The 57671-nt window shown below is 71.2% G+C and carries 49 protein-coding genes (2 of these 49 running past the window's edge); 25 read left to right on the forward strand and 24 right to left on the reverse strand.

What is annotated here, in order from left to right; translation table 11 throughout:
- Nucleotides 1–1334, forward strand: partial view of a transglycosylase domain-containing protein gene (locus tag ACIGXW_RS09555; RefSeq protein ID WP_399571649.1) — the 3' portion only. 940 nt of this gene lie to the left of the window's left edge; 1334 of the gene's 2274 nt are visible here — the last part of the coding sequence; the start codon falls outside the window, past its left edge; it ends in the stop codon at nucleotides 1332–1334.
- A gap of 72 nt (nucleotides 1335–1406) precedes the next feature.
- On the opposite strand, the gene ACIGXW_RS09560 is transcribed toward ACIGXW_RS09555, so the two are convergent.
- The 5 genes from ACIGXW_RS09560 to ACIGXW_RS09580 form a co-directional block, all read right to left on the reverse strand.
- Complete coding sequence (locus ACIGXW_RS09560) at nucleotides 1407–2870, reverse strand: catalase (protein WP_399571651.1); 1464 nt, start codon at nucleotides 2868–2870, stop codon at nucleotides 1407–1409.
- Nucleotides 2871–3023: 153 nt separating this feature from the next.
- Nucleotides 3024–5408 (reverse strand): SpoIIE family protein phosphatase, encoded by a 2385-nt coding sequence (locus ACIGXW_RS09565; RefSeq protein ID WP_399571654.1) that lies wholly within the window; start codon nucleotides 5406–5408, stop codon nucleotides 3024–3026.
- 41 nt (nucleotides 5409–5449) lie between these two features.
- On the reverse strand, nucleotides 5450–6160 hold the full coding sequence (locus ACIGXW_RS09570) for a class I SAM-dependent methyltransferase (RefSeq protein ID WP_177338406.1): 711 nt from the start codon (nucleotides 6158–6160) through the stop codon (nucleotides 5450–5452).
- A gap of 79 nt (nucleotides 6161–6239) precedes the next feature.
- Nucleotides 6240–6929, reverse strand: a complete 690-nt coding sequence (locus ACIGXW_RS09575; protein ID WP_071965618.1) for a DUF402 domain-containing protein — start codon at nucleotides 6927–6929, stop codon at nucleotides 6240–6242.
- A gap of 111 nt (nucleotides 6930–7040) precedes the next feature.
- Nucleotides 7041–8435 (reverse strand): class II fumarate hydratase, encoded by a 1395-nt coding sequence (locus ACIGXW_RS09580; protein ID WP_399571657.1) that lies wholly within the window; start codon nucleotides 8433–8435, stop codon nucleotides 7041–7043.
- A 108-nt stretch (nucleotides 8436–8543) separates the two neighbouring features.
- On the opposite strand from ACIGXW_RS09580, the gene ACIGXW_RS09585 reads away from it, so the two are divergent.
- Complete coding sequence (locus tag ACIGXW_RS09585; RefSeq protein WP_399571659.1) at nucleotides 8544–10067, forward strand: ricin-type beta-trefoil lectin domain protein; 1524 nt, start codon at nucleotides 8544–8546, stop codon at nucleotides 10065–10067.
- 72 nt (nucleotides 10068–10139) lie between these two features.
- Here ACIGXW_RS09585 and ACIGXW_RS09590 read toward each other — a convergent pair whose 3' ends face one another.
- The 6 genes from ACIGXW_RS09590 to ACIGXW_RS09615 all read right to left on the reverse strand — a co-directional run bounded on the left by ACIGXW_RS09590 (nucleotide 10140) and on the right by ACIGXW_RS09615 (nucleotide 16925).
- A complete protein-coding gene (locus tag ACIGXW_RS09590; RefSeq protein ID WP_399571661.1) occupies nucleotides 10140–11405 on the reverse strand; it encodes an ABC transporter permease in 1266 nt (421 codons plus the stop codon).
- Nucleotides 11402–12136, reverse strand: a complete 735-nt coding sequence (locus ACIGXW_RS09595) for an ABC transporter ATP-binding protein (protein ID WP_399571663.1) — start codon at nucleotides 12134–12136, stop codon at nucleotides 11402–11404. Before ACIGXW_RS09595 ends, ACIGXW_RS09590 begins: the two co-directional genes overlap by 4 nt.
- Nucleotides 12133–13467, reverse strand: a complete 1335-nt coding sequence (locus tag ACIGXW_RS09600) for a peptidoglycan-binding protein (protein ID WP_399571666.1) — start codon at nucleotides 13465–13467, stop codon at nucleotides 12133–12135. Before ACIGXW_RS09600 ends, ACIGXW_RS09595 begins: the two co-directional genes overlap by 4 nt.
- Before the next feature lie 14 nt (nucleotides 13468–13481).
- Complete coding sequence (locus tag ACIGXW_RS09605; RefSeq protein WP_399571668.1) at nucleotides 13482–14360, reverse strand: hypothetical protein; 879 nt, start codon at nucleotides 14358–14360, stop codon at nucleotides 13482–13484.
- An 87-nt stretch (nucleotides 14361–14447) separates the two neighbouring features.
- Nucleotides 14448–14933, reverse strand: a complete 486-nt coding sequence (locus ACIGXW_RS09610; RefSeq protein WP_399571671.1) for a hypothetical protein — start codon at nucleotides 14931–14933, stop codon at nucleotides 14448–14450.
- A gap of 318 nt (nucleotides 14934–15251) precedes the next feature.
- Entirely contained in the window at nucleotides 15252–16925 is a 1674-nt protein-coding gene (locus tag ACIGXW_RS09615; RefSeq protein ID WP_071965613.1) for a fumarate hydratase, read from the reverse strand.
- Between the two features lie 163 nt (nucleotides 16926–17088).
- Between ACIGXW_RS09615 and ACIGXW_RS09620 the strand changes: the two genes are divergently transcribed.
- Entirely contained in the window at nucleotides 17089–17754 is a 666-nt protein-coding gene (locus tag ACIGXW_RS09620) for a DUF1707 domain-containing protein (protein ID WP_399571673.1), read from the forward strand.
- A gap of 180 nt (nucleotides 17755–17934) precedes the next feature.
- On the forward strand, nucleotides 17935–18291 hold the full coding sequence (locus ACIGXW_RS09625) for a WhiB family transcriptional regulator (protein ID WP_045932326.1): 357 nt from the start codon (nucleotides 17935–17937) through the stop codon (nucleotides 18289–18291).
- A gap of 123 nt (nucleotides 18292–18414) precedes the next feature.
- On the opposite strand, the gene glpX is transcribed toward ACIGXW_RS09625, so the two are convergent.
- Nucleotides 18415–19446, reverse strand: coding sequence for a class II fructose-bisphosphatase (gene glpX, locus ACIGXW_RS09630; protein ID WP_071965612.1), 1032 nt, complete (start codon nucleotides 19444–19446; stop codon nucleotides 18415–18417).
- 205 nt (nucleotides 19447–19651) lie between these two features.
- Here glpX and ACIGXW_RS09635 point away from each other — a divergent pair, with 205 nt between their 5' ends.
- Nucleotides 19652–20212, forward strand: coding sequence for a DUF4245 domain-containing protein (locus ACIGXW_RS09635; protein WP_071965643.1), 561 nt, complete (start codon nucleotides 19652–19654; stop codon nucleotides 20210–20212).
- Between the two features lie 106 nt (nucleotides 20213–20318).
- Here the strand turns inward: ACIGXW_RS09635 and ACIGXW_RS09640 are convergent, their stop codons facing one another.
- The 4 genes from ACIGXW_RS09640 to ACIGXW_RS09655 all read right to left on the reverse strand — a co-directional run bounded on the left by ACIGXW_RS09640 (nucleotide 20319) and on the right by ACIGXW_RS09655 (nucleotide 23965).
- Nucleotides 20319–20909 carry a malonic semialdehyde reductase gene (locus ACIGXW_RS09640; RefSeq protein ID WP_071965611.1) on the reverse strand — a complete coding sequence of 197 codons (591 nt, stop codon included), beginning with the start codon at nucleotides 20907–20909 and terminating at the stop codon, nucleotides 20319–20321.
- 80 nt (nucleotides 20910–20989) lie between these two features.
- The gene (locus ACIGXW_RS09645) at nucleotides 20990–21253 is read right to left on the reverse strand and encodes an exodeoxyribonuclease VII small subunit (protein WP_071965610.1); all 264 of its coding nucleotides are present in this window, start codon (nucleotides 21251–21253) and stop codon (nucleotides 20990–20992) included.
- Between the two features lie 10 nt (nucleotides 21254–21263).
- Complete coding sequence (gene xseA / locus ACIGXW_RS09650; RefSeq protein ID WP_399571676.1) at nucleotides 21264–22484, reverse strand: exodeoxyribonuclease VII large subunit; 1221 nt, start codon at nucleotides 22482–22484, stop codon at nucleotides 21264–21266.
- 128 nt (nucleotides 22485–22612) lie between these two features.
- Nucleotides 22613–23965 (reverse strand): APC family permease, encoded by a 1353-nt coding sequence (locus ACIGXW_RS09655; RefSeq protein WP_399571678.1) that lies wholly within the window; start codon nucleotides 23963–23965, stop codon nucleotides 22613–22615.
- Nucleotides 23966–24032: 67 nt separating this feature from the next.
- On the opposite strand from ACIGXW_RS09655, the gene ACIGXW_RS09660 reads away from it, so the two are divergent.
- Both ACIGXW_RS09660 and ppgK read left to right on the forward strand, forming a co-directional pair.
- Nucleotides 24033–25034 (forward strand): 4-hydroxy-3-methylbut-2-enyl diphosphate reductase, encoded by a 1002-nt coding sequence (locus tag ACIGXW_RS09660; protein ID WP_071965232.1) that lies wholly within the window; start codon nucleotides 24033–24035, stop codon nucleotides 25032–25034.
- A 46-nt stretch (nucleotides 25035–25080) separates the two neighbouring features.
- Nucleotides 25081–25845, forward strand: a complete 765-nt coding sequence (ppgK, locus tag ACIGXW_RS09665) for a polyphosphate--glucose phosphotransferase (RefSeq protein WP_071965233.1) — start codon at nucleotides 25081–25083, stop codon at nucleotides 25843–25845.
- On the opposite strand, the gene ACIGXW_RS09670 is transcribed toward ppgK, so the two are convergent.
- Nucleotides 25742–26344, reverse strand: a complete 603-nt coding sequence (locus tag ACIGXW_RS09670; RefSeq protein ID WP_399571681.1) for a DUF6542 domain-containing protein — start codon at nucleotides 26342–26344, stop codon at nucleotides 25742–25744. The genes ppgK and ACIGXW_RS09670 overlap by 104 nt on opposite strands.
- A 187-nt stretch (nucleotides 26345–26531) precedes the next feature.
- Here ACIGXW_RS09670 and ychF point away from each other — a divergent pair, with 187 nt between their 5' ends.
- The gene (ychF, locus tag ACIGXW_RS09675; protein ID WP_360906549.1) at nucleotides 26532–27620 is read left to right on the forward strand and encodes a redox-regulated ATPase YchF; all 1089 of its coding nucleotides are present in this window, start codon (nucleotides 26532–26534) and stop codon (nucleotides 27618–27620) included.
- Nucleotides 27621–27693: 73 nt separating this feature from the next.
- Here the strand turns inward: ychF and ACIGXW_RS09680 are convergent, their stop codons facing one another.
- Nucleotides 27694–28269, reverse strand: a complete 576-nt coding sequence (locus ACIGXW_RS09680) for a Uma2 family endonuclease (RefSeq protein ID WP_399571684.1) — start codon at nucleotides 28267–28269, stop codon at nucleotides 27694–27696.
- A gap of 264 nt (nucleotides 28270–28533) precedes the next feature.
- On the opposite strand from ACIGXW_RS09680, the gene ACIGXW_RS09685 reads away from it, so the two are divergent.
- From ACIGXW_RS09685 to ACIGXW_RS09710, 6 genes are all read left to right on the forward strand, one after another.
- Nucleotides 28534–29286, forward strand: a complete 753-nt coding sequence (locus tag ACIGXW_RS09685; protein WP_071965240.1) for a GntR family transcriptional regulator — start codon at nucleotides 28534–28536, stop codon at nucleotides 29284–29286.
- 260 nt (nucleotides 29287–29546) lie between these two features.
- The gene (locus ACIGXW_RS09690; protein WP_399571687.1) at nucleotides 29547–31190 is read left to right on the forward strand and encodes an APC family permease; all 1644 of its coding nucleotides are present in this window, start codon (nucleotides 29547–29549) and stop codon (nucleotides 31188–31190) included.
- Between the two features lie 156 nt (nucleotides 31191–31346).
- Nucleotides 31347–31526 (forward strand): SPOR domain-containing protein, encoded by a 180-nt coding sequence (locus ACIGXW_RS09695; RefSeq protein WP_360906555.1) that lies wholly within the window; start codon nucleotides 31347–31349, stop codon nucleotides 31524–31526.
- Between the two features lie 148 nt (nucleotides 31527–31674).
- On the forward strand, nucleotides 31675–32082 hold the full coding sequence (locus ACIGXW_RS09700; protein ID WP_399572496.1) for a (deoxy)nucleoside triphosphate pyrophosphohydrolase: 408 nt from the start codon (nucleotides 31675–31677) through the stop codon (nucleotides 32080–32082).
- Between the two features lie 163 nt (nucleotides 32083–32245).
- On the forward strand, nucleotides 32246–32665 hold the full coding sequence (locus tag ACIGXW_RS09705; protein ID WP_360906557.1) for an ATP-binding protein: 420 nt from the start codon (nucleotides 32246–32248) through the stop codon (nucleotides 32663–32665).
- 131 nt (nucleotides 32666–32796) lie between these two features.
- The gene (locus ACIGXW_RS09710; protein WP_399571689.1) at nucleotides 32797–35370 is read left to right on the forward strand and encodes a SpoIIE family protein phosphatase; all 2574 of its coding nucleotides are present in this window, start codon (nucleotides 32797–32799) and stop codon (nucleotides 35368–35370) included.
- A gap of 29 nt (nucleotides 35371–35399) precedes the next feature.
- Here the strand turns inward: ACIGXW_RS09710 and ACIGXW_RS09715 are convergent, their stop codons facing one another.
- From ACIGXW_RS09715 to ACIGXW_RS09735, 5 genes are all read right to left on the reverse strand, one after another.
- A complete protein-coding gene (locus ACIGXW_RS09715; RefSeq protein WP_399571691.1) occupies nucleotides 35400–37169 on the reverse strand; it encodes a TPM domain-containing protein in 1770 nt (589 codons plus the stop codon).
- A gap of 166 nt (nucleotides 37170–37335) precedes the next feature.
- A complete protein-coding gene (locus ACIGXW_RS09720; RefSeq protein WP_071965239.1) occupies nucleotides 37336–38103 on the reverse strand; it encodes a succinate dehydrogenase/fumarate reductase iron-sulfur subunit in 768 nt (255 codons plus the stop codon).
- On the reverse strand, nucleotides 38100–40043 hold the full coding sequence (locus tag ACIGXW_RS09725) for a fumarate reductase/succinate dehydrogenase flavoprotein subunit (protein WP_399571694.1): 1944 nt from the start codon (nucleotides 40041–40043) through the stop codon (nucleotides 38100–38102). The genes ACIGXW_RS09720 and ACIGXW_RS09725 overlap by 4 nt, the downstream gene beginning before the upstream one ends.
- A gap of 17 nt (nucleotides 40044–40060) precedes the next feature.
- Complete coding sequence (locus ACIGXW_RS09730; RefSeq protein ID WP_399571696.1) at nucleotides 40061–40906, reverse strand: hypothetical protein; 846 nt, start codon at nucleotides 40904–40906, stop codon at nucleotides 40061–40063.
- A gap of 53 nt (nucleotides 40907–40959) precedes the next feature.
- The gene (locus tag ACIGXW_RS09735) at nucleotides 40960–41265 is read right to left on the reverse strand and encodes a hypothetical protein (protein WP_360906567.1); all 306 of its coding nucleotides are present in this window, start codon (nucleotides 41263–41265) and stop codon (nucleotides 40960–40962) included.
- A 271-nt stretch (nucleotides 41266–41536) separates the two neighbouring features.
- Here ACIGXW_RS09735 and ACIGXW_RS09740 point away from each other — a divergent pair, with 271 nt between their 5' ends.
- Together ACIGXW_RS09740 and typA are read left to right on the forward strand one after the other, a co-directional pair.
- A complete protein-coding gene (locus ACIGXW_RS09740; protein WP_399571699.1) occupies nucleotides 41537–43576 on the forward strand; it encodes an ABC transporter family substrate-binding protein in 2040 nt (679 codons plus the stop codon).
- A 223-nt stretch (nucleotides 43577–43799) separates the two neighbouring features.
- Complete coding sequence (typA, locus tag ACIGXW_RS09745; protein ID WP_399571702.1) at nucleotides 43800–45704, forward strand: translational GTPase TypA; 1905 nt, start codon at nucleotides 43800–43802, stop codon at nucleotides 45702–45704.
- 89 nt (nucleotides 45705–45793) lie between these two features.
- On the opposite strand, the gene ACIGXW_RS09750 is transcribed toward typA, so the two are convergent.
- Entirely contained in the window at nucleotides 45794–46798 is a 1005-nt protein-coding gene (locus ACIGXW_RS09750) for a LuxR C-terminal-related transcriptional regulator (protein ID WP_399571704.1), read from the reverse strand.
- A 338-nt stretch (nucleotides 46799–47136) separates the two neighbouring features.
- On the opposite strand from ACIGXW_RS09750, the gene hemA reads away from it, so the two are divergent.
- From hemA to ACIGXW_RS09795, 9 genes are all read left to right on the forward strand, one after another.
- Nucleotides 47137–48342 carry a 5-aminolevulinate synthase gene (gene hemA, locus ACIGXW_RS09755; protein ID WP_399571706.1) on the forward strand — a complete coding sequence of 402 codons (1206 nt, stop codon included), beginning with the start codon at nucleotides 47137–47139 and terminating at the stop codon, nucleotides 48340–48342.
- Nucleotides 48343–48355: 13 nt separating this feature from the next.
- Nucleotides 48356–49198, forward strand: a complete 843-nt coding sequence (locus tag ACIGXW_RS09760; protein WP_399571708.1) for a TauD/TfdA dioxygenase family protein — start codon at nucleotides 48356–48358, stop codon at nucleotides 49196–49198.
- Nucleotides 49199–49261: 63 nt separating this feature from the next.
- On the forward strand, nucleotides 49262–50161 hold the full coding sequence (locus ACIGXW_RS09765; protein ID WP_399571710.1) for a 3-oxoacyl-ACP synthase III family protein: 900 nt from the start codon (nucleotides 49262–49264) through the stop codon (nucleotides 50159–50161).
- Nucleotides 50158–51348: an acetyl-CoA carboxylase biotin carboxylase subunit family protein gene (locus ACIGXW_RS09770; RefSeq protein WP_399571712.1), complete on the forward strand. Its 1191-nt coding sequence runs from the start codon at nucleotides 50158–50160 to the stop codon at nucleotides 51346–51348. The genes ACIGXW_RS09765 and ACIGXW_RS09770 overlap by 4 nt, the downstream gene beginning before the upstream one ends.
- Before the next feature lies 1 nt (nucleotide 51349).
- Nucleotides 51350–52573, forward strand: a complete 1224-nt coding sequence (locus ACIGXW_RS09775; protein ID WP_399571715.1) for an MFS transporter — start codon at nucleotides 51350–51352, stop codon at nucleotides 52571–52573.
- Nucleotides 52574–52619: 46 nt separating this feature from the next.
- Complete coding sequence (locus ACIGXW_RS09780) at nucleotides 52620–54251, forward strand: ABC transporter substrate-binding protein (protein WP_399571717.1); 1632 nt, start codon at nucleotides 52620–52622, stop codon at nucleotides 54249–54251.
- Between the two features lie 10 nt (nucleotides 54252–54261).
- Nucleotides 54262–55263 (forward strand): NADP-dependent oxidoreductase, encoded by a 1002-nt coding sequence (locus ACIGXW_RS09785; RefSeq protein WP_399571719.1) that lies wholly within the window; start codon nucleotides 54262–54264, stop codon nucleotides 55261–55263.
- 89 nt (nucleotides 55264–55352) lie between these two features.
- Complete coding sequence (locus ACIGXW_RS09790; protein WP_399571721.1) at nucleotides 55353–56174, forward strand: hypothetical protein; 822 nt, start codon at nucleotides 55353–55355, stop codon at nucleotides 56172–56174.
- A 386-nt stretch (nucleotides 56175–56560) separates the two neighbouring features.
- Nucleotides 56561–57671, forward strand: the 5' portion of a protein-coding gene (locus tag ACIGXW_RS09795; RefSeq protein WP_399571724.1) for an ABC transporter substrate-binding protein. The gene runs 506 nt beyond the window's last position; only the first 1111 of its 1617 coding nucleotides appear in the window; the start codon lies at nucleotides 56561–56563; its stop codon lies beyond the right edge, outside the window.

A 57671-nucleotide genomic window follows, 5' to 3' on the forward strand; every position in this document is an offset into this window, starting at 1 on the left:
ACTTCGCGGCCGGTGGCTGGACGATCACGCTCAGCATCGACCCGAAGAAGCAGGCCGCGCTGGAGAAGGCGGTCAAGAACAAGCTGACCGACGACCTGGACCCCAAGGCCCGTGAGGTCGACGGCCATGTGCAGCCCGGCGCCGTGTCCGTGGACGTCAAGACCGGCCAGGTCGTGGCGCTCTACGGCGGCCAGGACTTCATCAAGCACCAGACGAGCAACGCCACGCGCGGCGACTTCCAGCCGGCTTCCACCTTCAAGCCGCTGATCCTCGCCTCGGCGCTGCAGAACGGCTCGAAGACGCAGGACAAGAAGCCGATCACCTCCTCCACCACCTACGAGGGCACCAACAAGCGCCCCGTCGTGGACAAGGGCACTCCGGTCGGCTTCGCCCCGGAGAACGAGGACGGCTACTCCGAGCCCGCGGTCACCGTCCAGAAGGCGATGAACGACTCGGTCAACTCCGTCTTCGCGCAGATGGCCGTCGACGTCGGTCTCGCCAAGGTCAAGAAGACCGCCGTCGAGCTGGGCATGAAGGGCGACTTCGAGGAGGTCCCCTCCCTGTCGCTGGGCTCCATGGGCGCGAGCCCGCTGGAGATGGCGGGCGTCTACGCCACGCTCGACAACCACGGCAAGAAGATCAACCCCAGCATCATCAAGTCCGTGTCCTGGAAGGGTGAGGCGTACAAGCTCCCCAACCCGGTCACCGACCAGCGCGTGGTCTCCCGCAACACCGCCGACGGCGTCACCGGCGTCATGACCGGCGTGGTCGACGACGGTACGGCGAACGTCGTCAGCAGCAGCCAGTACCAGGTGGCCGGCAAGACCGGTACCTCCGACGACAACAAGTCCGCCTGGTTCACCGGCTACACCCCCGGCCTGGTCACCTCCGTCGGCGTCTTCGGCGAGGGCCCCGGCGGCAAGCAGGTCTCCCTGCAGGGCACCGGCGGCGGCGGTCGCGTCAACGGTGGTGGCTATCCGGCCAGGATCTGGGCCGCGTACACCTCCTCCGTCTTCGACGACGACGAGGACAAGTCGAAGTTCGACCTGGACACCGAGGACGGCTTCGTGGCGCCGCAGGCTCCGGCCGGGACCCCGTCCGTGGGTGCGACCCCGTCGGCCGGCCGCAACACCCCGTCCGGTACGCCGTCGCCGCGCACCCAGTCGCCGACGTCGACGCCGGGCCGGCAGACGCCGACGAACAAGCCGACGCCGCCGACGAACAAGCCGACGCCGCCCAAGCCCACCCCGCCGACACCGGGCCCCACCGCGCCCACCGGCAACACGGGCGACCCCTCGGGCACCCGCCCCAACGGCGGCATCGCCACCCCCTGAGCCGACGCACAGGCGAAAGGACCGGCCGCCCTCCCCGTGCGGGGAGGGCGGCCGGTCCTTTCCGTGCGGCGCTCAGCCGCCGTTGACCCTGGTGGCGATGCGGTCGCCCACGTTCTTGTCGATGTTGCGCCAGTACTGCAGCGCCCGGTCCAGCACGGGCCTGCTCACGCCGTCCTGCAGATGGCCGGCCACGTTGGACACCAGCCGCTCGCGCGCGGCGTCGTCGAGGACCTGGCGGACCATGGTGCCGGGCTGGCCCCAGTCGTCGTCCTCGCGGTGCAGCCGGTAGGCCTCGCGCACCATCTCGCCCGAGGCCGCCCAGCCCGCGATCTCGCCGAAGCGGCCGGTGTCGGCCGCCGGGCCGCCGTAGGAGTTGGGCGCGTACGGGCGGGCCGTGTTCGCCGGCTCGTAGCGCATGGGGCCGTCCTTGGCGTACGAGTTCACGGAGGAGTGCGGGCGGTTGGGCGGCAGCTGGGCGTAGTTCGGGCCGATGCGGTAGCGGTGGGTGTCGGGGTAGGAGAAGAGCCGGCCCAGCAGCATCTTGTCGGGGGACGGGCCGATGCCCGGGACCAGGTTGGACGGCTCGAAGGCGGCCTGCTCGATGTGGACGAAGAAGTCGTCCGGGTTCCTGTCGAGCGTCATCCGCCCGACCTCGATCAGGGGGTAGTCGCCGTGCGGCCACACCTTGGTCAGGTCGAAGGGGTTGAAGCGGTAGTCCGCCGCGTCCTCGAACGGCATGACCTGCACGTACATGGTCCACGAGGGGGCGTCGCCGCTGTCGATGGCCTCGAACAGATCGCGGCGGTGCTTGTCGGCGTCGTGCCCCGCCAGCTCGTCCGCCTCCGCCTGGGTGAGGAACTCGATGCCCTGGTCGGTCTTGATGTGGTACTTGACCCAGAACCGCTCGCCTCCGCCGTTGACCCACATGAACGTGTGCGAGCTGTAGCCGTTCATGTGGCGCCAGGTCTTCGGGATGCCACGGTCGCCCATCAGCCAGGTGACCATGTGCGCGGACTCCGGGGAGAGCGTCCAGAAGTCCCACTGCATGTCGTTGTTGCGCAGCCCCGTGCGCGGATGGCGCTTCTGGCTGCGGATGAAGTCCTGGAACTTCTGCGGGTCGCGGACGAAGAAGACCGGGGTGTTGTTGCCGACGAGGTCGTAGTTCCCGTGCGCCGTGTAGAACTTCAGAGCGAACCCGCGCGGGTCGCGCCAGGTGTCCGGCGACCCCTGCTCGCCGGCCACGGTGGAGAAGCGCGCCAGCATCTCGGTGCGCCGGCCGGGCTGGAAGAGGTCCGCCTTGGTGAACTGGCTGACGTCGTTGGTCACCTGGAAGGTGCCGTAGGCGCCGCCGCCCTTGGCGTGCACCACCCGCTCGGGGACCCGTTCGCGGTTGAACTGGGCCATCTTCTCGATCAGATAGTGATCCTGGAGCAGGATGGGGCCGGTGTCACCGATGGTGAGCGAGTGTTCGTCGCTCTCCACCGGGATGCCGACGTTGTTCGTGGTGTACGGGGTGTTCTGCGCCGAGTCGGTCATGGGATGCCTCCCGGAACGGGGAATGGTGAGGGCGGGCCGCTGCCGCGCCCTCCACCCGAGCCAGTGAACTCCTGCCGACAGCGTGTCGGCAACAGAGCCCTGGACACTGTCCAGAACTTCACCCCGTACGGCCCAACCCGGCCGCCGGCCGCCTCAGCGTCCGTGCGCCGGCAGGGTCAGCTCGAACCACACCACCTTCCCCGTGCTCAACCGGGTGGCGCCCCACCGCCGGGCCAGCTTGTTCACCAGGTACAGCCCGCGCCCGCCCTCGTCCGAGGGGCGGGCCTGCCGCAGCCGCGGCAGCTGCGGCACGTCGTCGCCGACCTCGCAGCGCAGCACGTCCGTGCGCAGCAGCCGCAGCGTTATCGGCCGTTCCGCATAGCGCACGGCATTGGTGATCACCTCGCTGACCAGCAGCTCCACCCCGTCCGACAGCTCCTCCAGGCCCCAGCGCGTCAGCGCGCGACGGGCCAGGCGGCGCGCCTGACGGGCGGTCTGGGGGCGCGGGTCGAGGAACCAGTACGCCACGTCGCTCGGCGCGATGCCCTCGAAGCGTGCCGCGAGCAGGGCGATGTCGTCGTCCCGGTCGCCGGGGCCGAGCATGCCCAGCACCTCGTCGCACAGGGGCTCCAGCGGCGGCGGATTGGGGCCGGTCAGCCGGGCCGTGTCGATCAGCCGCTCGCGCAGCTGCTCTATGCCGGTCCACACGTCCCGTATCCGCGACTCGACGAGGCCGTCCGTGTACAGCAGCAGCGTCGCCCCGGCGGGTGCGTCCAGCTCCACGGCCTCGAAGTCCACCCCGCCCACGCCGATCGGCGCGCCCGGCGGCACGCGCAGCACCTCCGCACGGCCGCCGCGGTGCAGCAGGACGGGCGGGGGATGGCCGGCGTTGGCGATCACGATGCGGTGGGCGACCGGGTCGTACACCGCGTACAGGCAGGTGGCCATGCGGTCGCTGCCCAGGCGCTGCGCCTGCTCGTCGAGGTGGTGCAGCACCTCCTGCGGCGGCAGGTCCAGGCCCGCCAGGGTCTGCGCCGTGGTCCGCAGCTGGCCCATGATCGCGGCGGAGGTCATGGAGTGGCCCATGACGTCCCCCACGACCAGCGCCACCCGGTTGCCGGGCAGCGGGATCGCGTCGTACCAGTCGCCGCCGACGCGGGCGGTCTCGGCGGCCGGCAGATAGCGGCTGGCCAGTCGGACACCGGTCGGCTGGGGCAGGGAGTCGGGGAGCATCGTGCGCTGCAGCTCGTCCGCGATGTAGACCTCGCGGCCGTACAGGACGGCCTTGTCCACGCCGAGCGCGGTGTGCGTGGCCAGCTGCGCCGCCACCAGCAGGTCGTCGCCCTCGAACGGCGGCCGGTCCAGGCGGCGGATGAACACTGCCGCGCCGATCACCCGCCGCCGGCCGCGCAGCGGCGCCAGGATCGTGCGGTGCCGCTCCGGTACGTGCCGGTCCTCGCCGAGCAGCTCCGGCAGGGCCGCCCGCGCGGCTGAGGAGTCCCCGAAGACGGGCCGGACACCCCGCAGCACCTCCGCGAGCGGCCCGCCTATGCGCACCTCGCACCGCTCCGCGGCCTCGACGGCCAGCTCGGGCCCGGGGTCGGGCCGCTCCGGCGGGCCGTCGCCGTCGTCCAGGCCGCGGACGTACTCGGGCAGCCGGTCGGTGCGCCGCAGCCGCAGCACGACGGGGCCCACGGGCCGCTCGTCGCCCACGGGCAGGGGGTCGCGCAGATAGACGAGGATCGCGTCGGCGAAGGTCGGCACGGTCGCCCGGCACAGCCCCAGCACGATCTCGTCCAGGTCGATCCCGCGGGCGATGCGGCGCGTCGCGGCCCCGACGAAGCGCAGCCGCTCGCCGCCGCCGGAGGTGCCTGTGGGGGCCCGCACGGTGTCGGCGGTCCCCGGCCCGTCCCCGCCGGTCCCGTCGCGGGGCGGCACCCCCCGGCCGGCCTCGCCCCCACCACGGGCGGCACCGGACACCCCACCGCGCCGCCGCGACCCGGCTCCGCCCGAGCCGCCGGCGGCGGCGGACGCGGTCGAGGCGTGCGTCCGGCCGTCCGCGGGCCGGCCCTGCGCGCGCGGACCACGGCCGGTGGCGGGCGCCGCCGCGGCCGCGGCGTTCCGCCGCGCGGCCCGGGCGCCGGCGCGGGTCTTGCCGGGGGCGGTGCCGGTGGGGGCGTGCGTCCCGCGGTCCGTGGGGGCGTCCCCCGCGTCCGCCGGGGCGTGGGTTCCGCAGTCGGCGTCCGGGGCGCTCTCGTCCGCGGGTGAGTGCGTCCCGCGGTCCGTGGAGGCGCTCTCCGCGTGGGCTCCGCGGTCGCCGTCCGGGCCGCCCTCGTCTGCGGGGGAGTGCGTCACGCAGGCCCCCGCCGACGCGTCGCCGCATGCCTGGGCCTCGGCGTCGGGGTGCTGCCGCTCGCCGGTACGGTCCGTTCCGTCGGGCTGCCGGGGCAGCCGCGCGCCGACGCCGGGCACGTCGGCGCCCGAGCGCGGCGCGGCGGCGGTGCGCTGTCTTCCGTGGGAGTTGGGATGCTCCGTCACGCGTGGGGTTCCATCCGTCGGGGCCGTGCGCACACGCGCGGTCAGGCGCGGCGCAGGTTGAGGAAGAGCTGGATCTCGGGTGGTACGTCCGTACTCGCCGGGGCGTACGCCAGCGAGCTCTCCCCGGCGATGTCGAATCCCGCGTCACGCACGACCTGGCGCAATTCGTCCCGCAGGTAACCCGATACCCGGATCGTGTTCCCCAGGAACGGGATCGCGTAGTCGTCGACGTCGGCCTCGACCATCGAGAGCGCCAGCAGCCCCCCGGGTCTGAGCAGGTCGTGCAGCATCCGCAGCGCGTGCGGGATCTCCGGGCGCGGCAGCATCAGCAGGGCGAAGAACGCGGCGATGCCGTCGAACGTGCCCAGGTGCCCGTCGCGCAGATCGGCGAGGTCGCCCAAGTGGAAGACGGCGTCCGGCACATGGCCGCGGGCGAGGTCGAGCATGCCGGGGGAGATGTCGTTGCCGACGACCTCGTGGCCCGCCTCCACCAGCTGACGGGCGGTCGGCAGGCCCGTACCGCAGCCGACGTCCAGGACGCGGGAGCCGGGCGGCAGGGCGGCGGCCAGCCAGGCACCGGCCGCGAGCTGGCCCTCCTTGTGCGGGAAGGCCTCGTCGTAGCGGTCGCCGATGGCGTCGAACGCCTCGGCCTGACCGCTGCGGTCCAGGCCTAACCGGGCGTAGCCGGCGTAGTCCCGCTGGTCGTCACCGCTCACGGCTCCGCCCTTCCTGTGACTGTGACTGTCTTTCATCGTGCCGTGCTGTGCAGTATCGCGGAGGCCGATCCTACGGTTGTCTCGCGGGGGATCGGCAAGCGGTTCACGCCCCGATTCACGCCCCGATGCGCGCCGGAGTGCGATCCCAGTCGTCGGGCAGCGCCGGCACGGGCCAGGCCGGGTCGGGCCGCCAGCCCTCCCAGCCGCCGGTGAACGGCGGGCCCCAGGACTCGATCAGCTCGACCGCCGCGCGTCCGGCGGCCCGTACCTTCTCGGCCCGGTCGGCGGGCATCAGGCCCGCGCGCTGCGCCTGCGCGAACTCGTCCTCGTCCTTCCACTCCCAACTGCGGTCGGGGTAGACGGCGATGTCCAGGAAGTGGTCCTCGGAGTCGACGCCGCCGGCCCAGCGCGCGAGCGGTTCCTCGAGATTCACGTACCAGTTCCGAAAGCGCCAGTCGAGGTCCCAGAAGAGCCAGACCGACCAGGGCTCGCCGGGCCGGGCGAGCTTGAGCACACCGGGGCCGAACCAGCGGGTGACCGCGGTGGTGCGCGGCTTGGTGTAGCGCGTGGCCAGGGGCTCGTGGTGGATGGGGGTGCCGTCGGCCAGCAGCGGCTTGACGCAGTCGGTTCCGGGGGCCATCCAGACCGCGAGCAGCTCGTCGGTGTCCTGGACCACGGTGACGGGACGACAGATGTGGACGGCGCTGGAGGCATTGGAGCGGTAGCGCCAGAGGATCTGGTCCCCGGGCGCCCAGTGGGCGCTGTCCGCCGTTTCCGTCGCGTCGTCCGTCGTCTCCGCTGTCATGCGCAGATCTTAGGTGCCCGTGCCACGAATGCGCCGTGATGTGCGCCGCAAAGGTCCGGTCCAGCGGGCGCGCGCCCTGCGCCCGCCGGGACCCGTCGGGACCCGCCGGATCTACGGGCGGGTCATGCGCAGCACGTCCAGGGCCTCGTCGAGCTGCTCCCTCGTCAGCAGCCCGCGGTCCACGTAGCCCGATTCGAGGACGACCTCGCGGATGGTCTTGCGCTCGGCAAGGGACTTCTTGGCCACCTTGGCCGCCTCCTCGTAGCCGATGTACCGGTTCAGCGGGGTGACGACGGAGGGCGAGGACTCGGCGTACTCGCGGGCCCGCTCGACGTTGGCGGTGATGCCGTCGACCGTGCGGTCGGCCAGCAGCCGGGAGGCGTTGGCCAGCAGCCGCACGGACTCCAGGAGGTTCTTCGCCATCACGGGGAGCATCACGTTGAGCTCGAAGTTTCCGGCGGCGCCCGCCGTGGCGACGGTGGCGTCGTTGCCGGTGACCTGGGCGGCCACCATCAGCACCGCCTCGCAGATGACCGGGTTGACCTTGCCGGGCATGATCGAGGAGCCGGGCTGGAGGTCGGGCAGATTGATCTCGGCGAGGCCGGTGCGCGGGCCCGAGCCCATCCAGCGGATGTCGTTGGCGATCTTGGTGAGGCCGACGGCGATGGTACGCAGCTGGCCGCTGGTCTCCACCAGGCCGTCGCGGGCGCCCTGGGCCTCGAAATGGTCGCGGGCCTCGGTCAGCGGCAGCCCCGTGGTCCGCGCGATCTCCGCGATCACGGCGCCCGAGAACCCGGGCGGGGTGTTGATGCCGGTGCCCACCGCCGTACCGCCCAGGGGCAGTTCGGCCAGCCGGGGCAGCGAGGAGCGCAGCCGCTCGGCGCCGTAGCGGACCTGGGCGGCGTAGCCCCCGAACTCCTGGCCCAGGGTGACGGGCGTGGCGTCCATCAGGTGCGTACGACCGGACTTCACGACCGTCGCGAACTCCTCGGCCTTGCGCTCCAGCGAGGCGGCCAGATGGTCGAGCGCCGGGATGAGGTCACCGGTGACGGCGGCGGTGGCCGCGATGTGGATGGAGGAAGGGAAGACGTCGTTCGACGACTGGCTGGCATTGACGTGGTCGTTGGGGTGGACGGGGCGGCCGAGCCGCTCGGAGGCGAGCGTGGCGATGACCTCGTTGGCGTTCATGTTCGAGGACGTGCCCGAGCCCGTCTGGAAGACGTCGATGGGGAAGTGGTCGTCCCAGCGGCCCCCGACGACCTCCTCGGCGGCTGCCCCGATGGCGTCCGCGACGTCCTCCTCGATCACCCCCAGGCCGGCGTTGACCTTGGCCGCGGCGGCCTTGATCCGGCCCAGCGCCTCGATGTGCGCGCGCTCCAGGCGCTGCCCGCTGATGGGGAAGTTCTCGACGGCGCGCTGGGTCTGGGCACGCCACTTGGCGTCCGCGGGCACCCGCACCTCTCCCATCGAGTCGTGTTCGATCCGGTACCGCCCACTGTCGCTCATCGTCTTCTACCTCCTGACAAACAAAGCGTTTGTCTCGTTCACCGTGTTCCCAAAAGGCACTACCGACTAGTAAATACCGCGAGTAACAACTGAACTCGTGGAGGCTTCATGACACGCAGACCCACCCTGCGCTGTTCGCTCGCCGCCCTCGCGGCCTTCGCCGCGGCACTCGGCGCCACGGCCGCCGCCGGCCCGGCCGCGACCGCGGCCCCCCGCGCCACGGCCGCCACCGTCGCTCCGCTTCCCCCCGAGCTGGAGAAGGTCCGCGCCGCCGAGGCCCTCAAGCTCTACGGCGACACCGCGCAGCGCCCGCTCGAGGCGCGCAAGACCTCACTGCTCTCCCTCGGCGACAGCGAGATCTCCGGCGAGGGCGTCGGGACGTACGAGCCGGGCACCAACGGCCCCTCCAACTGGTGCCACCGCTCGCCCGACGCGGCCATCCACCGCACCGGCATACCCGCCGACATCACCTACAACGTCGCCTGCTCCGGCGCGTCCACCGTCAACATCCGCATCGGCGGCAGCAAGCAGTACGCGGACGAGCTCGTCCAGAGCGACAACCTCGCGGTCAAGGCCCGCAACACGCGCGTCAAGATGGTGCTGCTCGTCGCCGGCGCCAACGACGACCTCCAGTTCGGCCCGGTCATGACCGACTGCGTCACCCGCTACCTGACGCTCCAGGGCACCTGCGAGCCCAAGTACGCCCCGGGCTGGCAGGCGCGCGTCGACGCGCTGGTGCCCAAGGTCGAGCGGACCGTACGGGACCTGCGCAAGGTCATGACGGACGCGGGCTACGCCGACGGCGACTACAAGCTCGTCGTCATGGGCTACCCGAGCCCCATCGGCCCCGACTTCGCCGACAACCCCCGCTTCCCCGGCAAGATCCCCGGCGGTTGTGTGGGCCACACCTCCGACGCCGCCTGGGGCCGCAACACCGCCGTGCCCGCCTTCGCCCGCGGCATGGCACGGGTGGCCCGTGAGACCGGCGCCCACTACCTCGACAACTCCCGCCTCTTCCACGGCCACGAGGTGTGCATGGAGGACACCTGGGCCCGCGGCCTCTACCTCGACATCACCAACCCCATCCCGCCGAACGAGAACTCCGTGCGGCAGTCCTTCCACCCCAACGCCCGCGGCCACGGCGCCTTCGCGTCCTGCCTCACTCAGCTCTACCGCTCCGGCTACCAGCAGGCCGGCTGCGCCGACCCGGCGAGCACCGGCGAGCCCGTGCTGTACAAGGGGGGCTGGGACGAGGCGTTCCGGCCGCTGAAGAGTGCGGCGACGGGGACGTGCGTGGACGCGTACGGGGCGGCTTCCGCCAACGGCACGCAGGTGGGCGGCTGGCCGTGCTCCGGGGCCCGCAACCAGCAGTGGTGGTACGACGCGGGGCGGAAGTCGCTGCATTCCGCGCTGACGCATGACCGGTGTGTGGACGTGCCGGGGGGCCGCTATGCGGCTGGGGCGGCGGTGGCGTTGTGGAACTGTCATGGGGGTGCGAATCAGCAGTTCGTGCTGGCCGGTGGCACGTTCCGGCCTGCGGCCGCGCAGGACCTGTGCCTGACGCTCGCGTCGGCCAAGGACGCGTTGCGGCTGCAGAAGTGTGACGGGTCGGCGTCACAGCGCTTCGCGTAGCCCCTGCCCCGCCCTTTCACCGTTTCTTGTCCTCAATCGCCGGACGGGCTAAATACTCAGCCCGTCCGGCGATTAGCGGCGCAGGGCCTCCGCCGGGGGGATTCGGGACGCGCGCCAGGCTGGGTAGAGGCCGGCCAGGAGGCCCGTGGTCAGGCCCAGGGCGGGGGCGCTCGCCACCGTGAGGGGGTCGATGACCGGCGTCCATTCCCGTACGGCCGCCACGGCGACGACCGTGGCGGTGCCCAGGGACGTGCCGACCAGCCCGCCGAGGAGGCCGAGCAGCGTCGATTCGGCGAGGAACTGCGCGGTGATGTGGCTGCCGCGCGCCCCCAGGGCTCGGCGCAGGCCGATCTCCCCGGTGCGTTCCATGACGGCCACCAGCGTGGTGTTGGCGATGCCGACGGTGCCGATGATCAGACAGACCCCGGCCAGCAGCAGGAAGAGCTGGCTCAGGTCGTCGCCGACCCCCGAGCGCAGCGTCCTGGGGTCGGGCGGCGGGAGCGCCTTGAAGTACTCGGGGTGTTCCGGCCGCAGGGCCACGGGCGCCTCCGCGGCGATCTGGCCCGCGGCGCCGAGCCGGGTGGCGACGAGCATCTTGGCGCGCTCGTCGCCCGGCGGTCCCCACACATGTTCCGCGGTGGAGCGCGGGACGAGGACGGACATCAGGAGCTCGGGCTTGCGGTCGACGTCGTCCAGGATGCCGATCACGGTGAACGGGACGTCGCCGACAAAGACGGCGGGCTGGGTGCGCAGGGTGGTGATGCCCAGCCGGGCGGCCGTGGCGGAGCCGATCACCGCCACCTGCTCGCGGTGGCCGTCGTGGTACGCGTCGTAGGCCCGGCCCTGGGAGAAGCGGGGCCCGGCCGCCTGGAGCGCGCCGGGGGACGCGGCCATCACCTGGGCCCGCTCACCGGCTCCGGCGCCGGCCGGCGGCGCCGAGCGCACGGTCTGCTCGGCACCGAGGCGGACCCTCCAGAACACCCCTGCCGCGGTCACGCCGTTGAGCCGGCCGATACGGCGGTCCGCGTCCTGGGGGAAGGCCAGCGGCACCCGGGCCGCGTCGGAGCCTCCGGTGTCCTCCACCGCGACCTCCGTCGCGGTGAGTTCGTTGAAGCGGGCGTCGATCTGCGAGGCCGCCGTGCCGGTGAGGCCGAGCACGGCGATGAAGGAGCCGACGCCCAGGACGGTGCCCAGCGCCGTCAGCGCGGACCGCGCCGGGCGCTGCAGCACACCGGCCAGCGCCTCGGCCCCCAGATCGCGCGCGGACAGCGACGAGCGGCGGACGTCGCCGGGGCGGGCCCGGCGCAGCGGCGGCCTCCACCGCGGTACACGCTTCACGACGCCGCCCCGGTGCGGGGCGTTTCGCGGAGGACCCCGTCGCGGATGGTCACGGTGCGCCCGCCCCGGGCGGCGACCTGCGCGTCGTGGGTGATGACCACGAGGGTCATGCCGTCGCGGTGGAGCGCGTCGAGGAGGTCGAGGACCGAGGCGGCCGTCCGGGAGTCGAGGTTGCCCGTGGGCTCGTCGCACAGCAGCAGCGAGGGGTCGGCGGCCAGCGCCCGGGCGATGGCCACGCGCTGCCGCTCACCGCCCGACAGGCGGGTGGGCAGCGACTCGACGCGGTGCCCCAGGCCCACGCGGCGCAGCGCCTCCTCGGCGCGGGCCCGGCGGACCCGGCGCGGGGTGCGCTGGTAGACCATCGCCAGCTCCACGTTCTCGCAGGCGCTGCGGTGCGGCAGGAGGTGGAAGGCCTGGAAGACGAACCCGATGCGGGTGCCGCGCAGGCTCGTGCGCCGGGCGTCCTTGATCTCGCCGGTGTCGATGCCGTCCAGGAGGTAGCGGCCCGTCGTGGGGGCGTCCAGGAGGCCCGCGATGTTCAGGAAGGTCGACTTGCCCGAGCCGGACGGGCCGACGACCGTGACGTAGTCGCCGCGCTCGATGCGCAGGTCGCAGGGCTTGAGCGCGTCGACCGGAGGCGGGCCGGGGTAGCGCAGGCCCACCTCGCGGAACTCGACCACGGGTACGGGAGGATGCTCCGTCGCGGGGCCGGTCGCCGTGGGGCCGGTCACCGCTGGGCCTTCCGCGCGCCGGGCCGGGTCTCCACGCCGACGACGACCTGTTCGCCCGCGGTGAGGCGGCCGCCGCCTACCGGGGCGACCTCCACGTAGCCGTCGCCGGACATGCCGACGCGCACCTCGACGCGCCGCCGCTGCCCCCGGTCCTCCGCCACCATGACGGTGGTGCGGCCGTCCGCGCCGGCCGAGATCGCCGACGAGGGGACGGACAGCACCTCGCCCTTGGAGGAGCCGGCCGTGATCGTCAGCCGTACCTCCTGGCCCGCGAGCTCCGCCGGGAGCGGCTTGTCGGGCTTGACCTCGACGGTGAAGCCCGCTGCGGACGGCGCCTGACCGCTGCCCTTGTCCTTCTCGGCCGCGGGGGCTTTGGCGACGGCGGCGACCGTACCGGTGGCCTGCCCTCCCGTGGTCTCGGAGAGGATCTCCACCTTCTGGCCGGGGCGCACCAGGCCGCGCTCGTGCGGGGCGAGGGAGCCGCTGACCAGCAGTTCGCCGGCGGAGAGGGTCATGAGCCTGTCGCCGGCGTTCGCACCGACCTTGGCGGTGACCGACTCCGCCCGGGCGGGCGTGGACGTCAGGAACACCACCTCCGACAGCGGCACCATCGGACCCGTCGGCGCCGCGGCCGCCTTGGCGCCGGACTTCTCCGCCGCCTTGTCCGCCGTTTTCTCCGGCGCCTTCTCCGGCGGTGCCTCGTCCGCCCGGCCCGTGGTCACCGGCTGGTAGCCGATCGCCGTGTAGAAGGCCGTCACCGCCCGCTCGGTGCCCGTGCCGAAGGTCCCGGACGGGTCCGAGCCGGTCGTATGGCCGACCGACGCCAGCGCGCTCTGCAACTGCTTGACGTCCTCGCCCTTGGCGCCCGGCCGCAGGTCCCGGTAGGCCGGCAGGGCGCCCTGCAGCGCGAACACGGGCCGCCCGGAGATCTCCAGCAGCACATGGCCGAAGACGACCGGCTCGCCGGCCTTCGCCTGCACCTTGGTGACCACGGCGCGCCCGGCGTCCTTGCCCGACGGGCCGGCGGAGGAGACGTCCACGCTCTGCGAGGCGGTGATCTTCCCCCGCGTCACCACCCGGTCCGCGAGGACCCGGCGCTCCGCGGCGGCCGTGAGCGTGTCCGGTGCGGGCGGGGCGGTCTCGGCCGCCACCTGGGCCGGCGACTTGATGACGGCCGCGGCGCCGACACCCCCGAGGGTGACCAGGACCGCGCCGGCGGCGACGGCGGTCACCACCCGGCGCCGGCGCTTCAGCCCCGCGTCCGGCGCGCCCGCCGCCGGCTGCTCCTCCCGCGCGGCCCCGTCAGCCGGTTCCGGCGTGTCCCCGCTCATCGCGACGTCCTGCCTCACCGGGTGCCGGCGAGGACGTTCGCCGCGTTCCTGACGGCCGCGTCGAGGGCCTTCCGGGCCTCGTCCAGCTCCTCGGCGTGCTTGTCGATGCCCGTGTCCTGCAGCTTGACCTCGGCGTCGAACCACGCCTTGGCGACGTTGAAGCGGCCGCGGCAGGCGAGGTCGGCCGCCGCCGTGGAGATCTCCAGGTCGGTGGGTTCGGCGGTCTTGAACCGGGGGTCGTCGACGGTGTCGAGCGGTTCCTTGTAGGAGTAGCCGCTCTCCTTCATGCACGCCGACCACTTGCCGAACACCTCGGCCACGGCGGGGTCCTTCTGCGCACGCCGGTACGCGTCGTGGCTGATGTCCTGCGCGGTCCGCGAGTACACGGCGTCGGGGCTCGCGACGCGCTGAACGGCCTTGCCCGAACAGCCGCCCTTCGGAACGGCCTTCCCGCCCATCTCGCCGACCGTGCCCTTGAGTACCTTCTCCTCGGCCTGCGAGGCGGCGTCGTCCCTGACGGCGCCCTGCTTCATGGCGGTGTCGTAGGCGGCCTGTTCGGCGGCGTCCGGTTTGTAGCCCCGGCTCTTCGCCCTGGCCGCGTCGTGGACGCCGTAACGCCAGTCGGTCAGCGTCTTGGACCCCACCTTCGGGAGTTCCGGGGCGGGGCGCCACTGGAATCCGAATTCCTTCATGCAATCGGCGATGACGGCATTGCGCGCCCGGCCGATCTGCCTTTCCTCCTCATCGGTCGGCAGATATGCCTCGATGGGAAGCGTCCACGTCGCCGGGTCGGCTTCGTTGAAGTTCTTCGCGGGCAGCGGAGGGCGGGGCGGGCGGTCGGAATCCGCCGACGAACATCCCGCGGCGAGCAGGGCCGCCGCGATCACGGACACCGATGTCCTGGCAGCCGATATTCCTGAAGTCTTCCGCACCGTTCGCCCCCGCCGTCCTTGCCGTGCCGCCCTACAAAACGCGTGTGTTTACGTCCACTTGAAGGACGCGTTGTCGTTGTACGTCTTGTTCAGCCGGTCGAGGTGCTGGTAGGGGGCGATGGGGTCCTGGTCGCCGTACCAGCCGCTGCGCGTGTAGATGCGCGCCATGTAGCTGCCGTGGTCGTTCTCCGCCGAGGCGACGGCGTTCTTGACGCTCTTGCCCGACCCGGCCCCCTCGTAGTTGCAGAACATCATCGGGGTGCCGCTCGCATTGCCGACCGGGTGACCGTTGCCGAAGTCGTAGATGCTGTAGCCGACGGCGCGGTGGGCGCCGTTCTGGCCGGAGTTGAACCACATGTGCAGCTTGAACTTGGAGACGCCCAGCGGCTTGCAGGACTCCATGCTGTGGAAGTTCTCGTCCTCCTGCCAGTCGGCGTGCGCCGCGGGGGCCGCGAACAGCCCGACGGAGACGACCGCTGCCGCGGTGGACGCGATGATCTGGGCACGCCTCTTCAGGCGCCCGGTCGGCTTCATTTCCTGTGTCCTCTCATGCGGAATCGCGTACGGACATTCCCGTGTCGGAATGGCGTCGTGCGCTGGAATTCGGCGACCGGAAAGCGGAATGAAAAACCCCGCTCAAACCCTGTACCCACAGGCCCCCCAGCCCCCCTGCGACACAACTGTGAAGAAGTTGTGATCGATGATCAATCTAAGCGCCGGTTAAGGAGTTGTCCAGCGCGAAAAAACGGATTCCTGGCGTCCGCAACTGTTTTTCCAGCCAAAAGACGGTGGGCCCCGCCGTGTTGGCGGGGCCCACCGTCGTGCGTCCGTCCGAAGGCGGTACGCGGCGCGTTACTTGGTGCGTACGGGGATGGACGTGAACGTCGGGGCCGGGGACGGGTCGACGAAGAAGTCGTTGCCCTTGTCGTCCACGACGATGAACGCCGGGAAGTCCTCGACCTCGATCTTCCAGACCGCCTCCATGCCGAGCTCCTCGTACTCGACGACCTCGACCTTCTTGATGCAGTCCTGGGCCAGGCGCGCGGCCGGGCCGCCGATCGAGCCGAGGTAGAAGCCGCCGTGCGTGCCGCAGGCGTCGGTGACCTGCTTGCTGCGGTTGCCCTTGGCGAGCATGACCTTGGAGCCGCCCGCGGCCTGGAACTGCTCGACGTAGGAGTCCATGCGGCCGGCCGTCGTGGGGCCGAAGGAGCCGGAGGCGTAGCCCTCGGGGGTCTTGGCGGGGCCCGCGTAGTAGACCGGGTGGTCCTTGAGGTACTGCGGCATCTCCTCGCCCGCGTCCAGCCGCTCCTTGATCTTCGCGTGGGCGATGTCGCGGGCGACGACCAGCGGGCCGGTCAGCGAAAGGCGGGTCTTGACCGGGTACTTGGTGAGCTCGGCGAGGACCTCGTCCATGGGGCGGTTGAGGTCGATCTTGACGACCTCGTTGTCGTCCAGGTGCTCGTCGGTGGTCTCCGGCAGGAAGCGCGCCGGGTCCGTCTCGAGCTGCTCCAGGAAGACGCCCTCGGCGGTGATCTTCGCGACGGCCTGGCGGTCGGCGGAGCAGGAGACGGCGATGGCGACGGGCAGCGAGGCGCCGTGACGCGGGAGCCGGACCACACGGACGTCGTGGCAGAAGTACTTGCCGCCGAACTGGGCGCCGATGCCGATCTTCTGCGTCAGCTCGAAGACCTTCTCCTCCAGTTCCTTGTCACGGAAGCCGTGACCGGTGGGGGAGCCCTCGGCGGGCAGCTCGTCGAGGTAGTGCGCGGAGGCGTACTTCGCGGTCTTGAGCGCGAACTCCGCGGACGTACCGCCGACCACGATCGCCAGGTGGTAGGGCGGGCACGCGGCGGTGCCCAGGGAGCGGATCTTCTCCTCCAGGAACTTCATCATGGAGGCCTCGTTGAGGACCGCCTTCGTCTCCTGGAAGAGGAAGGACTTGTTGGCCGAGCCGCCGCCCTTGGCCATGAAGAGGAACTTGTACGCGCCGCCGTCGGTCGCGTACAGCTCGATCTGCGCGGGCAGGTTGGAGCCGGTGTTCTTCTCGTCCCACATGGTCAGCGGGGCCATCTGCGAGTAGCGCAGGTTGAGCTCGGTGTACGCGTCGAAGATGCCGTGCGAGAGCGCCTTCTCGTCGCCGCCCTCGGTGAGGACGTTCTGGCCGCGCTTGCCCATGACGATCGCCGTGCCGGTGTCCTGGCACATCGGCAGCACGCCGGCGGCGGCGATGTTGGCGTTCTTCAGCAGGTCCAGCGCGACGAAGCGGTCGTTGGCGGAGGCCTCGGGGTCGTCGAGGATCTTCCGCAGCTGGGCGAGGTGCGCCGGGCGCAGGTAGTGGGAGATGTCGTGCATCGCCTCGGCGGCCAGCTTCCGCAGCGCCTCGGGCTCCACCTTCAGGAAGGTGCGGCCGTCGGCCTCGAAGGTGGACACGCCCTCGGAGGTGACCAGACGGTACGGAGTGTCGTCCTCGCCCAGGGGCAGGAGGTCCGTGTAGGCGAACTCTGAGCGGGCGGACTGGGCAGACATCGCGACGTTTCCCTCACTCTGCGGATGGTGTTGCCGGCTTCCTCGGCGGCGTCAACCAGGGTAGGCCGCCCCGCGGCCGGTGAGTTTGTGAGGTAAGGCTCAGTACGTGACCGGCGCGTCCGACCACTATCGCGATCTATCGCGTTTGGCTACGCTGCTTTCCGTGGACGCCGTGGACAAGCCATCACCCGAAGACCGTGTATCGCTGACCAAGACCGCAGGGCCCGCCCTGCGCGCCTCGGACGCCGACCGCGACCGCACCGCCGACATCCTGCGCGAGGCGCTGGCCGAGGGGCGGCTCACCGCCGAGGAGCACGCCGAGCGGATCGGCGCGGTCTACGAGGCCAGGACGCACGGCGAGCTGGAGCCGCTGGTGCGCGATCTGCCCACGGGGCGGTCGATACCGTCCGGGCCGGCCTCCGTGCGCCCGTACGACGCTTCCGTGCGCCCCGCCGTGCACGCGCCCGAGAACCTGATCGCGGTCTTCGGTGGGGCCGCCCGCAAGGGGCGCTGGCGGGTGCGGCCACGCACCAACGCGTTCGCCCTGTTCGGCGGGGTGGAGATCGACCTGACCGAGGCCGTCTTCGAGCAGCAGGAGGTCGTCATCAACGCCTGTGCCGCCTTCGGCGGCATCGAGATCAAACTCCCCGAGAACATCTCCGTACGCTGCACCGGAACCGGAATCTTCGGCGGCTTCGACGTGAAGACCGGCGAGGACGCGGACCCCGGCGCCCCGGTCGTGGTGGTCACCGGCTTCGCCCTCTTCGGCGGCGTCGAGGCGCGGCGGCGACGCGGCAAGCGGCTGAAGAACCTGCGGGCCGCCAACTGACCGTGACCCGACGGCAACCGACCGCATTCCACTCATGGCAACGGTGTGAATAAGCTCGCGCACAGCGGGTAAAGCTTGGTGCATCGTCTCTCGTACGGCTGCGGGTGCGAATGGCCGTGCACGTCGAGGCGGGCAAAGGTGACTCAATCGGCCAAGCAAAGCCGTCGTCAGGAGTGGACCGTGCTGCTACCGCATCAGCCCCTGCAGGAAGCCGCCGTACCGTCCCAGCGGATTTCCGCTCGGGAACAGGCCGGCCCCTGGCATTCGGAGGCGGTGTGCCGCCGGGATGAAGCCGGGCTCTTCTTCGCACCATCAAAGGAACCGACGGCCGCCCGCCTTTCGCGCGAGGAGGCCGCCAAACGCGTCTGCGCCCGTTGCCCCGTCATGGTCGAGTGCCGCGAGCACGCCTTGCTCCAGCCCGAGCCGTACGGGGTCTGGGGCGGGCTCACCGCCGCCGAGCGCCGGGTCGTGCTGGCCCGCCGCCGGCGCCGCGAGGCGGAGCTGCAGCGTGCCACGCGCATCGCCGCCGCGGGCTGAGTCCCCGCGGTTCGTCGACCACGGTCGCCACCGCTTACCAACGGGCCGGGCCCCGCCGTCATACGGCGGGGCCCGGCCCGTTTCCCGCGCCCGTGAGGTGCGCGCCCGCGGTGCGCGCCGGCGTCAGCTGGGGCGCTCGAAGTCGACCGAGCTGTAGGCGCGCAGCTTCGACAGCCGGTGCTCGGAGTCGATCAGGCGGATCGTGCCCGACTTGGAGCGCATGACCAGCGACTGCGTGGTGGCCGTCTCGCCCCGGTAGCGCACTCCGCGCAGCAGCTCGCCGTCGGTGATGCCGGTCGCCACGAAGAACACGTTCTCGCCGCTGACCAGGTCCTCGGTGTGCAGGACGCGGCCGAGCTCGTGGCCGGCGTCGAGGGCGCGCTGCCGCTCCTCGTCGTCCTTCGGCCACAGCTTGGCCTGGATGGTGCCGCCGAGGCACTTCATCGCGCAGGCCGCGATGATGCCCTCGGGCGTACCGCCGATGCCCAGCAGCAGGTCCACGCCGGTGCCCTCGCGGGCGGCCATGATGGCGCCCGCCACATCGCCGTCGGAGATGAACTTGATGCGGGCGCCCGCCTCGCGGATGTCCTTGACGAGGCCGTCGTGACGGGGGCGGTCCAGGACGACGACCGTGACGTCCTCGACGGAGGAACGCTTCGCCTTCGCGATGCGGCGGATGTTCACGCCCACGGGCGCGTCGATGTCGACGAAGTCGGCCGCCTCGGGGCCGGTGACCAGCTTGTCCATGTAGAACACGGCGGACGGGTCGAACATGGAGCCGCGCTCGGCGACGGCCATCACGGACACGGCGTTCGCCATGCCCTTGGCGGTCAGTGTGGTGCCGTCCACGGGGTCCACGGCGACGTCGCACTCCGCGCCGGTCCCGTCGCCCACGCGCTCACCGTTGTAGAGCATGGGGGCGTTGTCCTTCTCGCCCTCGCCGATGACCACGACACCGTTCATCGACACGGTGTGGATCAGCGCGCGCATGGCCCGCACGGCCGCGCCGTCGGCGCCGTTCTTGTCGCCACGGCCCACCCAGCGGCCCGACGCCATGGCGCCCGCCTCGGTGACCCGGACGAGCTCCAGCGCCAGGTTGCGGTCGGGCGCCTCCGGGCTGACCTCGAGCTGGGACGGCAAGTGATGGTCGCTCATCGCGGGCGCACCTTTCTGTACGGCTACGGCCGTGGGGCCCCTCCTTCCCCGGGTGGGCCAGGAGGGTGAGGGTGCTCATGACTTTATCGGTTCATTGCCAAGGTGAGCAGGGCGCCCCACGCATGAGCGGCGTCAAGGTGGGTACTCCCGGCTCCGCCGTCGCCCCGTCGTCATGATCCATCGGGGCATGGGGGACGATGGGGGCGTGGCAGGTAGGAACGGCAAGACGCAGACGATTCGGAACATGCTGCTGTCGATGGCGGTGGTCATCCCCGTCGCGGGGCTGAGTTACCTCTTCATCCCGCACGACGAGAGCAGGGACCCGATCCAGACGGTGAACTACCGGGTGGAGCTGGACACGGCCCGGCGCGCGGCGCCGTACGCGGTGGCGGCCCCCGAGGGGCTCGGCGACGGCTGGCGCGCGACCTCGGTCTCGTACAAGGCGAGCGGCAAGGAGGGCTCCCAGTGGCACCTGGGCTTCCTCGACCCGCAGACGCAGTACGTGGCGGTCGAGCAGAGCGACGGCCCGTCCCGCCCCTTCGTCGACGACGTCAGCAGGCGTGCGGAGAAGACCGGGAAGACCGAGCAGGTGGCCGGCGCCACCTGGCAGCGCTACGAGGGCCCGAAGTACAACGCCCTGGTGCGTGAGGAGAACGGCGTGACGACCGTGGTCACCGGGACCGCGTCGGACGACCGGCTCAAGGAAATGGCCGCCGCGCTCAAGGCCGTGAAGGCGAACGCCGGCAAGGCGAACACCCCGGGCTGAGCGGCGGCGGCCGGCGCCTGTCCTTCGGGGGGAAGAGCGGACAGGCGGGTCTGCCGCCCCGGGGGGACAGGGCGGCAGACGGGTCTGGCGGCAGACGGGTCGAGTGTCAGACCGTCGTGACGGCCTGGTCGTAGGACAGGCGCGGCGAGCGCGGGTAGAAGGCGTCCTCGCCCGGCTTGCCGATGTTGATGACCATCAGCGGGGTGTGGTCGTCGTCCAGGAACTCCTTCTGCACGCCCGCGAAGTCGAAGCCGGTCATCGGGCCGGCGGCCAGGCCGGCGGCGCGGATGCCGAGGATGAAGTAGCCGGCCTGCAGCGTGGCGTTGACCAGCGCGGCCTGCTCGCGGACCGGGCGCTCGCTGAAGAACAGCTCCTTGGCCTGCGGGAAGTGCGGGAGCAGCGCCGGCAGCTCCTCGTGGAACTCGTTGTCCGCGGCGAGGATGGCGACCAGCGGCGCGGTGCGCGTCTTGGCCTGGTTGCCGTCGGCCATGTGGGAGACCAGACGCTCGCGGGCCTCGGCCGAACGGACCAGGACGACGCGCAGCGGCGACTGGTTGAAGGCGGTCGGGGCGAGCTTGATCAGGTCGTAGATCGCCTGGACCTGCTCGTCGGAGACGGGCTCGTCGGTGAAGGTGTTGGCCGTGTGGGCCTCACGGAAGAGAAGGTCCTGGGCAGCGGTGTCAAGAGCGAGAGTCATGACGTCACTGTAGGGCGAGAATGGATTAACTTTCAACTAAATCGAGGGTGCGTGAGACGCACCTCACGCCGTGCCGTTTTCTACCGGTTCGCGGCCTCGGAGGGTTCGTCGCCCCGCTGGTCGCCCTCCTCCTCCGCCAGCGCCGCGTCCAGCCGGGCCCTTGCGCCGTCCAGCCAGCGGCGGCACACCTTGGCCAGCTCCTCGCCGCGCTCCCACAGGGCCAGCGACTCCTCGAGCGTCGTGCCCCCGGCCTCCAGCCGGCGCACCACGTCGATCAGCTCGTCCCGCGCCTGCTCGTAGCCCAGCGCATCCGCCGCGTCCGCGTCCGTTGTCGTCGTCGCCATGGCGCACAGCCTAGGCGGGCGGTGTGACAACGGCCCGTACCGCGAACTCGCCTTCCGCGACGCGCGCCCGCAGCTCCTCGTCCGCCACGACCTCGTCCGCCGCCCGCACCACGGAGCCGTCCGCGTGCTGCAGGACCGCGTAGCCGCGGCGCAGCGTCGCCGCCGGGGACAGCGCGACCACGCGCGCGTGCGTGTGGGTCAGCTCGGACGCCGCCCGGTCCAGCAGGTGGCCCAGCGTGCGGCGGCCCCGGGCCGCCAGCGCGTCGATCTGCTCCGCGCGCTCGTCCACCATCCGGTGCGGCTGCTCCATGCACGGGCGCGCCCGCGCCGCGGCCAGGCCGCGCTCCTCGCGGTCCAGGTGGGCGGTCACGCAGCGCAGCGCGCGCTCGCGGAGGTGGCGTACGCGGGTGAGCTCCTCGCCCACGTCCGGGACGACGCGCTTCGCGGCGTCGGTGGGGGTGGACGCGCGCAGGTCGGCGACCAGGTCGAGGAGGGGGGTGTCCGGCTCGTGGCCGATCGCCGACACGACGGGTGTGCGGCAGGCGGCCACCGTGCGGACGAGCTCCTCGTCGGAGAACGGCAGCAGGTCCTCGACGCTGCCGCCGCCGCGTGCCACGACGATGACGTCGACCTCGGGGTGGGCGTCCAGCTCCTTGACCGCCGCCACGACGGACGGCACCGCGTGGACGCCCTGCACGGGGACGTTGCGGACCTCGAAGCGGACGGCGGGCCAGCGGTGCCGGGCGTTCTCCAGCACGTCGCGCTCGGCGGCGGAGGCGCGGCCGCAGACCAGTCCAATGAGCTGGGGGAGGAACGGGAGGGCGCGCTTGCGCTCGGCGGAGAAGAGGCCCTCGGCGGCGAGCGACTTCTTGAGCTGCTCGAGACGGGCGAGCAGCTCGCCCACGCCCACCGGGCGGATCTCGGCCGCGCGGAGCGAGAGCTGTCCGCGGGGGGCGTACCACTCGGGCTTGGCGTGCACGACGACGCGGGCGCCCTCGGAGACGACGTCGGCTACGCGGTCGAAGACGGCGCGGTAGCAGGTGACGGAGAGCGAGATGTCGTGGGAGGGGTCGCGGAGGGTGAGGAACACGACGCCGGCGCCGGGACGGCGGGAGAGCTGGGTGATCTGCCCTTCGACCCAGATGGCACCGAGGCGGTCGATCCAGCCGCCGATGAGACGGGAGACCTGGCCCACGGGGAGCGGCGCGTCGGGGGTCGTGTTGGCAGCCATGGGGGCGAGCGTAGCGGTGGGCGTTTGTGGGCAGTCGTTCCGCAGGGCTGGGGGCACCTCCCAGCGGTAGCTGGGGGACGGTGGGCACAGACCTGCCCACCGGGCCGCACCCGGACCGGCCACCACCGTCACGGTGCCTGGGCACGGAGGCGTTGCCCCGCGAGCACCGCTAGGCCCACGGTCAGCCAGACGGCGCCCACGATCTGCGCCGCCGTCGACGCCTCCACGATCACGGCCACCACCACCGCCAGCCCCAGCAGCGGCACCAGAACGTGCCGGACGATCCCCACCCGCTCCCCCCGCCCCCGCACCCCGAACCACCCGATCACCGACAGATGCAGCAACCCGAACGCACACAGCGCCCCCACGTCCACCACCGACACCAGCCGGTCCAGGCCGTCGTCCCGGCGGGCCGCCCACACCGCCGCCACGAGCGTCACCGCCGCCGCCCCCAGCAGGGCCGGGCGCGGCACGCCGGAGCCGCGGTCCACCTTCGCCAGCAGGACCGGCAGCCGGCGGTCGCGGGCCATCGCGAAGAGCAGGCGGCCCGCGGCCGCCTGGCCGGCCAGGGCGGCGAAGGCCGCGCCGATCGCCTTGCTGGCCGCCACCAGGTCGTGCAGCCACGGACCCGTCGCCGAGTCGACCGTGTCGTAGAAGGCCGAGCCCTGGCCCGCCGGCCTCGCCGCCAGCTCCGCCGGGGACATCGGGGCGAGGAGCGCCGCCAGGTAGGCCTGGAGGACGAAGAGGACGCCCGCCGCCGCCAGGCACGTCACGACCGCGCGCGCCACCTTCTCCGAGCCGCCCGCCGCCTCCTCCGCGAAGGAGGCGATCGCGTCGAACCCCAGATACGACAGCACCGCCACCGACACCGCCCCCACCACCGCCGCCAGGTCGAAGCCGCCCTCCCCGGTCAGCGGCGACAGCCACCCGCGCCGCGCCCCGTCCTGGGCGAGCGCGACCGCCGCCGCGACCACGAAGACCAGCAGCACGGCGATCTCCATGGCCAGCACCAGGAAACCCACCAGCGCGGCCGCCCGTACGCCCGACAGGTTCAGGCCCGTCGTCACGAGCACCGCGATCGCCGTCCACACCCACTCGGGCACCGACGGCACCAGCGCGTGCATCGCGATGCCGGAGAAGAGGTACGCGACCGCCGGGATCAGCAAATAGTCCAGCATCGCCATCCAGCCCGCGACGAAGCCCGCCCCCTCGCCGAGGCCCACGCGCGCGTAGGTGTAGACCGAGCCCGCGCGGGGAGCCACGCGCACCATCTGCGCGTACGAGTACGCCGTGAAGGCCATCGCCACCGTCGCCACCACGTAGACCAGCGCCACCGCCCCGTGCGACTTCGCGTCGAGCGTGCCGAAGACGCCCACCGGGGCCATGGGGGCGATGAACAACAGGCCGTAGACGACCAGGTCGCGGAAGGTGAGGGTGCGACGGAGGGTGCCGTTGCCGCCGACCGGGGGTGGTGTGGGCATGGGGCCAGTATTCGGGCGGCCGCACCGGGCGGTGGCCGGGCCACGCCGGTGCGGCCGGGCCCTTACGATGGACGGCATGACTGCTACGCCCGCCCGTAAGGTCCTGCTCGCCGCCCCTCGTGGCTACTGCGCGGGCGTGGACCGTGCCGTGATCGCCGTCGAGAAGGCGCTCGAGCAGTACGGCGCTCCCGTCTACGTACGGCACGAGATCGTCCACAACAAGTACGTGGTCAAGACGCTGGAGAAGAAGGGCGCGATCTTCGTCGACCGGACGGAGGAAGTGCCCGAGGGCAACATCGTCATGTTCTCCGCCCACGGCGTCGCGCCGGTGGTGCACGAGGAGGCGCGGCGGGGCAAGCTCGCGACGATCGACGCCACGTGTCCCCTGGTGACCAAGGTGCACAAGGAAGCCGTCCGCTTCGCCAAGGAGGACTACGACATCCTCCTGATCGGCCACGAGGGCCACGAAGAGGTCATCGGCACCAGCGGCGAGGCGCCCGACCACATCACCATCGTCGACGGCCCGGACGACGTCGCCAAGGTCGAGGTCCGCGACGAGAACAAGGTCGTGTGGCTGTCGCAGACCACGCTGTCCGTCGACGAGACGATGGAGACCGTCGACGCCCTCAAGGGCCGCTTCCCGAACCTGCTCTCCCCGCCCAGCGACGACATCTGCTACGCCACGCAGAACCGTCAGATCGCCGTCAAGCAGATGGGCGCCGAGGCCGACCTCGTCATCGTCGTCGGCTCCAAGAACTCCTCGAACTCCGTCCGCCTCGTCGAGGTGGCCCTGGGCGCCGGCGCCCGCACCTCGTACCTCGTCGACTACGCCGAGGAGATCGACGAGGCCTGGCTGGAGGGCGTGTCCACCGTCGGTGTGACCTCGGGCGCCTCGGTGCCGGAGATCCTCGTCGAGGGCGTGCTGGAGTGGCTGGCGCAGCGCGGCTTCGAGGACGTCGAGCTGGTCAAGGCCGCCGAGGAGTCGATCACCTTCTCCCTGCCCAAGGAGCTCCGCCGCGACCTGCGGGCCGAGGCCGCCGGGCTCGCCGGTACGTCGTCCGAGGGATGACGCGATCCGAGGGGTGACGGTCGCGCTCAGCCCGTAGCGTGGCGGTATGAACGTATTCGGCGTGGACATCGGCGGATCGGGCATCAAGGGCGCTCCGGTGGACCTGGAGCGCGGCGAGATCGCGCAGGAGCGCTTCAAGGTGCTCACCCCGCATCCCGCCACCCCGGACGCGGTCGCCGACTGCGTCCGGCAGGTGGTCGAGCACTTCGGCCGGCCGTCCGGGCCGGTCGGGGCGACCTTCCCTGGCGTGGTCGTCGGCGGAACGACCCGTACGGCCGCCAATGTCGACAAGGGCTGGATCGGCCAGGACGCGGCCGCGCTGATCGGCGGGCGCATCGGCGCGCCGGTGACCGTGCTCAACGACGCGGACGCCGCCGGGCTGGCCGAGATGACCTTCGGCGCCGGCCGGGGCCGTACGGGCACGGTGATCGTGCTGACCTTCGGCACGGGCATCGGCAGCGCGGTCTTCACCGGCGGCCGGCTGGTGCCCAACACCGAGCTGGGCCATCTGGAGCTGCAGGGCCACGACGCGGAGCGGCGCGCCTCCACCCGGGCCAAGGAGAGCGAGGACCTCAGCTGGAGCCGCTGGGCCAAACGGGTCGGGCGGTACCTGGCCCATGTGGAGATGCTCTTCTCGCCCGAGCTGTTCGTGATCGGCGGCGGCGTCAGCCGGAAGGCGGAGAAGTTCCTGCCGCTGATCGAGGGCGTCAGCGCCGAAATCGTCCCCGCTCAGCTGGAGAACAACGCGGGGATCGTGGGGGCCGCGATGGCCGCTGCCGCAGCCGGTTCCGGGCCCGTCGCCGCGACCTGATCAGCATGATCCTGCGGACGAGGGCGATCAGTGCGGCCAGCAGCGTGCCCGCGTAGAGCCATCCGGCGTTCAGGGACAGCAGTGTGATCAGGCTCATCACCCGGCCGCCGAAGCCGCCCGTGCCGTCGCTGAGCGGCACCAAGCCCACCGCGAAGGCGATGGGCACGCTCACGGGCGCGGTCATCAGCTCGGCCGGTCGCACCCACAGCGCGCAGGCGGCGCTGCCGAGCAGGAAGAACACCCCGTACACCCTGGCGCTGCCGCCCACCAGCGTGGCGTCCAGATAGCCGACCGAGAGCATGGCCAGGGCGGTGAGCAGCCCGCTGCCCAGGCCCGTCAGGCGGGCCGCCGGCAGGCGGCGGAGCGGCGGCTCCAGGCGGCCGGGGCGCGGCCGCCGGAAGGCGCTCCCCTCGCGCTGCCCGACGGGCGCGGCGGGACGGGGCACGGGGGACCCACGGCGGACCTTGCGCTGCGGCATACGCGTGCTGGGTTGCTCCACCCGACCAAACTAGGCGGGCACGGACGCGGAATCCGGGGTTGGACACGCCGTTTGGGCCACCTTGGCCATGCGTTCGAGGAATCCTCCGTCCGGGGCGGGTGCGGGGGCGGGACCCGTAGACTGGATGACCGGGCGCGTCACGGGGCGCGGAACCCTCGCTACTACGGGAACTACGGGAAGTCGCCACGTGTCGCTCACGATCGGAATCGTCGGTCTGCCCAATGTCGGCAAGTCGACCCTGTTCAACGCCCTGACCAAGAACGACGTGCTGGCGGCCAACTACCCGTTCGCCACCATCGAGCCCAACGTGGGCGTCGTCGGCGTGCCGGACCCCCGCCTGGCCAAGCTGGCGGAGATCTTCGGCTCGCAGAAGATCCTCCCCGCCACGGTCGACTTCGTCGACATCGCCGGCATCGTGCGCGGCGCCTCCGAGGGCGAGGGCCTGGGCAACAAGTTCCTCGCGAACATCCGCGAGTCGGATGCGATCTGCCAGGTCATCCGAGCCTTCAAGGACGAGAACGTCGTCCACGTCGACGGCAAGGTCTCGCCCAAGGACGACATCGAGACCATCAACACCGAGCTGATCCTCGCCGACCTGCAGTCGGTCGAGAAGGCGGTGCCGCGCCTGACCAAGGAGTCGCGCCTCCAGAAGGAGAAGGTCGCCGTCCTCGCCGCCGTCGAGGAGGCGAAGGGCATCCTGGAGTCGGGCCAGACCCTGTTCTCCGCGGGCATCACCAAGGGCACCGAGCGCGGTGACCTGCTGCACGAGCTGCACCTGCTCACCACCAAGCCCTTCCTCTACGTCTTCAACGTGGACGAGGACGAGCTGGTCGACGAGGACTTCAAGAACGAGCAGCGCGCGCTGGTCGCCCCGGCCGAGGCCATCTTCCTCAACGCCAAGATCGAGTCCGAGCTCATCGAGCTGGACGACGAGGAGGCGCTGGAGCTCCTGCAGTCCATGGGCCAGGACGAGCCCGGCCTGGCCACCCTGGGCCGCGTCGGCTTCGACACCCTGGGCCTGCAGACCTACCTCACCGCCGGTCCCAAGGAGACCCGCGCCTGGACCATCAAGAAGGGCGCCACGGCCCCCGAGGCGGCCGGTGTGATCCACACCGACTTCCAGAAGGGCTTCATCAAGGCCGAGGTCATCTCCTTCGACGACCTGGTCGCCACCGGCTCCGTCGCCGAGGCCCGCGCCGCCGGCAAGGCGCGCATGGAGGGCAAGGAGTACGTGATGGCGGACGGCGACGTGGTGGAGTTCCGCTTCAACGTCTGACGCGCGCTCGCACAGACAGCAGACAGGGGCCGTACTCGCGCGAGTGCGGCCCCTTCGCGTTCCCGTATCCGGTTCAGCCGCGCGGCGTGAGCTTGTCCAGGTCGATGGCGACCTCGAACGGAACGGGTCGCCGAAGGGCGTGGCGGAAGATCCCGGCGGGCGCGTAGGCCCCGGTCGGCTCGTCCAGCTCGTAGACGTGGACGAGGGGAGCGCCGTCCTCCTCCTCGATGCACCAGTAGTGCGGGATCCCGGCTTGCGCGTACTTGCGGAGCTTGACCGTGCGGTCGCGGTGCGCGGATTCGGGCGAGACGACCTCGACGACGAGCTGGATCTCTTCGGGCGCGAACCAGGTGCGGTCGGGGGCGTAGGGGGCCGTGGTCACCACGAGGTCGGGCTCCGGCCGATTGCGGTCATCGAGCCGCATGGTCATCTCACACTCCACCTCGAAGCCCGGCGGGGCCTGACGCGTGAGTGCGACGGTGAGAGAGGTGACGAGGTGGCTGTGCCACCACCGCTGCGGGAACAGCCTGAAGACGAGGGCTCCGTCGAATAACTCGGTGTGGCGAGGCGCTTCCGGGAGGCGGTCCAGATCCTCCGCGAACCAGCCCTCGGGACGGGGCGGAATCATCCAGTCGGGCAGTGCGGTCATGGCTCAACCGTAGCCATTCGGCCGGGTGCGGACCATGAGATCGCCTTTTGTCACCGGCGAGGGAGCGCTCTGGGCGACGCGCCCGGGTTTTTGCATAGATGCGGATTTGCCGCCGGTGTGTGCGGGTCGCATGTGCCCGGTGGATCTCGGTCGCACGGGCCTGAGCTGCCGTTCACCACATCCGGTGATTCCTTGGCCTAGAGTTGCGGATCACAACCTACGGTTGCCAAGCTGTTGCGGACTGTCAACCCCTTGGGAGTGGACGTGGCCTTCGGTGACCAGCCCGCATACCTTCGCGTCGCCGGCGATCTCCGCCAGAAAATCGTCGCCGGCGAGCTGCCGCCGCACACCCGGCTCCCCTCCCAGGCGCGCATCCGGGAGCAGTACGGAGTCTCCGACACCGTGGCCCTGGAGGCCCGCAAGGTCCTGATGGCCGAGGGGCTCGTCGAGGGCCGCTCCGGGTCCGGGACGTATGTGCGCGAGCAGCCCGTGCCGCGGGCCCTGGTGCGTACGGGGTACCGGGCGGTGGGGGAGTCCACGCCGTTCCGGCAGGAGCAGGCGGACGACCGGGTGAAGGGCACCTGGGAGTCCCGCAGCGAGCAGGGGCCCGCCGACACCGCCACCGCGCGGCGGCTGCGGATCGCGCCCGGCGACCGGGTGATGCGGACCGACTACCTCTTCCGCTCGGTGGGGGAGCCGTGCATGCTCTCCACCTCCTGGGAGCCCCTCGCCCTCACCGGCCGTACGCCCGTGATGCTGCCGGAGGAAGGGCCGCTGGCCGGGCGGGGGGTGGTCGAGCGGATGGCCGCCATCGACCTGATCGTGGACAACGTCACCGAGGAGGTCAGCGCGCGCCCCGGGCTGGCCGAGGAGACCCTCGCCCTCGGCGGGGTCCCCGGGCATGTCGTGCTGGTGGTCTCGCGGACGTACTGCGCGGGCGGCTGCCCGGTCGAGACCGCCGACGTGGTGATGCTCGCCGAGCGCTATCGCGTCGCTTACCACCTGCCGGTGAAGTAGCCGTGAACCGCGTATGAACTGACGCGGAAGTCAGTTGCACAGGACCCCGGAAACCCTGCCCGCTGGTTCATACCAGCGGGTAGGAACTGTGCACTTTGCCCCATTTCGCCCTGTTGTCAAGAGGGCGACTTGGATGTTGCAAACCTCACATAGTCCCAGGTCAGGGGCTTTTGGCGGAACCAACTCGGCCAAATCGCTCGTACGATGGCGCGGTTTGTGTCCCGCCCGTGAGGGAGTAGAAAGAAAAGGAGATCCGGGGTTTGAGCACCGAACAGGGTTCCCACTCGAATTACCGCCGGACCCTCGGCACGACGGCGCTGACCGCCGTCGGGCTTGGGTCGATCATCGGCTCCGGCTGGCTGTTCGGTGCCGAGCGTGCCGCCGTCCTGGCCGGCCCCGCCGCCATCTTCGCCTGGGTCATCGGCGCGATCGTGGCACTGACCATCGCCCTGACGTACACCGAGCTCGGCTCGATGTTCCCCAAGGCCGGCGGCATGGTCCGCTACGGACAGTTCTCGCACGGCTCGCTGGCCGGCTACATGGCCGCCTGGGCCAACTGGATCGCGATCGTCTCCGTCATTCCCGGTGAGGCGACCGCTTCGATCCAGTACATGAGCTCGTGGAAGTTCGACTGGGCGGGCAAGCTCTTCGACGGCAAGGAGCTCACCGGCACCGGCCTCGCCGCCGCGAGCGTCCTGGTGGTCTTCTACTTCTTCCTGAACTGGTTCGCGATCACCCTGTTCGCCAAGACGAACAACGCGATCACCGTGTTCAAGGTCGTCGTCCCGGCGCTGACCGCGGCCGCGCTGGTCTTCGCGCACTTCGACACCAGCAACGTCGGTTCCGCCCACGGCGGCTTCGCCCCCAACGGCTGGAGCGCCGTCTTCAGCGCCGTCGCCGTCGCGGGCATCGTCTGGGCCTTCAACGGCTTCCAGTCGCCGCTCAACATGGCCGCCGAGGCCCGCAACCCCGGCAAGTCGCTGCCGAAGGCCGTCGTCGGCTCCATCCTGATCGCGCTGGTCATCTACATCGCGCTGCAGGTCGCCTTCCTGATGGCCGTGCCCGCCGCGGACCTCTCCGGCGGCTGGAACACCCTGGCCTACAAGTCCCCGCTCGCGGACCTCTCCATCACCTGGGGCCTGAACTGGCTGGCGCTGCTGCTGTACGCGGACGCCTTCATCTCCCCGTCCGGCACCGGCATGATCTACGCGGCCACCACCTCGCGCATGATCCACGGCGTCCAGGAGAACGGCCACCTGCCGAAGGTCTTCGGCAAGGTCGACCCCAAGACCGGTGTCCCGAAGCCGGCCCTGCTGCTCAACCTGGCGATCTCCTTCGTCTTCCTCGCCGTCTTCCGCGGCTGGGGCTCGATCGCCGAGATCGTCGGTGTCGCCACCGTCATCTCGTACATCACCGGCCCCGTCGCCGTGATGTCGCTGCGCCGCATCGCGCCCGACATGAAGCGCCCGGTCAAACTGAAGGCCATGCCGGTCATCGCCCCCATCGCGATGATCTTCGGCTCGCTGGTCATGTACTGGGCCCGCTGGCCGCTGACGGGCAAGGTCATCTTCATCATGGCCATCGGCCTGCCGATCTGGGCCTGGTACGAGCTGCGCAAGCCGTGGGCCGAGCTCAAGCCGCACCTGCAGGCCGGCGCCTGGATGGTGACCTACCTGCTGGTCATGGCGTTCGTCTCCTGGGCCGGCGGCACCGAGTTCGGCGGCAAGGGCTACCTCGCCCCGGGCTGGGACATCGTCGTGGTTGTCCTGATCGCACTGGCCTTCTACGCGTGGGGCGTGAGCAGCGCGTGGCGCAACCCGACGCTTGTTCAGGTCGAGAAGGAAATGACGGAGGCCCACGCGGCCGACGAGGCCGAGGAAGCGGAGCTCACCCCGGCCAAGTAACCCTCACGGGTGGCCGAATGCGTACCTCTTCGTGAAAACCCATATCCGCTGCGTAAAGTCCGGGCGTACGCTCGGGCATATGCGGACTGCGGTTTCTTCGGAAGTCACCGAAGGGCGTGCGCCGGTGCGCGCGGCGACGGCGGGAGGGCAGGAGCGATGACTGACACCGGACCGGTCCTGCCCTGGCTGGTGATCCGCCAGGACGAGAACGGCAACCGCTACCGCGTCGGGCGCTACGCCACCAGAACGGAGGCCGAGCGCGTGGCCGACCGGCTGGACGCCCACGGCCGCCAGCAGCTCTACATAGTCGAGCGGGTCGGCCGGGCGGTCTCCTAGCCGCTTCCAGGGGAGGCCGGAGCGCACAGGCGCACGGCCTCCCCTGGTTTGCGCCCCCGGGGCGGCGCCTTCCCAGGCCCGGCGCCGTCCCGGGTCCCTCCCCGGCGGGCGCCGGGACGTAGGCTTTCCCCTCATGACGACGGTGCGCATGGTGGTGGGCGGAGCGGTGTTTCACCAGGGGTGGCTGCTGGCCGCGCGGCGCAGCGCCCCGCCCGAGCTGGCCGGCCGCTGGGAGCTGCCGGGCGGCAAGATGGAACCCGGCGAGACACCCCGCGAGGCGCTCGTACGGGAGCTGCGCGAGGAGCTCGGCATCGAGGCCGAGCCGCTGGAGCGCCTCGAGGGCGAGTGGCCGCTGAAGCCCGGCTACGTCCTCCAGGTCTGGACGGCGCGACTGCTGGCGGGCGAGCCCCGCCCCCTCGAGGACCACGACGAGCTGCGCTGGCTCACCCCCGACCGCGTCGACGACGTCGACTGGCTCGACCAGGACCGTCCCGCGGTGGCCCAGGCCGCACGGCTCCTCGCTGAGGCGGACGTCACCCCTCCGGGCCCGCGCTGAGCTGCGCCCCACGCACCTCGCGAACACCCCGCGTACGCCGAATGCGCCCTTCGCGGCGGACAGGCCCCCGGCGGGAAGATAGGTCGACCCCTATACCGGGTATGTGCTGATTATTATCCCCAAAGCCGGACATGCCGGGGTGGGGTCGACAGCCTTCTGGGAAGTGGTCGGCGTGAGTGACAGCGCAGGGACCCTGGCATGGACGCCCGGCTTCGCCGAGTGGAGCTTCCCCGCCGAGGCCGGCGCCGTACGGACCGCGCGCACCCTCGTCCGCGACACCCTGCGCGAGTGGGGCCTGGAGGCCGTCACCGATGTGACGGTCCTGCTCGTCAGCGAGCTCGTCACCAACTCCCTGCGGTACGCCAGCGGGCCCATCGGCGTGCGCATGTACTCCCATGCGGGCCCCACGCTCCTCGTCGAGGTCTCCGACCCGCTGCCCGACCCGCCCCGCGAACGCGTGGCCGACGCCGACGACGAGGGCGGACGCGGACTGCAACTGGTGGCATTGGCCTCCAGACGCTGGGGAACCCGACCGGGCAACACCGGCAAGACGGTGTGGTTCGAGCTGAGCCTGCCCGGTTAGTAACCCGGGGAGGAGACATAGCGGGTTGAGACCGTGCTGTGATCGTGAAGTCCGTGTTCCGAAGGGCCCCTGTGCTGGATACTCGGCCTTCTGATGCCGGTGCGAGCACATGAGCCGGAGGGGACGGGCACGTGAGCGAAAAGCCAGCGGGTACCGCGGGCAGGTCAGAGGGTACGGACGCCACCTCGCTGTGGCAGAACAGTCCGCCCGGCTCTCTCTACGACTACATCCGCGTGGCGTCGTTCTCCCTGGGCTCCGACGGCCGGATCGAGCAGTGGAGCGAACGGGCGAGCGAGTTGTTCGGGATAGCGGCCCGTCATGCCCTCGGCAAGGACCCCGCGGAGGTCTTCGCCGCCGTCGACGCGCGCACCGGGCCCCGCCGCCCCACCGTGCCCTTCCTCGCCGAGGGCGGCCTCGACGGCCGCGCCTGGACCGGCCTCGTCCCCTACCAGCGGGACGGCGGCCAACCCGGCCTCGCCGAGATCTATGTGATGCCCAGTGAGAACAGCGACGGCGACCGCGCCGCGCTCTGCGTCGCCGTCGACGTCCGGGCGCTGCGGGGAATAGAGACGGACATCGCCGCTTCGGAAGCCGTTTTCGGCCAATCTCCGCTCGGCTTCTTCTTCTTCGGTACCGACCTGACCCTGCTGCGCGTCAACGAGAGTTTCGCCCAGACTTTCGGCCGCCCCGCCTCCTGGCACCGCGGCCGCACCCCGCACGACTTCCTGCCCCGCACCGAGGCCGACCGGCTGACCGCCGCCCTGCGCCAAGTCCTCGACACCGGCAAGCAGATGACGGACATCCAGCTCGTCGGCACCGTGCCGGGCCACTCCGAGCGGCGGCGCTGGTCGGTCTCGCTCTACCGGCTGCACAGCGGCAGCGGACGCCCCATCGGCGTCGCCGCCATCGCCACCGACATCACCGGCCGCCGCCGCGCCGAGCGCGAGGCCGCGGGCGTACGGCGCAACCTGGCGCTGCTCAACGAGGCCGGCGCCCGCATCGGCAACTCCCTCGACCTCGAGACCACCGCGCGCGAGCTCCTCGACGTCGCCGTGCCGCAGTTCTGCGACCTGGCCTCCGTCGACCTCTACCAGGGCCTGCTCGTCGGCGACGAGGCGCCGCCGGGCCTGGCCGACGGCAGCGCGGAGCTGCGCCGCGTGGCCTACTCCAGCGCCGTCTCCGGGGCGCCGGTCGACCCCGACGACAAGCCCATCCAGGTCGGCGAGGTGCACCGCTACCCCTTCCACTCCCCGTGCGCCCAGGCGCTGCGCACGGCCCACGTCCAGGTCGTCCCCGGCCGCGAGAACGACGAGGGCGGCTCCGAGCTGGGCGCGGTCGTGCAGTCCACCCTCGCCGTGCCGATGGTGGCGCGCGACACCGTGGTGGGGCTCGCCCAGTTCTCCCGGACCAAGGGCAGCGAGCCCTTCGGGGAGCGGGACACCGCCCTCGCCGTCGAGCTCGCCGCCCGGGCCGCGGTCTGCATCGACAACGCCCGCCTCTACCGGCGCGAGCACGAGCGGGCCCTGATCCTCCAGCGCAGCCTGCTGCCCCCCGGCGACCCGGAGGCCGCCGGCGTCGACATCGCCTGCCGCTACCTGCCCGGCAACGCCGCCACCGAGGTGGGCGGCGACTGGTTCGACGTCATCGAGCTGCCCGGGCACCGCACGGCACTCGTCGTCGGGGACGTCATGGGCCGCGGCCTGCGGGCCGCCGTCGCCATGGGCGAGCTGCGCACGGCCGTCCGTACCCTGGCCATGCTCGACCTCGAGCCCGCCGAGGTGCTCTCCGCCCTCGACGAGATCGCCCACGGCCTGGGCCGGCCCGGCGGCAAGCAGTCCGCCTCGCGCGGCGTGCGCGGCAGCGTCCGCCCGGCCGACCTCTCCGAGGTCTACCTGGCGACCTGCGTCTACGCCGTCTACGACCCCGTCACCCGGCGCTGCACGGTCGCCAACGCCGGCCACCTGCCGCCGGTGCTGGTCGAGGCGGGCGAGCCCGCGATGCTCCTGGAGGTGCCGCCCGGCATGCCGCTGGGCGTCGGCGGCGAGCCCTTCGAGGAGACCGAGGTCGAGCTCCCGGACGGCGCGCTGCTGGCCCTCTACACCGACGGCCTCGTCGAGTCGCGCGACCATCCGCTGGACGAGGGCCTCCAGGCCTTCCGCGACGCCCTCTCCGACCCCGAGAGGCCGCTGGAGGACGTCTGCGACCACGTCCTGAGCGCCCTGGACACCCACCACGGCGAGGACGACATCGCCCTGCTGATGGCCCGCCTGCGGGGCCTGCGGCCCGGCTGTGTCGGCGACTGGACCCTGCCGCCCGAGCCGCGCTCGGTGGCCCGGGCCCGCGAGCTGGCCCGCGACCAGCTGGAGTCCTGGGAGCTGACCGACCTGATCGACACCACCGAGCTGCTGGTCAGCGAGCTGGTCACCAACGCCCTGCGGTACGGCGAGGGCGAGATCCGGCTGCGCCTGCTGCTGGACCGCACCCTGGTCTGCGAGGTCTGGGACGGCGGCCACGTCCAGCCGCGGCGGCGCCGGGCGCGCGACACGGACGAGGGCGGGCGGGGGCTGCAGCTGGTGGGCCTGCTCAGCGCCGCCTGGGGAAGCCGCCGCACGCCGCACGGCAAGACGGTCTGGTTCGAGCTGGGGCTGCCGGAGGAGGGCTCGCCCGCTCCGGACGCGGTGGAGGCGCTGCTGAGCCTGTACTGACCGTGGCCGGGGCGGGGCCCGGCCACGGCTCAGCCCGCCAGCCGCCCCCGGGTGCCCCCGCCGCCGAACGTCGCCGGCAGCAGGCCCGCCAGGATGATGCCGCCCAGCAGGGCCCCGCCCAGGATCCGCGTCGGATGCGGCGTCGTCGGCGCCCCGTAGTCCATGACGTTGGCCTCGGCCACGGCGCGCGCCTCACGCGCGAGCTCGGCGGCCCGCGTCGCCTCCTCGAAGGCCGAGGCCTCCGTGGCCAGCGCCAGGCGCCGCTCCGCCTCGGCGAGCCGGGTGCGGGCGCGGCAGCCGATCGCCCCCCGGTGGGTGGTGATGTAGTCGCGCGCCTCCGCCACCTCCGCCCGCGCGGCGAGGACCGCGCGCCCCGCCAGAGCCGTGGGCCCGGACCCGGCCGGGGTGGTCGTGGTCAGGGCGTGCGCGTGCCGCAGTGCGGCGGCGGTGAGGATGCGGGCCTGGGAGAGGGCCGCCTCGGCGGCGCGCAGGGAGACCGCCGCGTGGTCGGTGTCGCCCGTGGTGAGGGCGGCGTGGGCCTCGACGAGGGCGGTGTCGGCGAAGGCGAGCCGGTCACGGGCCTCGCCGGGATGGGCGACGACCGGGGCCAGGGCGGCGTCGGGCCGGTAGGGGGCGAGCGCGGCGAGCGCCGCCTCGGCGGTGGCCACGCGCGGCTCGATGGTGCGGGCCGTCGCCTCGGCCTGGGCGAGGATCAGCGTGGCGTTGGCCTTGAGATCGCGCAGCCGGTCGAAGGCCTCGGACTCGGCGTCCAGGCGCCGGTTGGCGCTGGTACAGCGCGAGCAGATCTCGTCCAGCAGGTGGCGTCGTATGTCCTTGTCCTCGAAGGGCGCGTCGTCCAGCTGCTGGCGCAGCCGGAAGGCGTCGGCCAGCTCGCCCCGGGCCCAGTCCACGGCCTCCGCGAAGGGCCGGGTGGCCTCCTCGCCCAACTGGGCGGTCGCGAAGACCAGTTCCTCGGCGCTGGTGCGCACGGCGTCGTCCGTGCACACGAGGTTCACCGCCGCCTCCGCGGCCAGGTCGGGCAGCGGGGTCAGCGGCTGGGCCATGCGGGCGAGCCCCGGCTGGGTCGTCGTGGCGACGAGGACCGGGCCCTCGCGCGCCCCGGCCCGGCGCCGCCGTGCCCCGCGGGCGCGCCGGGAGCACACGTACAGCGCGGCCATGCACAGCGCGATGCCCCCGGCGACCGGCAGCCAGACGTCCCGCTGGCCGGGGACGAGGCCGTCGCCGCCGGGATCGACGCTGCCGGGCCGGATGACGGGGGTGCGCACCGCCTCGCCCTGGAGGACGGCCCGGTAGCCGTCAGCGGCGCCGACGGCCGCACCGGCCCAGTCGTGCTGCTTGAGGGCGGGCTCGATGGCCGTGGTGGCGACCTCCTTGAGCTGGCCCTTGCGGAAACCGGACTCCTTGTCGGCGGAGACGGCGTACTGGCGCGAATGCGTGGCGATGGCCAGGAGCACGTCGTGCGGGCCCAGGCCGTTGCGGTCGGCGGTGGCGTCGGCCCAGCCGCGGCCGGGCCTGCCGGAGAAGTCGCGCACGTAGGTGACGTACAGCTGGACATGGTGGGAGGCGTTCAGCCGTTCGAGCGCGGCCTCGACCTGGTGGCGGCGGCGTCCGAGGGCGCCGACGGTGTCGGTGATGCGGCCCGAGGCGTCCAGGTCGAGGGGCGTGTCGGCGCGTGCGGCGGGCGTGGTGGGGAGCAGGAAGGCGCCCAGCGCGAGGAGGGCGCTGACCAAGGCCCAGCTCGGCGCCCTCGGCCCCCACCACCACGAAAGCCGCGTCACGTTTTGGAGCGTATGACCGGATTGGCCGATCCGCTACCGGGAGGGAGCGTTGTTCTACGGAGCGTGTTCACGCCCGTTCCATGACGCCCCGGCCGCCACGCTCACCGGGAACGACGCCCCCGGGGCGCTGCGCTCCCCGGGTTCCGCGCTCCCCGCCGCGCCCCCGCTACGCTCCCCGGCGGCGGATCTTGTTCCCCAGCCAGACCAGCGGGTCGTACGAGCGGTCGACCACCCGCTCCTTCAGCGGGATCAGCGCATTGTCCGTGATCTTGATGTGCTCGGGGCAGACCTCCGTGCAGCACTTGGTGATGTTGCAGTACCCCAGCCCGTGGTCCTCGCGCGCGCCGCGCCTGCGGTCGACGCCCGCCTCGTCGGCCGCGTCGAGCGGGTGCATGTCCAGCTCGGCCACGCGCATCAGGAAGCGCGGCCCGGCGAAGGCCTTCTTGTTCTCCTCGTGGTCGCGGACCACATGGCAGGTGTCCTGGCACAGGAAGCACTCGATGCACTTGCGGAACTCCTGCACCCGGTCCACGTCCTCCTGGTGCATCCGGTACTGCCCGGGGCCCAGCTCGGCGGGCGGGACGAACGCGGGGACCTCGCGCGCCTTGGCGTAGTTGTACGCCACGTCCGTCACCAGGTCCCGCATGACCGGGAAGGCCCGCATCGGGGTGACCGTGATCGTCTCGGCGGGGTCGAAGACCGACATCCGGGTCATGCACATCAGCCGCGGCCGCCCGTTGATCTCGGCGCTGCACGAACCGCACTTGCCGGCCTTGCAGTTCCAGCGGACGGCCAGGTCGGGGGCGGCGGTGGCCTGCAGGCGGTGGATGATGTCGAGGACGACCTCGCCCTCGTTGACGGCCACCTCGTAGTCGACGAGGCCGCCGCCGTCCGCATCGCCCCGCCACACCTTGAAGCGGGCCTGATAACTCATGACGTGAGCTCCTCGTCCGTCAGGTACTTCGTCAGCTCTTCCTTCTCGAAGAGCGCCAGCAGATCGGCCCGGATCGGCGGCGTCTCCAGCCGCTCCAGCCGGACCAGCCCGAGCGCGGAGTCCGTCACGGCGGGCTGCGTGGACTCGTCCGCCAGCCGGCACACCAGGTGCACCCGCCGCCACCGCCGGTCCATCCCCGGGTGGTCGTCGCGCGTGTGCCCGCCCCGGCTCTCCGTGCGCTCCAGGGCCGCCCGCGCCACGCACTCGCTGACCAGCAGCATGTTGCGCAGGTCCAGGGCCAGGTGCCAGCCGGGATTGAACTGCCGGTGCCCCTCCACCCCGGCCCGCCGGGCCCGGGCGCGCAGCCCCGCCAGGCGGTGCAGCGCCTCCTCCATCTCGCCGGCCCGGCGGATGATGCCGACCAGGTCGCCCATGGCCTGCTGCAGCTCCTGGTGCAGGGTGTACGGGTTCTCGGGCGCCGCCCCGTCCCCGCTCGCCTCCCCGCCCTCGGCGCCGAACGGCCGCAGTGCCTCCGCCTCCGCCAGCTCGACGTCCGCGTCCGAGACGGCCGGCGCCGCGCCGGTGGCGAAGCCGGCCGCGTACCGGGCCGCGTACAGCCCGGCGCGCCGGCCGAAGACCAGCAGGTCGGACAGGGAATTGCCGCCGAGCCGGTTGGAGCCGTGCATGCCGCCCGCGACCTCGCCCGCCGCGAAGAGCCCGGGCACCCCGGCCGCGGCGGCGGTGTCCGGGTCGACCTCGATGCCGCCCATCACGTAGTGGCAGGTGGGGCCGACCTCCATCGGCTCGGCCGTGATGTCCACGTCCGCCAGCTCCTTGAACTGGTGGTGCATCGACGGCAGCTTCTGCTTGATCAGCTCGGCCGGCATCCGGGTGGAGACGTCGAGGAAGACCCCGCCGTGCGGCGAGCCCCGGCCTGCCTTGACCTCGGAGTTGATGGCGCGGGCCACCTCGTCGCGGGGGAGCAGCTCGGGCGGGCGCCGGTTGTTGTCCGGGTCGGTGTACCAGCGGTCGCCCTCGGCCTCGGACTCGGCGTACTTCTCCTTGAAGACGTCCGGGACGTAGTCGAACATGAACCGCTTGCCGTCGCTGTTGCGCAGCACCCCGCCGTCGCCGCGCACGGACTCGGTGACCAGGATGCCCTTGACGGACGGCGGCCAGACCATGCCCGTGGGGTGGAACTGCACGAACTCCATGTTCACCAGGCGGGCCCCGGCCAGCAGGGCCAGCGCGTGCCCGTCGCCGGTGTACTCCCAGGAGTTGGAGGTCACCTTGAAGGACTTGCCGATGCCGCCCGTGGCCAGCACCACGGCCGGGGCCTCGATGACGAAGAAGCGCCCCGACTCGCGTTCGTAGCCGAAGACGCCGCTGACACGTCTGCCGTCCTTCAGCACCCGGGTGACGGTGCACTCCTGAAAGACCTTCAGCCGCGACTCGTAGTCGCCGTACTGGCGGTGGTCCTCCTGCTGCAGGGAGACGATCTTCTGCTGGAGCGTGCGGATGAGCTCCAGGCCCGTACGGTCGCCCACGTGCGCCAGGCGCGGGTACTCGTGGCCGCCGAAGTTGCGCTGCGAGATCTTCCCGTCGGAGGTGCGGTCGAAGACCGCGCCCCACGTCTCCAGCTCCCAGACCCGGTCCGGGGCCTCCTGCGCGTGCAGCTCGGCCATCCGCCAGTTGTTGAGGAACTTGCCGCCGCGCATGGTGTCGCGGAAGTGCACCTGCCAGTTGTCGTTGTGGTTGACGTTGCCCATGGAGGCGGCGATGCCGCCCTCCGCCATGACCGTATGGGCCTTGCCGAACAGCGACTTGCAGATGACCGCGCAGCGCAGCCCCTGCTCGCGCGCCTCGATGGCGGCGCGCAGCCCGGCGCCTCCGGCGCCCACCACGACCACGTCCCAGGACTGCCGGTCCACCCGTGTCATCGAAAAGGGTCCCTCTCCTAGAAGAAGCGCGGATCGTCGAAGGCGCCGCTGGCGACCAGGTACACGTAGAAGTCGGCGACCGCCACGCTCACCAGCGATGCCCAGGCCAGCTGCATGTGGCGGGCGTTGAGCACGCTCACCCAGCCCCACATGCGGTAGCGGACCGGGTGCTTGGAGAAGTTGCGCAGCCGTCCGCCCACGATGTGCCGGCAGGAGTGGCAGGAGAGGGTGTACGCCCAGATCAGCGCGATGTTGGCGAGCAGGACGAGCGTGCCCAGGCCCATGTGTCCCCAGGCGCCGTCCTCGTCGCGGAAGCCCAGGGCGGCGTCGTAGGTGAGGATGCCCGCGACCAGCACCGCGAAGTAGAAGAAGTAGCGGTGGACGTTCTGCAGCACCAGCGGGAAGCGGCTCTCGCCGGTGTACTTGGCGTGCGGCTCGGGCACCGCGCAGGCCGGGGGAGAGGCCCAGAAGCCCCGGTAGTAGGCCTTGCGGTAGTAGTAGCAGGTGAGCCGGAAGCCCAGCGGGAAGATCAGCACCAGCAGTGCGGGCGAGAGCCCCCACCACGAGCCGACGATCTCCCAGTCCGCGCCGCCCGGCATCTCCGCGCAGTTCTCCGCCAGACAGGGCGAGTAGAACGGCGAGACGTAGGGGGCGGCGTAGTAGTCGTCACCGGCGAACGCGCGCCAGGTGGAGTAGACGATGAACGCCAGCAGTCCGGCGGCCGTGGCGGCGGGCTGCAGCCACCAGCGGTCGGCCCGCAGATGGCGGGCCGGGATCGCGGCGCGCGTGGCGTGGTGGACGCCGCGCGCGGCGGGATCCCCCGCGTCGGCGGCGGATACGTCGGGTTCGGTACCAGTGGCCAAGGGGGACTCCGGTCAGGAGTGGGACGGTAGGTCTCGCCGCTGCGCGGGGGCGGTCAGGGCGCGCGGCGGTCCCGGCAGCCGAGCCCCTCGTCGTCCACGTCCTGCCACAGCGAGGCGTCGTAGGGGGCGTCGGGGACCGGCACCATCTGCTGCAGGCCGGGCCGGCCGGCGTGCGGGCGCTCCGCGGGCGGGCCGCCGTCGTGGAGCAGGGCGACGCTCTCGCGCAGATGACCCGCGTCCGTGCGGATGCGCCGCACGTCCAGCACGCCCTTGCCCAGGTGTTTCTCCAGGCGCCCGATCGCGCGGTCGAGGTCGTCGAGGCACCGCTGAACAGCAGTCAGTTCGTCTTTGACGGACATGATGTGGCCTTCCGCGTCGGGGGTTGCGGGTGGCGCCCGGTCATGCGACTGAGAGTGTCGCGCGTCACACCCCTCGAGGGGAAGATAGCCGCCGCGATCGCGCCTTCGCGGGAGCGCATTCGCCGCGGCCCCCTTTGGGTGTGCCCGCGTTCGGCCAGGTGGGTGGCGTGCGTTAAACCGGCGACGTGTCGGCGCCCGTTCGCCTGAGGCGTCGCTTTCAGTTGACGCCGTCTGTGCACGACGCCGGACCGGCCCCTGCGGAGGTAGCCCCATGTCGTCCCAGCGCACGCGGTCGCGTACGCGCCGCTCCGCCCTGCTGTTCACCGCCGGTCTGCTGCTCCCGCTGCCGGTCCTGGCCGGCTGCGGCGGCGCGGGGGACGACGAGGCCGGCGGCCCGGCCACCCCGCAGGACATCGCCGCGGCCCCGCGCGCCAAGGTCGCCGACAAGGGCACCCTGAACTGGGCCGTGAACGCGCTGCCCACGACGTACAACACCTTCCAGGCCGACGCGGACGAGGCCGCCCAGCGGGTCGCCGGCGCGGTCCTGCCCACCCTCTTCACCCTGGACGGCCGGGGCCGCCCGCAGCGCGACCCCGACTATCTGGCCTCGGCCTCCGTCAGCCGGCGCGAGCCCCGCCAGGTGGTGGTCTACAAGCTCAACCCCAAGGCCGTGTGGAGCGACGGCAGCGCGATCACCGCCGCCGATTTCGAGGCCCAGTGGAAGGCGCTGCGCGGCAAGGACAGCGCGTACTGGACGGCCCGCAACGCCGGTTACGAGCGCATCGACCGGGTCGAGCGCGGCGCGAACGACAAGGAGGTCAAGGTCACCTTTGCGAAGAGCTACGCGGACTGGGCCTCGCTGTTCACCCCGCTGTACCCGAAGTCGGTCATGGGCAGCGGAAGCGCCTTCAACGACTCCGCGCGCAAGGAGCTCAAGCTCGCCGCCGGCCCCTTCCGGGTCGGGGAGCGCGACGACAGGCAGGGGACGCTGACGCTCGTGCGCAACCCCCGGTGGTGGGGCGACCGGGCCAAGCTCGACCGGCTCGTGCTGCGGGCCGTGCCGGCGGACAAGCGCATCGAGGCGCTGGCGAGCGGGAAGCTGGACCTCGCCGAGATCACCCCGGGCGCCGCCGAGCGCATCACCAAGGCGAACACCCCCTCCAAGAAGGAGAAGTCCGACAAGGGGCGTGCGGTCAGCGGCCCCAGCGCCGCTCCGGGCGCCGCCCGGCCGGACCAGGGCCGCCTGGACGGCGCGAACAAGCCCGCCGCCGCCGATGTGACGGCGCTGCGCGGCCTGGTCGTCCGCCGCTCCCTGGAGCCCGCCTACACCCAGCTCGCCCTCAACGGCACCTCCGGCCCGCTCGCCGACGAGCGGGTGCGGCGCGCGATCGCCCGGGCCATCGACCGCAAGGCCATCGCCGAGTACGTCCTGGGCCCCCTCGGGCTGCCCGCCCAGCCGCTCGGCAGCCACGTCCTCGTCGCCGGCCAGCAGGGGTACCGGGACACCAGCGACGCCATCGGCTCCGTGGACCCCAAGGCCGCACAGGCGCTGCTCGCGGACGCGGGCTGGAAGGAGGGGCACGGCGCCGCCCCGCAGAAGAAGGCCGCGGACCTCGGCCCCCTGGTCAGCAGGCCCAGCCTGCCGGCCGCGGAGGACAGCTCCGAGCCGGACGGGAGCGAGTCCGACGAGAACGACACCACCGGGAACGAGGAGGAGGGCCCGGCCGGCGACGGCAAGGGCGCCCTCGACACCGGCGACAAGGCGGGCGCCTCCCCGGCCCGCTACAAGGACGGCAAGAAGCTGATCCTCCGCTTCGTTCTGCCCAAGGGCGCCGGGGCCGAGCCGCTGCGGGCCGTGGGCGAGCGCATCGCCCGCCAGCTGGACGCGATCGGGATCCGCACGGAGGTCCTCAAGGTCGACGACGCCTCCTTCTTCAAGGACCACATCGCTTCCGGCGACTTCGACCTGGCCCTCTACGGCTGGCCCACCGGCGCCTACCCGGCCACCGACGCCCGGCCGATCTTCGCCAAGCCGCAGCCCGCGCCCGACGGCTCGCTGATCGTGGAGCAGAACTACACCCGCGTCGGCACCGACCAGATCGACCGCCTCTTCGACCAGGCCTCCACCGAGCTCGACGCCGACGCCTCCCACGACCTGGTGACCCGCGCCGACGCCCGTATCTGGGCCGCGGCGGGCTCGATCCCGCTCTACCAGCGGCCGGAGCTGGTGGGCACGCGGCGGACGGTGGTGAACGCGGGAGCCTTCGGGCTGGCGACGCCGCGGTACCAGGACGTGGGCTTCGCGCGCTGACGCTCCCGGGGCTCGAAAACAGCCCGTCCGGCGTTTGAGGACCGGGGTCCGGGGCGGAGCCCCGGGACATAAGCCCAGGTCAGGCCTGCTGTGACCGGCCCCCGGCGGCCAAAGCTGGCGCGGCCCCGTACCATGGAAGTGGCCGTGGCGTGATCTGCCCGGCGGGCGCGCGTACCGGACCGTACGCGACGCCATCCTCAACCCGGGAGAAGCGCCGCAAGTTATGCCCACCCGCCACGACATTCGTAACGTCGCCATCGTCGCCCACGTCGACCACGGCAAGACGACCATCGTCGACGCCATGCTCAAGCAGGCCGGTGCCTTCGCCGCGCACCAGCTCGACTCCGTCGACGACCGGGTCATGGACTCGAACGACCTGGAGCGTGAGAAGGGCATCACGATCCTCGCCAAGAACACGGCGGTGAAGTACCACCCCAAGGACGGCGGGGACCCGATCACGATCAACATCATCGACACCCCCGGCCACGCCGACTTCGGTGGCGAGGTCGAGCGCGGTCTGTCGATGGTGGACGCCGTCGTGCTGCTGGTCGACGCCTCCGAGGGCCCGCTGCCGCAGACCCGCTTCGTGCTCCGCAAGGCGCTCCAGCAGCGGAAGCCGGTCATCCTGTGCATCAACAAGACGGACCGCCCGGACTCCCGCATCGACGAGGTCGTCAACGAGACCTACGACCTCTTCCTCGACCTGGACGCGGACGAGGACCAGATCGAGTTCCCGATCGTCTACGCCTGCGGCCGTGACGGCATCGCGTCGCTGACCAAGCCGGCGGACGGCACCGTCCCCGCGGACAGCACCAACCTGGAGCCGTTCTTCTCCACGATCCTGGAGCACGTCCCGGCCCCGGCCTTCGAGGAGGACGCGCCGCTCCAGGCCCACGTCACCAACCTCGACGCCGATAACTTCCTCGGCCGTATCGCGCTGCTCCGCGTCGAGCAGGGCGAGCTGCGCAAGGGCCAGACGGTCGCGTGGATCAAGCGTGACGGCACGGTCTCCAGCGTCCGCATCACCGAGCTGATGATGACCGAGGCGCTCACCCGCAAGCCCGCCGAGGTCGCCGGCCCCGGTGACATCTGCGCGGTCGCCGGTATCCCCGACATCATGATCGGCGAGACCCTGGCCGACCCGGAGAACCCGGTCGCGCTGCCCCTGATCACGGTCGACGAGCCCGCGATCTCCATGACCATCGGCACCAACACCTCGCCGCTGGTCGGCCGTGGCGGCACCGGCAAGGGCGCGGACGCCAAGTCCGCGGTCAAGGACCGCAAGGTCACCGCCCGCCAGGTCAAGGACCGTCTGGACCGCGAGCTGGTCGGTAACGTCTCGCTGCGCGTCCTGGACACCGAGCGCCCCGACGCCTGGGAGGTGCAGGGCCGCGGTGAGCTGGCGCTGGCCATCCTGGTCGAGCAGATGCGCCGCGAGGGCTTCGAGATGACCATCGGCAAGCCCCAGGTCGTCACCAAGGAGGTCGACGGCAAGGTCCACGAGCCCGTCGAGCGCCTGACGGTCGACGTGCCCGAGGAGCACATGGGTGCCGTCACCCAGCTCATGGGCACCCGCAAGGGCCGCATGGACAACATGTCCAACCACGGCTCCGGCTGGGTCCGCATGGAGTTCGTCGTCCCGTCCCGCGGTCTGATCGGCTTCCGCACGGAGTTCCTGACGAACACCCGCGGCACCGGTATCGCCCACTCGATCCACGAGGGCCACGAGCCGTGGTTCGGCGAGCTCAAGACCCGTAACAACGGCTCCCTGGTCGCCGACCGCGCCGGTGCCGTCACCGCCTTCGCGATGACGAACCTCCAGGAGCGCGGCGTGCTCTTCACCGACCCGGGCACCGAGGTGTACGAGGGCATGATCGTCGGCGAGAACTCGCGCGCCGACGACATGGACGTCAACATCACCAAGGAGAAGAAGCTCACCAACATGCGCTCCTCCTCCGCCGACTCCTTCGAGGCGATCGTCCCGCCGCGCAAGCTGTCGCTGGAGCAGTCCCTGGAGTTCTGCCGCGACGACGAGTGCGTCGAGGTCACCCCGGAGGCCGTGCGCATCCGCAAGGTCGTCCTGGACCAGAAGGAGCGCGGCCGCACCGCTTCCCGCGCCAAGCGCTAAGCGCCGAGCGCCGAGGGCACCGCAGTACGACGGCCCGTCGCCCCGCCATCACGGCGGGGCGGCGGGCCGTCGCCGTGTCCGGGCACAGGTCAGTTCTCCGGGTCCGCCCGGCCGTCGGGGAGGTCCTCCAGGAGCCCGGAGCGTGCCACGAGATAGGCGAGCTGGGCCCGGCTGCGGCTGCCGAGGGTCTCGGCGGTCTTCTTGATGTGGGTGGCCACCGTGCGGGTGCTGATGCCCAGGCGGCCGGCGATCGCGTCGTCGGTGTACCCGCTCACCATCAGGCTCAGCACCGCGCGGCGGGTCTCGTTGGTGAGCAGCTGGGGGCGCTGGTGGGTGGGCTCGTACACCACCGGCTCGGCGCGGGCCCAGGCGTGCTCGAAGGTGGTCACCAGGAAGCGGATGATGCCCGGGTGGGTGACGGCGAGGGCGGCGCCGTCGCGCTCGTGCTGGTGATCGGGGATGAAGGCGGTCTTCCGGTCGCACACGATCATGCGGTCGAAGACCTCGTTGAGGGTGCGCAGCTCCGCGCCCGCCGCCGACACCTGCTCGATGTAGGCCAGCGTCGGCCCGTGCGTGCGCACGGTGTGCTGGTACAGCGTCCGCTGCCGTACGCCCCGTTCCCCCAGGGCCAGGTCGCGGGGCAGGGCCTCGGCCAGCAGCTCGGCGGCGCGGCCGCCGCCCGGTTGGGCGGTGAGCAGCTCCTCGCGGCAGGACTGCACGGCCTCTTCCAGCGCGGCGCTGATCGCGTCCTTGCCGATGATCAGCCGGATGGAACCGTCCTCCTGCTTCCGCGCCTCGCGGTAGACGTTCGCCACGCCCGCGAGTGAGGCGTGCAGGGCGGTCAGGGCCTGCTGCTGCTCCTGTATCGCGCGCTCGACGGGGCGGGCCAGCGCGGCGGCCGCGACGTCCGGGGGGACGGGGGTCAGTGAGCCGGGGGAGCCGGCCACGGGTCTCAGCAGGCCCAGGGCCACGAGGCACTCGGGCGCCTCACCCGCCTCTCCGCCCCCGGTGAGGGCTCTGCGGTAGTACTCCAGGCCCGCCGCGCACACCTCAACGTGCTCAAGTGTGTCGTGAAGATCCCCTTTTGTACACATGTGCTCCTCCTTCAAGTTTCTGAGTTGCATGATCATGATGCCACTGACGCCTATGTTCCGATTCGGCCGCGGGGCAGGATTGTTTTAACGACGCGGGGCCGACGGAAGGCCCCGCCGAAGTAAAAGGGGGACGGGGGGAAGATGAAGCGCGGTATTTCTTTGCGAAAAATTCTTGGCGCGTTCACAATCGCCATGATCGCGGCAATCGGCGTAGGGGCTCCTGGGGTTGGGGGCGCTGGATCCGAGGCGGCCGGACAGGTCGTCGTCAAGGAATTGGCTCCGGGCGATTCCGCCTGGGGATGACGGATTCATAAACCACTTACCTCAGGACGGAAGAGATGACTGCGATTTCCAGCGATGTACGGCCCGGCGCGGTATTCGAAACGTATGGGCAAAAGATAGACGAACTCAAGGCGGACGGACTGTACCGGGAATTCATCCCGTGCGGTCACCTCGCCGAGGACCCCGGCCACACCCTCCACCTGGGGCGCAAGGTCCAGGTCTGGTGCAGCAACGACTACCTCGGCCTGAGCCAGCACCCGGACCTCATCAAGGTCCAGACCGAATCGACCGGGCTGCACGGCACCGGCAACGGCGGGTCGCGCAACATCGCGGGCACCAGCCCCACGCACGTCGAGCTCGAGTCCCGGCTGGCCGCCTGGCACGGCAAGGAACGCGCCCTGATCTTCTCCAGCGGCTACGTGGCGAACTTCGAGACGCTCAGCACGCTGCTCGCGGCGGTCCCGGACATGGTCGTCTTCTCGGACGCCCTCAACCACCGCTCGCTGATCGAGGGCATCGTGCGCAGCCGGTGCCAGAAGGTCGTCTTCCCCCACAACGACCTCGCCGCGCTCGAGGCGGCCCTCGTCGAGTACGCCGACCGCCCCAAGATGATCGTCTTCGAGTCCGTGTACTCCATGGACGGCGACTGCTCGCCCGTGACGGCCATCCTCGACCTGGCCGAGCGGCACGGCGCGCTGACCTTCCTCGACGAGACGCACGCCATCGGCATGATGGGCCCGACGGGCGCCGGCCTGTCCGAGGCGCTCGGCGACCACCGCGCCACCTTCATCCAGGGCGTGTTCGGCAAGGCCATCGGCACCGTCGGCGGATACGTCGTCGGCCCCGACGTCGCCCTCGACTTCGTGCGCTCCACCGCGCCCGGCTTCATCTTCACCACCGCCCTGCCCAAGGCGAGCATGGACGCGACCCTGCGGGGCCTGGAGATCGTCCAGGACGGCAACGACCTGCGCCGGGACCTGATGGCCAACGCCGGCTACCTCAAGGAGCGGCTGCGGGCCGAGGCCATCGACTTCATCGACGCCGAGAGCCACCTCGTCCCGGTCATGGTGCCCGGCAGCGACCGCGTCCGGCGGATTTCCCAGCGGCTGTTCGCCGAGTTCGGGATCTACGTCCAGCCCATCAACTTCCCCTCGGTGCCCAAGGGGGGCGAGCGCTTCCGTGTGACCGCGCCGCCCTACCGGACGTACGAGCAGATCGACTACTTCGTCAGCGCGCTCAAGCGGTGCCTGGCAGAGGACTGAGAGAGGCACAGCGTTGAAGATCAGCGACATCACCCCCTTCATCGGCGCCGAGTTCACCGGTGTCACCTATGCGGACCTCACGCAGCAGGAGGTCTTCGACCAGCTGGTGGAGCAGCTGCACCAGCGCGAGCTGGTCGTCGTACGCGGCCTGGAGCTGACCCCCGAGCAGCAGATCGACCTGGCCTCGCGGCTGGGCCGGCCGGTGCCCTTCGTCATCTCCAAGTACCGGCACCCCGACTACCCGGAGATCATGATCTCGTCCAACGAGGTCAAGAACGACAAGCCGGTGGGCGTCGCCCGGGTGGGCAACTTCTGGCACCAGGACTCCACCTTCGTGGAGAACCCCGCCCCCTACACGATGCTGCACGGGGTCAACGTCCCGCAGACCAGCGGCCACACCCTCTACGCCAGCGCACTGGATCTCTACGACCGCCTCCCGCAGGAGTGGAAGGACAAGCTCGCCGGCCGCACCGGCGTGCACACGGTCGGCAAGCGGCTGCGCATCCGCCCCGAGCACGTCGGCCTCTCGGTCGCCGAGTTCCGTGCGCTCATCGACATCGAGCACCCCAAGGTGGAGCACCCCCTGGTGCCGACCGACCCCTCCAGCGGCCGCCCGTACCTCTACGGCTCCCGGGAGTACATGGACTCCGTGGTGGGCTTCGACCACAACGAGAACGAGGCGTTCTTCGAGGTCGTCGACGGGCTGCTGGCCGACGAGGACTACGTCTACACCCACCGCTGGACCCCGAACGACCTCGTGGTGTGGAAGACCCGCACCACCTACCACCAGGCCACCGAGGTTGAGCCGGGCGTGTCCCGGACCGTCCACCGGGTCAGTATCGAAACGGGCGAGTGATCCGTGGGTGGCATAGTCGACTTCGACATATGTCTCCCTGCGTCGTACGTCGGCGTGCAGGACATGCACGCCGCGTCCGGCGTCCCCGTGGCGGACATCAAGAGGATCACGCACAACGACGGCTTCCCCGCGCTCGGGGAGCACGAGCAGGCCTGGCGCCTCGCGGCGAGCGCGGCCCGGAGCGTACTGGAGCGGACCGCGGTGCGGCCCGCCGACATCCGGCAGGTGATCTACGCCGGCTCCGGCGACTGGGACCTGCCGTTCTGGTCGCCCGCGGCCCGGGTGGCGCACGAGCTCGGCATCGAGCGGGCGCACTGCTACGAGGTGACCAACTTCTGCAACGCCGGAATGACCGCCCTGCGCGTCGCCTCGGACTCCGTCACGCTGGGCCGCGGCACCTACGCGCTGGTGCTGATCGGCGACCGGCTCAGCCGCATGGTCGACTACACCGACCCCGAGTCCAAGGCGCTGTTCAACTTCGGCGACGCGGCCGCCGCGGTGCTGGTGTCGGGCGGTGACCTCTCCTTCAGCCTGCTGCACTCGGTGATGCGCACCGACCCCAGCTGGTCCGACTACTACTACGGGGAATACCGCGAGGGCCGGATCGCCATCCGCCGGGCCGCCCACCGCAAGGGCCTGGCCACCGCCTACGTCGAGAACTTCACCGCCCTCGTCGACGAGACCCTCGGCGCGCTCGGCAAGCGGCTCTCGGACGTCGCCTATTTCCTGATCAACCACGGCGACAAGGACATGCACGAACGGCTGGTGCGCACGCTGGGCCTGCCGCCGGAGAAAAGCGTCTTCAATTACCACAGACTGGGTCATATGGGCGGCGCGGACACCCTGATCGCCCTTCAGGACCTGCTGGCCGACAAGAAGCTGGAGCGCGGCGACCTGGTGCTGCTGGCCAGCAGCGCCATGGGCTTCAGCTGGGGGATCACCGCCTTGGAGTTTCACGCATGAAGATTCTCGTCATCCATCAGGTCCCCTACCGCAAGATGTCCTACCACCTCGGGCTCGACCACGACCGCCACGAGGTCACCTACATCGGTTACCCGCAGCGCATGGCCGACCTCCCCGCGGAGCTGCGCTGCCGGCGCATCGAACTCACCGAGGGCGAGGACCTGGTCGAGGGTGTCACCGCCCGCGTCTCGCCCCGGGACGGCTTCGAAAAGCTGCTCTCCCTCTCGGAGTTCGGGATCCTGCAGGCCTGGCACATCCGCCGGCACCTGGGCCTGGCGGGCCCCTCGCTGGAGCAGATCGAGCGGGTGCGCGACAAGGTCAGCATGAAGCAGGCGCTGGCCGACTCCGGCATCCGCCACCCCCGCTTCGAGCCGGCCCCCGCGCCCTGCGACGCGCTGCCCTGGACGGGCCGGACCGTCATCAAGCCCCGGCAGGGCGCCTCCAGCGAGGGCGTCACCCTGCACGACACCGCCCGGGAGGCGCTCACCGCCTACTGGAAGCTGGACGACCGCCTCGACTTCCAGCTCGAGGAGTACATCGACGGCGACATCCTGCACATCGACGGCCTGGTGAGCGACGGCACGCCCGGCGACCTGGTGGTCAGCCGGTACATCAACAAGCCCGTCGAGTACCTCGACGGCCACGTCATCGCCTCCCACCAGATCCCCGACCCCCACGGCCGGTTCCGGCACTTCGCCGAACAGGTCGTCAAGGCCCTGGAGATCGAGTCCGGCTGCGTCCACCTCGAGCTCTTCGAGACCGCCGAGGGCGAACTGGTCTTCCTGGAGATCGCCAACCGCATGGGCGGCGCCGGCGTCGTCAACGCCCACCTGGGCCACACCGGCGTCCACCTGCCCTCGCACGAGATCGCCATCCGGCTGGGCCTGGAGCGGCCCGCCCCCGCCGAGCCGAGCGGGCGCTACCACGGCTGGCTGGTGGTCCCCGGCCACCACCTCGGCACCAGGGGCCACACGATCACCGTGCCCGAGGCGGTGCGGCAGCACCCCGCCATCGACGCGCTGCACGTGCTCGCCCCCGAACAGCCGCTGCCGGACCACATCACCTACCACGAGTGGCTGGTGCCCGTGTTCATCGAGGCCTCGCACGCCGACGCCGGTGAACTGGCCGCGTTCTTCCGGGAATGCGCCCGCACCATCACCGTCGAGCCCGCCCCGGCCGGGGGCTGATGTGAAGACGGTCTGGCAGGACGCCAAGGCCCGCCGCATGCTGGGCGCCATCCTGATGTCCAGCCTCGGCTTCGGCCTGAACGTCCTCGCGCTCGGTCAGGTCCTCTTCGAACTCACCGGCAGCACCCAGGCGTTCGTGACGGTCCTCGCCTCCCAGGGCATCGGGGCCATCTGCGTGCTGCCGTTCTGCGGACCGCTGGTGGACGCCCTCAGCTCCACCCGGGTCTACATCGCGGCGGCGGCCGCCAAGGCCGCCTGCGTGCTGACGATCGTGGGGATCACCGTCGCGCACATCGGCGACCCGGTGCCGTTCATCATGGCGGCCGCCGTCCTGCTGGCCGTCTTCGACAACGTCGAACGGGCCGCGCTGTTCAAGTTCACCGCCCACCACATCAGCAAAACGGCCGTGGTGAAGTTCAACGCCGTCAACGGCATGGCCTTCCAGGTCGGCGTGGTCATCGGGATGGCCCTGCTGGGCGTGGTGCTCGCCTATGGCTCGCCCACCAAGGCGCTCCTGCTGAGCGTGTGCGCCTCCGCCGCGTGCGCGCTCGTCGCCTCGCGCGTACGGCTGGAGAAGTCGGAGAACACCCGGCCGCTGTCCGCCGCCCTGCTGCGCACCGCCCTGCTGGGCCTCCTCGGCGACTGGCGGCAGATGTTCCGCCAGTACCGGGGGGAACTGGTCGTCTTCGCCATGGTGGTGACCTGCACGGCCGACTTCCTCTTCGCCAACAGCATGAGCACCCTGGTCGTACCGCTGGTCGACCGGTTCTACGACGGGCGGAGCTGGTACATCTCCGTCCTGGAGGCCACCTTCGGCACCGGCATGATCACCGCCTCCTTCCTCACCTCCCGCACCGCCAAGCAGCGGCTGCTGCCGGTGTGGCTGGCGGTTCAGGCCGCCGCCGCGCTGCTGCTCTCCCGCACCGGGGAACCCGTGATCCACTTCGCGGCCTTCCTGGTGGCCGGCTTCGCCAACCTCAACAGCCTCGTCTGGCTCCTCGCCTCGCTGCAGCAGCACGCGGGCGAGGGGGACAAGGCCAAGATGGCCTCGCTGCGCCTGCTGGCGATCGGCCTGGGCTCGGTGGTGCTGATGCCGTTCGTCGGGCAGGCCGCCAAGGTCTCGCTCGGCACCGGCTATGTCAGCGTCGCCGCGATCATGCTGCTCTTCGCCCTCGGCAGCGTCTGGGTGGCCGCCCGCTTCCGGCCCAGGGTCACCGCCGGCTGAACCGCCGGCCCCGCCCGCTCCGTACTCGTCAACCTAGGGAACACCGATGCTCACCCGACCCATGCTCGCCAAGCTGGCCGCCGGAGCGGCGGCGACCGCGGCCGCCCTCGTGACCACCACCTCCCCGGCCGCAGCCTGCCCGCCCGGCAACGGCGGGGAGCTGCGGGTCTTCGCGGAAGAGCCCGGGCACCTCGTCCCCGGCAACGTCAACCAGAGCGAGAGCCTGATCGTCGACTCGGTCCTCTACAGCGGACTGGTGCGCTACGACCCCAAGACCCTCCAGCCGGTCAACGTGCAGGCGGATTCCATCACGCCGTCCGCCGACCAGAAGGTCTGGACCGTCAGGCTCAAGAAGAACCTGACCTTCCACAACGGTGAGCGGGTCGACGCCGACGCCTACATCCGGGCGTGGAACCACACCGCGTACGGCCCCAACGAGCAGGCCAACAACGACTTCTTCCGCAGCATCCAGGGCTTCGCGGACCTCCAGGCCGGCCCGGACCCGGACGGCAGCGGACCGCTGCGGCCCGCCCCGCCCAAGGCCAAGCGGCTCTCCGGCCTGCAGAAGGTCGACGACCGTACCTTCAAGGTCACGCTGAACGAGCCGTACAGCGGCTTCAGGACCATGCTCGGCTACATCGGCTTCCACCCGATGGCCAAGGCCTGCCTCGCCGACCTCAAGGCCTGCGACGAGAAGCCGATCGGCAACGGCCCCTACCGCTTCGAGTCGTGGGAGCACAACAAGGTCATCAAGACCGTCCGCTTCGACGGCTACGCCGGCGACAAGGGCAAGTCCCAGCGCATCACCTTCAAGCTGATGGAGAACGTCTCGGACGGCTACGCGGCCTTCGAGAAGGGCGAGCTGGACGTCGTCCGCAAGCTGCTGCCCGGCGACAAGCTGCCCGAGGCCCGGCAGAAGTACGGCGCGAACCTCATCGAGGTCCCCATGGCCTCCCTGCAGCGGATCGCCTTCCCGACCTACGACGCGCGCTTCAAGGACAAGCGGGTCCGCCAGGCGATCTCCATGGCGGTCGACCGCAAGGCCATCATCGACAAGATCTACCACGGCGCCCACGTCCCGGCCGACGGCTTCGTCTCCCCGGTCTTCCCCGGCGCCCGCAGCTCCTGCGCGTACTGCTCCTACGCCCCGGACAAGGCCCGGCAGCTGCTCGCGGAGGCCGGCGGCTGGCAGGGCGGCAAGCTCGAGCTGTGGACCAACTCCGGCGCCGACCACCAGGTGTGGATGGCCGAACTCGGCGAGCAGCTGAAGAAGAACCTGGGCATCGACTACGAGGTCAAGGCCGACCTGCCCTACTCGCAGTACGTGGAGAAGATCCACGCCAATGGGATGACCGGGATGTTCCGCAGCGGCTGGAACTCCGACTACCCCAGCATGGAGAACTTCCTGACCCCGCTGTACGCCAAGAACGGCTCGACGGCCGTCACCGGCTGGAGCGACCCCCGCTTCGACGAGCTCGTGGCCAAGGGCAACCGGGCCGCGACCCCCGAGGAGGCCGTCTCCTTCTACCAGCAGGCGGAGGACCTGGTGGCCGAGGACATGCCCGCCATGCCGGTCTGGTACGTCAAGGGTTCGACGCTGTACTCGGACAAGTTCACCGACGCGGTCGTCAACCCGGTGGGCGGCGAGCCCATCCTCGCCAACTTCACGCGAAAGTAAGGTGTTTGCGATGTCAGACCGGTTCATAGCCGTACACCAGGTCAAGGAGCCCAAGGGGGCCCCGACCGCGGACGACTTCGCGTTCGTCCCCGGTGAGATGCCGCCGGCCGGCCCCGGGACCGCCCTGGTCGAGAACCTCTACCTCTCCGTCGACCCGTACATGCGCGAGTGCATGAACGGGGTGTGGGGCCTGCACAACCCCCTCGAGGGGCGCTCGATCGGGCGGGTCCTTGAGTCGCACGACCCGCGCCTGGCCGTCGGCGACCTGGTCTTCCACCGCCAGGGCTGGCGCACCCACGCCGTGGTCACGCCCGAGGAGGCCCGGGTGCTGCCCCAGGCCGAGGGCGTTCCCCTCAGCGCTTTCCTCAGCGTGCTGGGCGGCACCGGCCTGAGCGCCTATGTGGCGCTCACCCAGATCGCCCGGTTCACCGAGGGCGAGTCCCTCTTCATCTCCGCCGCCGCCGGCGGCGTGGGCACCGCGGCCGGGCAGCTCGCCCGGATCCTGGGCGCCGGCCGGGTGATCGGCAGCGCCGGCTCGGCGGCCAAGGTCAGGCACCTCACCGAGGACCTCGGCTTCGACGCCGCCTTCGACTACCACGACGGCCCGGTCACCGGGCTCCTGCGCAAGGCGGCCCCCGACGGGGTGGACGTCTGCCTGGAGAACGTCGGCGGCGATCACCTGGAGGCGGCGATCGACGTCGTCCGCCCGCACGGCCGCATCGTGTGGTGCGGGGCCGTGTCGACGTACAACAACCCCGAGGAGCCGCCCGCGGCGCCCCGCAACCTCTACGACGTGGTCGGCAAGAGCCTGCGCCTGGAGGGCTTCCTGGTGCGTGAATACCCGCACCTGCAGGAGGAGATGGAGTCCGTGCTCATCCCGCACATCCAGGCGGGACGGCTCGTTCCGGACGAGACGGTGGTGGACGGGTTCGACAACGTGGTGCACGCCTTCCTCGGCATGCTCCGCGGGGAGAACACCGGAAAGATGATCGTCCGCACCGGGCAGGCGTAAGCCGCCGTGTGCTCCCGGACGCGGCAGGGGACCGGTGCGCCGGCCCCTGCCGCGTCCGGGCCGTTCCCACAGCAGGGGAGAAGCCGAGGATGCCTGCCAAGCCCGTCGTCGTGATCGTCGACGCCTACTCCACCGCGCGCCATCTCGTCCCGCTCCTCCATGAGCGGGGCTACGACCTGGTGCATGTGCAGAGCCGGCCCGAGGTCCCCCCGGCGTACGCGCCCTCGTTCCGCCCGGCCGCCTTCCGCGCCAACATCGTGAGCCTGGGGGTCGCCGAAGAGGTCCTCGACGCGGTCGCCGCCCACCGGCCCGTCGCCCTGCTGGCCGGGGCGCGCAGCGGTGCGGACACCGCGGACGTCCTGACCGAGGGCCTGGGCCTGCGGACGAACGGCACCCGGCTGGGCCCGGCCCGCCGGGAGCGGCCCCTGATGGCCCGGGCGCTGCTGGCCGCCGGGGTGCGGGACGCCGACCGCCTCCTGGAGCCCGACGGGCCGGCCGAGTGCACGTACCACGTCAATACGGTGAGCCTGGACGGCCTGCACCACGTGAGCGACATCTGGACATCCCGGCATCCCGGGGACGCCGAGGGGCGGGATCCGGTCAACGGTCTGCGGCTGCTGCCCCGCCGCGGCCCCGAGCAGGACCTGCTCGTCGACTCCGCCTTCGCGATGCTGGACGCCCTCGGCATCCGCAACGGTCCGGCCCGCGCCCGCTTCGAGCTGGGCCCCGGCGGTCCGCGGCCGGTCGACGTCGGCTCCGGGGTCTGGGGAGTGCTCCCCGTCCTGGCCCGGCAGGCCATCGGGGAGAGCCAGTTGGAGTGGACGGTGGACGCGCACGTCGCGCCGGAGCGCTTCCGGGTGCGCGCCGCGGGCGACTACGTGATCCGTCCGGGAGCGCTGGTCTGCCTCTGAGGCACGGGCGTGGGACGACCTGGATCCGGATGATCGAGTTCCGGTTTGCGGGCCTTCGCAGGGAGCTGTCCGAAAGACGGTCAGCTCGATCCGGATGTTGTGTTAACAGTCCGTTTCGCGGGTGTCTGTCTATGATCGCTTTGTCCGTATTTTGGGCCTGTGTCTGTGATCGATGTGACCAAAGCGAGACCCTTTAAGTGTGGTTTACAAGACGGTCGTACTTAATAGTTGGGTTCACTGAGCTCGGGTCAATGGGTCACGCGCTGTGGGGAGCGCCGACTCACGAGCACACTGAAGGTGCCGGTTCCGTCTCCGCTGTCAGGGGTGTCAGCGTGGGGCCGGTGCCTCTCTTGTAGCGAATAGTGGACTCTTGAGGAGGCATACCCATGCGCGGTGCCAAGAGCGCCAAGTGGGTCGCGGGTGCGATAGTTGTTGCGCTGAGCGCGACCGCTTGCAACGGCGGCGGCGACGGTAAGAGCAGTTCCGGTTCGGGCAAGCCCGAGGGCTACGTGTCCGTCGACGTCGGCGAGCCGCAGAACCCGCTCTACCCGACGGACACCAACGAGACGTTGGGTCACAACGTCATCACCGCCCTCTACTCGCCGCTCGTGAACTTCGACGACAAGGGCAAGATCCGCAACGTCGCCGCCGAGTCCATCACCACTGAGGACTCGAAGACTTGGACGATCAAGCTCAAGGCGGGCTGGACGTTCCACAACGGCGAGAAGGTCACCGCCCAGTCGTATGTCGACGCCTGGAACTGGGGCGCCAACATCAAGAACAACCAGAAGAACGGCCTCTGGTTCAACGACATCAAGGGCTACACGGACGTCCACCCCGAGAAGGGCGACCCCAAGTCCGACAAGATGTCGGGTCTGGTGGCCAAGGACGAGCTCACCCTGAGCGTCGAACTCGAGCACGCCGTACCGTACTTCCAGTACAAGCTCGGCTACGTCCCCTTCATGCCGCAGCCGAAGGCCTTCTTCCAGGACCCGAAGGGCTTCGGTCAGAAGCCGGTCGGCCAGGGCCCGTACAAGTTCGAGAAGTGGGACCACAAGAAGCTCATCCAGGTCGCCGCGTTCGACGGCTACAAGGGTGAGGACAAGCCCAAGAACAAGGGCATCCAGTTCAAGCAGTACTCCACGGTCGAGGCGGCCTACCAGGACCTCGTGTCGGGCAACCTCGACATGATCCGCCAGATCGGTCCCAAGGACCTGCCGAAGTACAAGGCCGACCTCGGTGACCGGGCGATCGACCAGCCGTACGCGGCCGTCCAGTCCCTCGTCCCCGCGTTCTACAGCGAGCCCTTCAAGAACGTCGACCCCAAGGTCATCCAGGGTCTGTCGAAGGCGATCGACCGCGAGACCATCACCAAGACGGTCCTCCACGGCACCCGTAGCCCCGCCACCAGCTTCACCGCCCCCGGAGTCGAGGGCAACCAGAGCGACCTGGGCGTCGACATCTTCAAGTTCGACCCGCAGAAGGCCAAGGAGCTCA

The sequence above is a fragment of the Streptomyces sp. NPDC053079 genome (assembly GCF_044546695.1).
GTDB lineage: Bacteria > Actinomycetota > Actinomycetes > Streptomycetales > Streptomycetaceae > Streptomyces.

Coding starts and splice junctions, on each gene's coding strand:
- ACIGXW_RS09615 (WP_071965613.1), bottom strand. CDS start 16,925: ATGTCTGCCCAGTCCGCCCGCTCAGAGTTCGCCTACACGGACCTCCTG.
- ACIGXW_RS09720 (WP_071965239.1), bottom strand. CDS start 38,103: ATGAGTTATCAGGCCCGCTTCAAGGTGTGGCGGGGCGATGCGGACGGC.
- ACIGXW_RS09585 (WP_399571659.1), top strand. CDS start 8,544: ATGACACGCAGACCCACCCTGCGCTGTTCGCTCGCCGCCCTCGCGGCC.
- ppgK (WP_071965233.1), top strand. CDS start 25,081: ATGAACGTATTCGGCGTGGACATCGGCGGATCGGGCATCAAGGGCGCT.
- ACIGXW_RS09700 (WP_399572496.1), top strand. CDS start 31,675: ATGGTGGTGGGCGGAGCGGTGTTTCACCAGGGGTGGCTGCTGGCCGCG.
- glpX (WP_071965612.1), bottom strand. CDS start 19,446: ATGAGCGACCATCACTTGCCGTCCCAGCTCGAGGTCAGCCCGGAGGCG.
- ACIGXW_RS09640 (WP_071965611.1), bottom strand. CDS start 20,909: ATGACTCTCGCTCTTGACACCGCTGCCCAGGACCTTCTCTTCCGTGAG.
- ACIGXW_RS09575 (WP_071965618.1), bottom strand. CDS start 6,929: ATGACAGCGGAGACGACGGACGACGCGACGGAAACGGCGGACAGCGCC.
- ACIGXW_RS09785 (WP_399571719.1), top strand. CDS start 54,262: ATGTCAGACCGGTTCATAGCCGTACACCAGGTCAAGGAGCCCAAGGGG.
- ACIGXW_RS09610 (WP_399571671.1), bottom strand. CDS start 14,933: ATGAAGCCGACCGGGCGCCTGAAGAGGCGTGCCCAGATCATCGCGTCC.
- ACIGXW_RS09725 (WP_399571694.1), bottom strand. CDS start 40,043: ATGACACGGGTGGACCGGCAGTCCTGGGACGTGGTCGTGGTGGGCGCC.
- ACIGXW_RS09765 (WP_399571710.1), top strand. CDS start 49,262: ATGCACGCCGCGTCCGGCGTCCCCGTGGCGGACATCAAGAGGATCACG.
- ACIGXW_RS09780 (WP_399571717.1), top strand. CDS start 52,620: ATGCTCACCCGACCCATGCTCGCCAAGCTGGCCGCCGGAGCGGCGGCG.
- ACIGXW_RS09750 (WP_399571704.1), bottom strand. CDS start 46,798: ATGTGTACAAAAGGGGATCTTCACGACACACTTGAGCACGTTGAGGTG.
- typA (WP_399571702.1), top strand. CDS start 43,800: ATGCCCACCCGCCACGACATTCGTAACGTCGCCATCGTCGCCCACGTC.
- ACIGXW_RS09655 (WP_399571678.1), bottom strand. CDS start 23,965: ATGCCCACACCACCCCCGGTCGGCGGCAACGGCACCCTCCGTCGCACC.
- ACIGXW_RS09735 (WP_360906567.1), bottom strand. CDS start 41,265: ATGTCCGTCAAAGACGAACTGACTGCTGTTCAGCGGTGCCTCGACGAC.
- ACIGXW_RS09560 (WP_399571651.1), bottom strand. CDS start 2,870: ATGACCGACTCGGCGCAGAACACCCCGTACACCACGAACAACGTCGGC.
- ACIGXW_RS09740 (WP_399571699.1), top strand. CDS start 41,537: ATGTCGTCCCAGCGCACGCGGTCGCGTACGCGCCGCTCCGCCCTGCTG.
- hemA (WP_399571706.1), top strand. CDS start 47,137: ATGACTGCGATTTCCAGCGATGTACGGCCCGGCGCGGTATTCGAAACG.
- ACIGXW_RS09580 (WP_399571657.1), bottom strand. CDS start 8,435: ATGAGCGACAGTGGGCGGTACCGGATCGAACACGACTCGATGGGAGAG.
- ACIGXW_RS09645 (WP_071965610.1), bottom strand. CDS start 21,253: ATGGCGACGACGACAACGGACGCGGACGCGGCGGATGCGCTGGGCTAC.
- ACIGXW_RS09770 (WP_399571712.1), top strand. CDS start 50,158: ATGAAGATTCTCGTCATCCATCAGGTCCCCTACCGCAAGATGTCCTAC.
- ACIGXW_RS09680 (WP_399571684.1), bottom strand. CDS start 28,269: ATGACCGCACTGCCCGACTGGATGATTCCGCCCCGTCCCGAGGGCTGG.
- ACIGXW_RS09790 (WP_399571721.1), top strand. CDS start 55,353: ATGCCTGCCAAGCCCGTCGTCGTGATCGTCGACGCCTACTCCACCGCG.
- ACIGXW_RS09695 (WP_360906555.1), top strand. CDS start 31,347: ATGACTGACACCGGACCGGTCCTGCCCTGGCTGGTGATCCGCCAGGAC.
- xseA (WP_399571676.1), bottom strand. CDS start 22,484: ATGGCTGCCAACACGACCCCCGACGCGCCGCTCCCCGTGGGCCAGGTC.
- ACIGXW_RS09660 (WP_071965232.1), top strand. CDS start 24,033: ATGGACGGCATGACTGCTACGCCCGCCCGTAAGGTCCTGCTCGCCGCC.
- ACIGXW_RS09600 (WP_399571666.1), bottom strand. CDS start 13,467: ATGAGCGGGGACACGCCGGAACCGGCTGACGGGGCCGCGCGGGAGGAG.
- ACIGXW_RS09570 (WP_177338406.1), bottom strand. CDS start 6,160: ATGAAAGACAGTCACAGTCACAGGAAGGGCGGAGCCGTGAGCGGTGAC.